Origin of the sequence: Flavobacterium sp. (assembly GCF_031423415.1) — a bacterium.
Lineage (GTDB): Bacteria > Bacteroidota > Bacteroidia > Flavobacteriales > Flavobacteriaceae > Flavobacterium.
The window spans coordinates 1-46,047 of sequence record NZ_JANPFL010000186.1 but is presented as its reverse complement, the minus strand read 5'-3'; the positions used below and the strand labels follow the sequence as shown (position 1 = coordinate 46,047).

Below are 46,047 nucleotides of genomic sequence, written 5' to 3'. Positions count from 1 at the left end.
GGAAATAAATGAATATATAAATTATTACAATAATGACAGAATCAAGTCAAATTTAAACAAAATGAGCCCGATACAATATCGAACTCATTATTATCAAAATTAATTATAAATTTGTCCAAACTTTTGGGTTCAGTCTAATTTTGCGGGTTATTAATATTATTTTGAAAAAAATATGCAATGTCAGGCCAATGAACCTTGACAGCTACCATTTCTTCTATAGGTAAATTCTTGTTACACAAATTTATAAACTCGTCATTTATAATAGAACTGATTAAATATCCATCAATACTTCCCTCTCTAGATAAAATTTCCAAACGAGACAATATTTCATTTCTAGGTGTAACCTTAATGAAATTTCTAATATTTTCTAATGCAATTTTCTTTAAATCTTCCATAATAAGCCAAATTAATATTCAACAATTAATTCAAACGTTTGCAAATGTATGTTTTCTTCTTTAAAGATACAAAAAAATGTAGTAGGATTTAATAAAAAATAACTTTTTGTTATTGGACTATAATTCATTCTTGACGAATAATCATTATTAAAATCTATACCTTTTGCATATAAATAAGGAAATAATTGATTTGTTGTTTTTACTTCTTCTTCAAATAATAGGGTTAAAATAGATCCTAAAAAATAATCTGGTAAATCTATATCACCTTCTAGAAATTCATCTACAACATCTTTTAAAAATGAAATACAACTACGATCAGTCACATCAAACATTCTATTTAAGTCAAAAACGATATCAGCTTCAAAAACGTAGTATTTGCTATTATATTGTTTTTTACCCCACCATTTAGCGTGTTTTAAATTATCATCCCAAAAATAATAACCTTCACCAAAATAATTATTTTTATTTGTACCTTTAATAGGACCAGAAGATAAAATATCTTTACTATTACCCTGATTTTCTAAAGTTTGATGACAAATATGCCCCATAATTATTTTCTTTCTAATTACCAGAAATTAAAAACCTCTTTTTATTACTATCAACAAAACTAATGAATTTATAAATATTTATTGAGAATTATTTAAAGTCTTAAATAACTATTGATACCGTTACTTAATAACTTGTTTTATTAAACTCATAATATACTCCAAGTCATTATCGTTTTCAATTTGAATTTGATAATCCCCATTGCCACGATGGCCTATATTAGATACGTCCTTTACTAAACCTTTAGGGTCGTCTAGTGTGCCTTTTTTAGCATTTATAAAAATCTTTAATCCTTTTTTCTGCATTTCTATATCCGAAATATTACTTCCTTTCTTGAAAGCTATGTAAAATTTTTGTGGAATGATTTCTATGTTATCTGCTAGATTTAATATAGAGGCTTTAAATTTTTCATATAATTCTACGGTAGTATCCGAGCCATTAGTAAGATGGTCTTCTTCTGTGTAAACTTTGATATTTTCTTTTACTTCTTTTAGTTTATCGCTATTTTCTAGTAGTGGTTTTATACTTTGCGCGCCACTGCTTTTCTTTATACTATTGATACTAATAATGTTGTTTTCAAATTGTTTAACTTCCCATAACTCTATACCAAAATCTTTAAAATCACTAGCTGATATTTGATTTTCTGTAAAACTTGGAGAAACAAATGCAACCCTAGATTGTGACCAGTCAACATCTTTACTATGTAATGTGTCTTTTAGTGTTTCATTGTAGGTTAATATAAATTCTGCTTTGTTTTGAAGCATTAAATTTAAATACGTTAATCCTTGATCAACAACACTATAATTTTTATCCCTTTTATATTCAATAATAATAAATGCATTCGTTTGCTTATCAAATGCTAAAGTATCGATACGTCTATTTTTAATTGAGAATTCCGACCGTACTAATTGTAACCCCATAACTTCTTGAAGATTATTTTCAAAAACATTTTGAATATCTCTTTCTAATTTAAAAGCTTCTCCTTTACTTGATTTAGTTTCGAATTACTGTTATTATATAAAATCATATAATTTATTTATTGTGTCATACAACTTGGGTGACATTAATTATTTTTTCCTTTGTTTAAATACTACAAATACAATAGAATATGTATTATTTCTATATCAAATGCCTTACCTTAATTTTCTTAAACTTCTTACCAAACCCCATTAAAACGGCATCATTATTTTTGATAATTAATTCTCCTTTTTGAAGTCCTGCAATGGCTTGTTTTATTTCTACTAAATCGTTTCCTGCTACACCATACATATCTTTTAAAACGCTATCGTTAATAGATTGCTGCTTCATTATTAATGGATATTGAGCATTGGCATAGAAATCAAAATGTTTGCTTTTGTAGGCATCCATATTTTGAGTTGCCAGAATGATACTCATTCCTTTGTTACGACCTACGGCAATCAAATCACGAAGTGGTTTGTTGTCAAATCCTAGCATATAATGGGCTTCATCGATAATTGTGAAGTGTCTTAATTCTACTTTTTCTTTATCATTGGCTTGTACTGGAAGATTTTCATAGATGGAATTTAGTTTTGATACTATGAAATATACTATCGCTTTTCCGATTGGACCATCATTTGGGAATTTGTCCATTTTTACTATGAAACTGTTTCCAATTAAGTCGATACGGTCTTCGTTAGTAAATAAATTAGAACGCTCCAATTGGTTAAGAACAGCTTTTACACTATCTGTTTTTTCTCTATCTTTTGGTGGCTGAAGTTCTGTATAACTTTCAATAATTTGAGTAAAATTAATTGGTTTGCCTTTTGTCTCTTTGTAAGTATTTATTATAGCAGAGGAAAGTCTTTCTCCCATATTAGCACTAATAGTTGCCTTATCGATAGACAACAAAGCATTAGCCAGTTCTGTTGAGTATAGATTGATTTCGTTTTGTGTTTTACCTACAAAATCTTTGAATGGTGTAAATGGCAAAGGTTCTACCATTGGATCTAAAATAGCCGAACGGTTTACTTCAAAATGTTGCAGCCAATTATTATTAGCTACATCAGAAAACTCTCCTTTGTAATCGAAGAAAAGGAAATTAACTGGATAATTACTTTCAACTGATAGAGAGCGCATTTCGTTCATTAAAACAGCTAAAAGGTTTGATTTTCCTGAACCCGTTGAACCTGCAATAAGAATTTGAGTGTTGGTTACATTTTTGCTATTCATATCTAAATAAGCACTAATATCCCCATCATAATTTCCAATGTTTAGGTTTAATAATGGTATTTGGCCTGCTTTTATTGAAGCTGTTGTACTGACTTTTAGCCATTCGTGTAATGTGTCGCCTTTCATCAGCATATCAAAGCCTCTGAAAATCTCCGCATTAACGACTTTACTTTTTGTAATGTTATCTTCCCAATTTATTTCTAAATCGTGGTATCGTAACTTTATCATTGAAGACAGCATTCCATTTAGATTGTGAACCGTAAATAGTGTTGGATGAATACTGTTGGACGACATTTGAATACTGAGTACTTCTTTGTTTCTTTTCTCATTATCGGATAAACCTGCAATCAAGCAAATACGCATCAGTTTTGCATTACCCTTTGGCGTAACATTTTTATGATTATCGGTATAGTTTTTTAAATTGATATGTTTTTCCAAGCGTTCTCGCAAATCATTCATTTTTGAATTTAATGCTTCCGCTTGTCTTAAACCAGTTTCTATTGCTGCCATAATTTCTTATTATTAATTTTCAAAATAACCTTCAACTACTTTTGTCAATTGGTTTTCCTTATCCCTAACGAGCGTGAACTTTTTTGAAATAAAGTTTTCAATTTTACTCAAATCAATATTTTTTCTAATTTCACTATCGGTGCTCAATAAAATAGTTTGATGTGATAATTTAGGGAAGTAGTTTTCGAGTAATGAGGCTCTACTTTTTTCATCTAAATAACCAAAAACTGTATCAATCATTACTGGTGGATTGTAATCTCCATAATAATGTAAAGATTTTAAAAGTACCTGGATTATTATTTGTTTTGAAGCTGCATTTAATTCATCAAGATATATTTCATTTCCAGCTTTGTGATAAATTTTGAATGAAAGATTACTTAAATCCTCTGACAATACCACACGATCAATCTGATTTTCATAAACTACTAAAGTTGTATTTAAATCGTTTTTCATTGCCTCTTCAATACGTGCTTTTTTGTTTTTTAACAACGCATTGGAAATATTTGAAAATAATGGACCTAATTTTTTCAGTACTTCTAATTTAGGATTTGGTACTTCATCATCAGACAAATCAAATCTTTTAATTTTTTTGTCTAGAAGCTCCATATCAGACTGATAATTTTTGATAGCTTCCTTGTACTCTTTTATTTTTAATTCGTTAGCTTCAAAGTTCTGTATCGTTTCTTCGCCACCGCCCATATCATTTTTCCTTAAATCCAATAACTGAATTTTCAAATTAGGTAACGTAGTCAATTCTTTTTCTAAACTACTCTTTTGCTGTTCGAGTGTGTTGTATTGATTGATGCTTGACCAACCTAACAATTGTTCAAAATGAGTTATATCGTTTTTGTCAATATAATCGTATTCCGTATCCTTGTTATTTTGTCTTGATTTTTTAATAATGTAATCCGCTAATTTATTTTTTTGTTCAGCAGTTAATTCGGCAATTATTAAATGATGTTCTTTTAAGAACTCTAATACTTTGTCTGAAACTTTGCTGATGTGTTCCGGCTCAATAAAGTCACTATTATTTTGTTGGCTTTTCTCGGAAAGTATTAATTCAATTTCGTTTTGAACAATGGTTATGAGTTTCGGAATGAAAACCTGAATTTCAATATCATTAAGGAATTTTTCAGATTGGTCAATAAAAAGGGTTTCCTTATTTAAAATATCCTCAATCTTTCTTTCTACAATTTGAATTTGCTCCTTGATATTTGCTTGAAAGTTTTTCCCTTCTTTAGCACTTTCATAGAATTCTTTTTGAGCCAATGAATAACTCAAACTTCTGTCATACTTTACTTTAGTTGCATCTATTAAATCCTGGTATTTTTTATGTTCTTCTAAAAGGTTTTTGTATTGAATTCTTTCTTCTTCCACTTCGATACTTTGCGCAATGTATTCCTGCGTTAGTGTATTGGTTGCATTGCCTAGTTGAATGTACTTATTGAAACCCATCACGTTTTCAATATTTTCTTTGATAACACGATTTAGGTATTCGTCTTTTAACAAATTACCTGCTTCCATTGCATCAAAAAGGAAATACTTACTTAATTCTTGTGGTAGATTGGCTTTGATGATTTTATTTACTTCGGCTTCTTTCTTTACTCTTTCAGCGTGTGGCGTAGCCGTTCCATAATTAAAAACATCACCGTTAAGATTAAGCATTACGGCTTCTACTGGATTATTTTGTGCATTGAGTGTATATAATCGCTTGATTATGTATTTGTAATCATTGTGCAATACTTTTCCCGTAAAGTGAATTTCTAACTCAATTTTGTTGCTACTATTACCAGAACTTTTAGCCCTTTCTCCGGCATTTTGCAGTTTGTTAAAGTGTTGTTCATCTTTTACTTTTAAACCATACAACGCACTATAAATGGCTTGAAATAAGGTGGTTTTACCACCACCATTTTCTCCACCAATTAGTATAATCGGTTGCTCTTCATTTACGGTTAAGTCCAAGTCGAGTTCTCGATAGGTTTTAAAGTTTTTGGCAATTATTTTGGTAATGAGCATAGTACTTATATTTTGTTTAAAGCTTTTTCGATAATTTTTTCAATCTTTTTGCTGTCAATATCTTCGTTATTGATTTTAAGATTGTGGAACTCTTTTAGTATGTTGTCTTCTAACCATTCAAAGCCTAATCCTTGTTCTTCACAGAGATTTTTGATGATTTCCATATCGTCTTTACGAATACCAAAATGTATGAATGTTGTGTCTAGCCCTTTGTTTATCATAACTTTATTTTTTTAATCGTTTGATATCTTCTTCAATTTCCTTTAGACTTTGCTCTTTTTCAATAGCAGCTTGTTTTAGTTTGTATTTTTCAAACTCGGTTGCTGATTTTTTTAAAGCTCTATCGTGACTTATTTTACCAGCGTGTGTAAGTAATTCTCTTCCATTGAGTTGCAAAATGCCGTCTAATCTTGCAATCCAATCTTTCATATACATAGGAGTTTGTTGTTGTGCCATAGTTTCGGCAAACGCCAAATATTGCTCTACCAATAGTCCAAGTAATTTCATTTCGTTTTCATCAAGGTAATTTTTTGCGATACTTACTTCTTGTTTTGTTACCGATTTTGCTTCTTTTTTATCATAAGAAAGCATCCCCATTAATGGCAAACTGGCATCTACTCTTCGATATACTAACTCAGCTGCCGTGTTTTGAGAGATTGCCCAAAGCAATTTATTTTGTACGACTTTAAAAAATGCTATTGTTTTTTCATCCTTTGGATCATAATCAATACTTGTCGTGTAAATGTCCTTTATTTTTTGATAAAAGAATTTTTCAGATAAGCGAATTTCACGAATACGGCTTTGTAATTCATTAAAATAATTCATTGAATTACCCGATTTGAAACGCTCATCATTCAATGCAAATCCTTTAACAATATACTCTTTTAGTCGTTGTGTAGCCCATATTCTAAACTGTGTTCCTTGTATTGACTTTACTCTATAGCCAACAGAAATGACAACATCAAGATTGTAATAATTAGGTGTTTTTTGCTGAAATTCGGAAATTCCGAATTTGTGTAAAGATGTTGCTTCGTTAAGCTCTCCTTCTTCAAAAATATTTTTGATATGCTCATTGATGGTTGACTTTGCTTTACCAAAAAGTACCGCCATTTGATCCTGGGTTAACCAAACTGTTTCTTCTTCTAAGCGAACATCAATTTTGATATTACCCTCTTGGTTTTGATAAATAAGTATTTCGCCAGTATTCATATTACTATATTCTTTTTTTTATTAATTGTTTATTTCAGCAGGATTAAAAAAACTCCAACCAGTTAAATCATTGGTGTCATTAATTCTAAATAATGGATATCTAAATCCTGGTATACCACCATTATCATCAGGAATTAATACCCCTCCAATAAGTTCTCTATTTGGATTTAAAATATTCTCTTTATCCATAAAATCCAAAAGAGCATTATGTTTTCGTGGAGCATCAATATCAGAGCGTTTTGTTTTTGTATCAAATAATCCAATTTTATTGGACTTAAATTTTATTACAAAATCAACATAAAATAATTTTAGCTCATTGTGAATGTTAATGTAGTCAACTGCAAAATGTTCGCGACCACTATCACCGTTTTTGTACCACCACTCAATATTATTTTCATTTCTAACTAGAAAATTTTTAAACTCTTCTTCGGGACTAGATGCTGTATTACCTTCAAAAAAAGGATCTAAAGCGTGACTATCAATATCCTGTCTGTTATAATTCTCATTGTAATATCTAATTTCAGGAACTTCCCAATTTGATGTTTCTACACGTCTATTGTCATTTCCTCTAGCTTTTTGCCACATATCAAAACTTTCTAAAGCAGCAACAATATGTTGTACTAATAATTCTCTATTTTGAGGAAATAAAAATATTTTACGAGCATCTACTTCAAATATTCCTAAATAATATTCAGCAAAATGTATTAAAGTTTCACGTAACTTTTTCCAACTTTTAGAGCGGTTTAATCTTGTAATATTATCATAACAAAACTTATCAAACATCTCCCCAAATTGAGCAGTAGTTATAGCAAAGTGTTGTATTTGATTACTGTTTAAAGCGATTGAGTTTACTTCATAAGGATCTACTTCAATATCAGTTGGAATATGAATTTGATGTTCATCAATTTCAAACTCCCAACCATTTTGAATTAATGCTTGTTTATTTTGTTCTATTTGAGTTTTTACTAATTCTTGATTTTGTGGAGTGAACAAGTCAACATCTGGCAATTGGGTGATGCTATATCTTTGTTCCATTACTGAGAAAAATTTTTGCTCAAAAATGGATGTTAAAACACCTGATGATGGTCTATCATTTACAATCGTAGCAGTCGGAATTATATCAAAAGTCCAATTATTTTGAGTTCTACGTTCAGCAACTTGTTTATCGAAAAAATCATTGTCTGATGGAACAAAATTTATTCTATTGGTTTCAATATTTGAATATACATAACCATAGTTTAATGCATCATTTTTATAATGTTTTTGATGTGGCATTCTTAATATTCTTCCCACTGTTTGAATACCAAAATTTGGGCTATTAATAGTTCTGTAACTTACCAAAATAGAAGCTCTAGGACAATCCCAACCTTGAGCAATGGCTTGTTTGAAAATTAAAACATCTTGAAGACCATTCATATCTTCTAAACCATCTTTATTTCTTTCTCCAGATAACCAAACAGCTAATTTTCCATTATTTGTAGAAACATTATATTCCACATTTAATAAACCTTCAAGTGCTTCTCTAATTGACTTATCTTCTTCTGACAAAGAAGAATTTTCAGAAGGTAATTGTATTAGAATTAAAGGATTAATTATATTTTCGCCTAATTCATCATTATACAATTGTTCCAATTCTCTTTTCTTAGCAAATGCAGTTCTCAATAAATGGATGTGTACATTATCGCCGTTTTGTTGTGCTGCATCCAATCCAATATTTATCCTAACTCCCTTTTTTATCATTTGCTCCTCAATCACTTTTTTACGAGATATGGAAACCGTTCTTTGAGGTCTTTGAAATGTTGGAGTTGCAGTTACAAGTACTTCTACATTAGCTTGTATCAAATTTCTAACTGCTATAGCCTGAGCTCCTGTAAACGCACTTAAATGTGCTTCGTCAATCACTAATATAATTTGAGTTCCTTCGGTTTTTGTGTTTTCAATTAATGTTTCTAAATTAGTATTTGTTTCGTTTTCTCTACGCCAAAGGTTTTTTACTTTATCGACAGCACTCCAATTTACAAAGAGTAAATCTTTATTATTCAGCACCGGATTACCTGACAAATTATTCAGATCAATACAGTTTAATTTATTAGCATCAGCATATAATTTTTGTAAAGATTGGAAACTTTGAATGTGTAAAGTGTTTGGTGCAAACCATATAAAAGCTACATTATCAGTTAAACCAGATTGCATCGGTAATTCTTCTACTATGCGTTCAATTAAAGAAGCCATCATAACTGTTTTACCAGAACCTGTTGGAGCTTCTAATAAAATCTTTGTTTGTGGTTGTACTTCGCTCAGTGCGTCAAATGTGTGTTCTAGTAAATTTTTAACCGCTTTTTCTTGAAATTCCTTTAATATAAACATAATTTATTCTTCATCTTGGTTATCAAATAAGGTGCTTTCTCCATCGACATCATCAGTAATAGTAATAACAACCATAGGTTTTTTATCTAATTTAAGTGTTCTAAAAGTTGCTCTGTAAGCGTTGTAAATTGCCTCTGGAAGTGGAACAGCATCGATTTTATCTTGAACATCGTAAAAATCTTCTAAAAGCGTTTCTTTCTCAGGGCTAAAAGCATATAGTTTAACTTTTTCGGTTATTTCTAACCCTTTGATATAATTAGTTAATTGTTCGCAAACTGCATTTATTTGACGAGTATGATATACTACAACTAAATATTTCCCTTTGCCATTTGTAAACATACCGCAATGTAACCTATTGAAACCATCCTTTTCGGTGACGTCTTGATAGCAATCTTCTTTTATACAAATTAATTCCGTACTTGCTTGAGTAAGTAATCTTTTATTTTGCTCAGTTTTTGAACTTGGAACGAATTCACTTTTAAAATACCTTAGATTATTATTTTTCAAACCTTCAATTACAATTCCTTTAGTATTGGTGTAACCCTCAATAACTCTCTTATTTCTTTCATAAGTTACTGCTTGACAAATACCTGAATTCTCAAATTCTTCAGTCCCTTTTTCTATACCTTTTTCTAAAAGATCCTTTTCTGTTTTTGCATCAATTTCATTATTTGTTATTATAATACTTTGACGATTACCTCCGTCTTCTGCATTAAGTTCCATAGTTGCGTGAAGTGTGGTTCCTGATCCTGCGAAAAAGTCAAGGATAATAGAATTTTCTTTAAATGAGAGTAAATATTTTATTAAACTTACTGGTTTCGGGTAGTCAAACATTTTTTCGCCAAAAATTTCATACAAACTTTTACCTGCTTCTTCAGTAGTATCAACACCTACACTTTCATCAATTAAATTGGGAGGTACCTCTTCTGAATAGTTTTGTTTTTTATAAGAAATAACAGTTGTTTTTGAGCAATTAATAATTGTTGAATTTGCTAATTCTTCATCTAATTTGGGTTGTGTCCAAACAAATCTATTTTCAAAAGAAACTTCATTTGTGTTTGTGTAATTTTCAACTATTAAATCATTTAATAGTTTATTTGGGTATTTTTCAGTACCATAAATACCTGCTTGGAGCTGAAAATTTTCATTCTTAAAATTTATTGTTTTTGGAGGAAATGTTAATACTTTTAATGTATTCTGAGGTTTTGTAATCGGATCATCGCTCTTGCTATCTTTTTGTATTCCTTTATATTTAGTATTGTTCTTATTTTTTTCATAACCCAATATAAACTCAACATTCTTTTTTATCTTGTGTGAAAGATTTGGAGGTGTTGCAGATTTGAACCAATTCCATTGACCAACAAAATTACTTTCACCAAATATTTCATTACAAATGAGTTTTAGCTGTCCAACTTCATAGTCATCAATTGATATAAATATAGCTCCATTATCACTCAATAATTGCTTTGCAATCCTTAATCGTTTGTCCATAAACGAAAGCCATTTGCTGTGGCGGTAACTATCTTCTTTATCTACAAAACTGTCATTGTATTTAAAATCTTTATTTCCTGTATTGTATGGTGGATCAATATAAATTACATCTATTTTACCTTCGTGAGTAAATGTTAATGCTGTGAGCGCGTGCAGATTGTCGCCTTCAATCAAAATATGGTTTGGGTTGTCCTCTCCATTTATAATTGCTTTCTCTTTTACTTCTTTTAAAACTGGTAAATTATCACGTAGTTGTTCTTCAACATCTTCGGGTTTGTCTTCCCAAACTAAACCGTATTTTTTCTTGGTATTCACCAAATTAATTAAATACGCACGTTCGTCTTGAGTTACGCCGTCTAGTTGTTTTATTTTTGAGATTAGATCTTGTTTGTTCATAAAAAGTATTGGCTTTATAACCTGCTAATATAGGAAAAAATGGTAACTGTTAAAAGTTATGACATTATAAGATAAACAACACAAAACAAACTATTTAGGTTTTTTCAAAATAGCCTGGTTTTGTAGAGTTCAGTAAATTGCCCTTGCATTTCTTTAAAATATCATCTACGGTTCGTACTGCAATATTGAATTTCTTACCTATTTCTATTGCCTCATCTCTTTTGAAACTAGTAGGAAGTGCTTCAAAAAATTGTTTTTTATACGTATTGGATTTAAAAACACCTTGTTCTTCTTGTTTGGGTAAATTATTGAACATTATAATGCTGTGTTGCAAATAGACTTCTATCAAGACAAGCGCACTATCGAAATCAACGTCTAGACATTGTACATCAGTTGCTTTGCCCTGTGTTTGGTATTTTCGAATGGTTGTGAAAATCATACAAAAACGATACAATATAATTCCTAAACGCTTGACCACACTTTGAGCATCCTCTGAGATAAAAGTACGTATTTGATGCAGGTATTTTTCAAAAGTAGGATTGAATTTGTTCCATTGTTCTTCAGTTAAATTGATTACTGTTTTTCCATTTTCGAGGAATAAAACCATTTCATAGACTGCGTTTGAAAGCTTAGCAAAATGTTCGGTTAGATTGATTTGGTTTCCAAAAGGAGAAGGATCAATCCATTTGCTTTCTGATTTAAAAATGTAGAATAAAAAGCGACTGAACAAGCCATCTTCAGCAGAAGTTATGATGTTGAATACTTGTTTTGGTGTTCCTGATAAGGCTACTGCCAATTGTGGATTGTCGATTTCGAAATACTCATTGTTTGTTTTTCGGGAAATGGATATTTTTTCGTGGTGGAACGCTTTGCGAAGCAAATCGGAATAAGAGCCCCAATCGTTTTTGAATGTTTGTCCTAGTGTATCAGCTTCGGTTTCGCAAATAATCCCTGTACCGTCGTTGCTTTGCAAATGTTGGATAATCTTTGCGTTACTTGTATTGGCAGGAATAAATACAACTTTGAAAGGTGGTTCTTCTGGAATTTCTTCTTGTGAAGTGTCGTCTTTCTTTTTGAACCTTTTGGCGTGCTTGATGGCTTCTAACTTTTTGTTGTATTCTTTTTTTTGTTCGCTAGAATTTTTAAGGATTTCGCTATGGTATTTATCTGCTAATTCTTTGGACGATTGTAATGCTCCTTTGCCTGATGCTGCTGGTGCCAAGATAAAACAAAATAAATGCGGATAAACAGTTCGTCTGCCGTAAACTCCTGATACATTTGGCATACAACCCGAAAGGATAGTTAATGCACCTGTTAAAAAAACATCTCTTTCTCTAGGTTCTGTGAATGCTTCTGCACCTTGTTTTAATATTGGTGGCAAGTTATCATATACCAATTGTGGAATGAGTGGCGAAGTGGTTAAATACATTTCCTCGTCTTCGTTTTCTTCTTTTTTGTTGGGATTACTTGAAGTTGAGGTAAAGTCTTGTTTCTTGTTTGCATAGTTTGCAAACTTTGCAAAGTCTGCAAGTTGATGTTTGTATGCGCTATTGACAGATGCTTTTATTCTTGCTACGTCAATATCAAAATTAGTAATGCAATAGTCTAAAGTATCGTGTTCATAAATGCCGTAACGATTGGCATTACAAGCAAATAAATAAACGAAATTGTTGCGATTTCCTTTTTGATATTGTTCTTTTTGCTCTGTAAATTTTAAGCATTTGTCTAATAAATCATCTGTTGATTGGCTGTTTATAATTGGTTTGTGAACTGGAATGTTAGTTGCTATTGTTTCTTCTTTTGTAACAAAAACAGTAGCATTTTCATTTAAAAATAATTCTTCATCACAAGAAACAAAACACAATCGGGTTATGTCTTTGCATTTAACATCAAATTTATACCCCGATAAATCCTGATAAAAATGTGCAATTTGATTGTAAGTAATTGTATGTTGTTCTGCATTAGAGCTTACTTGAATGAACACTTTTAAACCTTCTCCACTTGGACTGATAAACGATGCAAAAGTGTATTCGCATTGGTTTATTATTGGCACCAATTTTTCAATTTCTATTGATGGAATATTATCAAAATCTAAACATACTATTTGAGAATAGGTATTTATGTTTGCCTTTGTTCTGCTCGCTCCAAAAGTCCCAGAGGTTGTAAATGCGAGTAATGTGCTTTTGATTTCTTCGGCTTGTTTTTCATCTCCTTTATGCAAAGCATATCGGATTGAATTAATATTACTATGGTGTTTATCAGATTTTATTTCTTGTAGAATTTCTAAAAGATTTCTTTCTCCCAATTTTGTTTTGAATTCTTGATACACACTGACCATCAGTTTGTTGTTTGCTATCTCTTTCATTATTTCTTTGGGGTATAATTGTCGTTAATGAGTTTTTGAATGTCTGATAGTTTATAGTAAAACTTACCGTTTACTTTAGCAAAACCAATGGTGTTTTTATCTCTCCATTCTTGCAAGGTTCTTTTACTCACATCCATTACTTTCATAATTTCACGACTATTGAAGATGATGTTTTCTGGATCTAAAATCCCTCCCATTTTCATATTGGCTACAATCAAAGTAACTTGTTCGTCAATTCGGTTTAGCACTTTTTCGGCTTGGTCATAGAAGTTGTCCATTTCTTATTTTTTTAATAAGGTTAGACATTCCATCAACTCGCTTCTTTTGTAATAACGGCGCGCACCTATGCCGTAGGCTTTGACTTTGCCATTATTGGTCCACGCCCAAAGCGTGCTGCTGTCGATTTTGAGAAATTTACAGGTTTCATCCCTTGAGAGTAATTCTTCGGAATTGTCCTTTGTTTGAATTTCTTTTTGAAATTCTTGAATTCCGTTTCTAACGGATGTTCCTATCAGTTGTTGAAGTTGTTCAACTGTTAGGGTTTCGAGTAAGATTGCATTTGTTTGCATAAGTCCTGTATTTTTTAATGTTATACAGGACAAATTTTTCGGGATATATTTTGTAGGTAGGTTTGGATATTTTGAGATATACGTATCTCTTTGAATTACAGATTATTATCTTTAATATATAATTCTACTTCCTTTTTATTTATAGTAATTTCTAATACTATCTCTTTCCAATTATTTCTAAAAACTGAAATTTTAATTTTTTTAGATGAAATAAGTCCGAAATGGTCTTTTACAAAATTGTAAAAACTTTGCCCTGAATTATTGCATCTATCTTTTCCAATTTTAATTATTTCGTCTTTTTTAAAATTACCATCAAAATCTTGTGGAGGTTTTTTCCCTTCTGCTAATAATTCAAGAATATATGTAAGAGCTTGATATTTTGCTGGAAATTTTTTAGTGTTTTTATCCTCTAAAACCTTGGAAGCTATTATATTATTTGTTACTGTTGAACTGTAGTATTTTAGAAAAAATGGTTCGAACACAAGTGGATTGCTGAGTATTATTTCCCAAGCTTTATAATATTGTCCTCCTTGAAAACCCCATTCTATAAATTCATCATTGCTAATATACCTGCCTTTTCTATCTTTAATTGCTTCGTGATTTTCTGTTATATCTCCAAAATAACCGTTTTTGTATTTTGCATTTAGAACATAGGAAAAGATTTTTAATGCTTTTTGTTCTTGCGGCTCTTCGATTGTTGTTTGTTTTTGGTTTAGGTTTTTTTCAAAATCAATATATCCTTTTTGAAATGCTTTTGCATATTCATATAGATACAACTCAAGAGGACGATTGTCCAAAAAAATATATGTTTTATCTTCAATTTTAGAGAGTAAATTAAGATAATTTTCTTCAATACAATAATATTCAATTATAGTTTCACCTGGTAAACTATCAAACGGACCTAAATCATAGGAATTTAATATTTCATCATCCTTTTCGTTTAAGTACAAATGTTCGAAATTGCCAATATTGTTATAAGCATTTAAAATTGATATTGGTAAAATATTTTTATTATCTAAAAAAATGCCATCAATATAAGTGATGTCAACCTTTGGTTCTTTGCTCTTTTCTGAATTGGCATTGTTTGAAACTGATACATTATCCTCTTTACTTTTATTTAAATGTTCATATACTTTTTTCAAAGAAATTAAATATTCGAAGCCATCTATGGGAGCGTGAAAAAAATCATTACAATAATCAATCATTAAATTGTTTAAGTGAATAAATTTGGTGGAATTTTCCTTTTCAACTGGACTAAAACCAAAAGCATTATAAACAGTTTTGTATTTCCCGATATCTCGTATGAAAGTCTTTACTTTAGAAATTTCTCCTTCACTTAAATATACAAAAGATAAATTGTTCTCATATGTATCTATTGCATCCAGAATAACATCTTCTTTAAAAGAAAACATAAATTCGCAAATCAAGTGATTATAAACTGAATTAAATTCATTTAAAAACAAATCATAAGTATCTGAAGTCGTAATACTTTTAATCTGATTAATTGTACTAAAAAGAGACAAATTATTGTGCAGGATGTTAATAAACAAATCTTTTATTTCCGGTGAACCACAACTGTTTAGAATTGGATTATATATATTTTTTTCTGCGATGGATGTATTATTCTTTTTGTCTATCAAAAACTGAAGGATTTTAGAAAATGATGTATTGTATTTAGTGCTTAACTCGAAATTGTAACTATCACCCAATGATATTGCTTCGTTTATTTCTGGGATTAATAGTTCACAATAACCACCATTAATACAATATTGTGGACCATACCCATAATCACCAATCTCAAGGTTAGAATTATCATAACATAAAGAATAAAATTGCATTTCAATTTCAAGAAACATCAATTCATCGAAATCCTCGTGTTGATTAAGATACTCTTTAAGTAAAATATTGTAATTGTTTTGATACTCTTTGAGAGTATAAAATATTTTTTTGTTTTGAAAGTTTACCATCAGCTTATAAAAACATTAAATTCAAAAGTATTAAAAATAACTCGTTAACTCCATTGCAATATCTTTGTTGCTTTTTCCAATATAGGTTAAAAACATTGCTTCTGTAGTGTGTCCAGTGATATACATTAAAAACGAGGTTGGTATAATGCCGTAATTATTTGTTGCAAAGGATCTTCTTCCAATATGCGAAGATACTAATTCGCATTTTTCATAATCCTTTTCTACTTTCTTTTTTGTTTCGTGGTCAAATTTCACACCGTGTGTTGGTTCTTCAATTTTCGCTTCTTTGCATACTTTCTTGATATGCTCATTGTATTTTTGGTCTGAAATCTTTTTTGGAAAATTACCATTGTATTTTTTGAGTATTTCCATTATTTTTTTGTGTAATGGAATTGTCATAATCTTATCGGTTTTGACTTGTGTAAATTCAATTAAGGGCTTAAGAACTCCTTTTTTGTCTTTCTCATATCTAATCATAGATTTGTCAAAACGAAGGAAATCAGAAACCCTTTGGCCGCAATAACAGCTTATCAATAACCAATCACGAGCATTTTCTAACCCTTCCGTTAAATCTTTACTTTCTATCTTTTCAATGCTTTCAATTTCTTCTAGGGTCAAATAGATATTTTCAACTTTGTGGTATTTAGCTTTGATGCTATCGAGTTGATGATGCGTTTCTACTCCGTTTGCTTTTGCGTGTCTGCAAAATGTTTTAATAAAACGAATGTTTCTTGCTGTAGTGTTTGGAGCATAACCAACACTAATGCAATATTTCTCAAAATCCATTTTGAATTTTGCATCTATATCACGTATATATAAAATTGATTTGGTATGTTTTTGATAACGCTGCACCAGGTGTTTTATAACATTGCATTTTGTTATAGTGCTGCTTTTTACATCGCTTCTTTTGAATTCAATAAAGGTATCAATATAATCCACTAATTTATCTGGATGCTTATCTGCTACTTGTGGTGGATTTACAAAATCTTTTAGCCATTGAGTATTAATCTCTATATTGCTACTTTTTTTATTGTAGTATTTAAGTAATTCGCTTTTTAAGGTAGTTAAATCGGAATTAAGATTTGCATTATCTATATCTTTTAAATCTTTAGGTTCTTGCTTTATTGCACTCCAATCTGAGGGATTAATGCTATAATTAGTTTTAGCCATTACATCAATATTTCTCCCATCAGAAAGTCTTATGTAAATTGATGCAGGATTGTTTTTAGACTTTAATAATAGTTTAATTCGTGCCATAGTTTGAATATTTGATTGCTTTATCAAATATACAAAATCTAAAATACTTTCCCAACATCTTCCCAACAATTATCAAAATATATCCAAAAACATCCCATCTGTATAGATTTTTATAAAAATAAAAACTCTGTAAAGTATTGATTTTATTGACTTTTTGTATATAAATAGGATTTTTTGATTTTTGGGAGTTTGTCTAATTGCAGTCCCTCTTTCTCCGCAGAATTAAAGCCCTAACGATTGATTATCAATTAGTTAGGGTTTTTTATTTACTGAATATCTCCACATTATCCCCACAATCATTATATTTTGAGCATAAAAAAACCACCATTTTACAGGTGGTTCTTGAAATAAGTATCTAATAATTTTATGAAGCCGTACCAGAGCCGATATAGATACTATTTGATAATTGTGTTTCTTCTGCGTTCATAAACGAAATAAACAACTGTAAATCATCTCCAGCATAACTATTAGGTATAATCACCGTTTGAGATAAATCTGCCCTTGTAGCTCCTTCTGTTAAGTAAACGCTTTCTCCTTTTAAAGGATTGTAAGCAACTACCATAACTTTATCTGTTGCCAAAGCATTTCCATCTGTTGAATTATCATCCCAACTAAACTGAACTTGTCCAGGTGTTGTTAAATCAAATACTGGGTTTAATGCTCCTGCAAGATTTCCTCTTGACAATAACGCTAAAGAATAATCAATTTCAAAATCAGGAGAAACTCCGATAATTGCATTATTGAGAATGAACGACATCGCACTATTAAACTGCGACTTCTTTACAGCATAATTTTTATAACCAATCTTAATGAAATTTAAGTTAGGTTGTAAAAACCTCAACACTAAAGCAAATTTTGTTCTTTGATTTACTTGCAATAGCGTTCTCGGATTGGCTACACTTTGAGGTTTAGCTCTAATATAATCAATTCCTTTCCATCTTGCACCAACTACGTTGGCTACCTTACCCGATACTCCCCCAAGAATACCTCTACCAATTTTACCCATTTTTATATAATTTTAAGATTAAAAATTCAATTTTGTGGACTTGGTACGGCTTTGGTATTGATTTTAACTATAACAAATTTATTATTTAAGTATGATTTAGTTTTAAATTGAAACTATATTGTTAAATTTTGTTTCTATTTAGTACTTATTGTTTGTTATTGATTTTCATTTTTAAAATAATCGTTGGTTTATCAGAAAAAAAATCCAAGTATGCCTAAACTTACAATTCAGAAACCAACATTCGGATAAGACATCAATTTGAGCTGTTTTTTTTGAAAGAATGCTTATCGGAAATGTTCTTTTGAAAGCAGATGTTGTGGCATTCTTTCAAAAAAAATTGCATCCATAGGGGTTTGGGGAAATGGAAGATTTCCCCAACTGAACTTACCGAGTGCGTTGGCAGTAGCGAAACAAGGGTATAGTTTTTTATTTGCTTACCGTAATGTTTCTGATTGCTTTTATAGTTGGCTTGATGCTTCAAACATTCCTTTGAAAACGTATTTTCATTTTAAATGCAAATGTTGTTTAGTATCGAATAGCATCAAGACAGCTTAAAAGCAATTTACTACTATCGTTCTGGCAAATAAAAAACTATACTCTTGTGGGCAAATTTGATTTTTGAGGATGCCTGATTGTTCTTGTGAAATGGATTATTTCTATTTATCGGAAACGTTGTTCAGATATGATATGGCATCTTCAAAAAACAATGAAAATACTGTTCCTATTTCGGGTGGGTGCGTTGGCTGTGGCGGCTATTTTACATAATGAAATTATAGTTTCTGTGTGGCTGGGGTTCAGCCATACTGAACTATAATGTTGCCTTCATTATGTAACATAGCTTGGGAGTGGTTTTGGCTTTCGAGGGTTGGAAACAGCTCTTTACTTTTTTTATTAAACAAAAAAAACAATAATAAAATCTAATAAAAAAAGTAATGTGTTGTTAGAGCGTTGGGAAAAGCCAAAACCACAGGAGCGTTGGCAGAGCGTTGGCTTGGGTGGGTGCAAAAAGGTCAGCGATAGCGTTCCTATTTTTTTCTTATATTTTCATTAACGAAATGAAGCAAACAAAGATGTGAGTTTAGGAATACTTGGACTAAATGAGGATTTTGTGTAGATGAATGAGTTAATTAATTAAGAAATTGCCTCAAGATTATAATACATCAATCTCGTATCAGATTTTTTATCCCTACTTGATAGGTATTTAAATCCCATTTTTTCATAAAATGTTAGTGAATCTCTATAAGCATCAACAGTGATAAATTTACATCCTGTTTTATTTTTGTTTGTGAATAATCCTTTGGTAAAGTTTATTATTTTTCTACCATAACCTCCACCTTTCTGATAATCGATATGAACAGCTAAACGGCCTATTTTAACAGCTGGATAACTTTTATAATGACTCTTTTCTTTAGGAAGTAATATACCTACTCTTGCTGCAAATTTTTCTATACTACCATCAAGATCAGTATGTGATATTTTATCATTTAGATAATTAAAATATGCTATCGTCTTTTCGTTGTCTTGAATTAAGTAAGTAACAGCAATTAAGTCTTTAGAATAATTTTTAGCATCATCAAAAAGAAAGCCGTTCAAATCAGTGTCTCCACAATCGAACGGCAATATATTAGTTTCAGGCTCAAGCCTAATTAATTTAATATCTTTAGATTCCAAATTCAGCTAAACTCATTAGTAATTCGTAATCTTCTTTTATTTCTTCTTTCTCTTCGTTAGATACTTTCTTTACTTCTTTGTTTTCTTTTACAAATGTATCAGCATCTTTACCACAAAGAAAAGGTGTTTCTTTTATTGGTTTTGCCATAATTAATTGTTTTTTGTTAGTGTATGAAAGCTTTTGCAAATGTATAAAAAATATAATACATACAACATTATTTTTTTGTTCTACATCAGTAGCACATTTATCATATATTTATTTAACGTATTTATTTACTATAAGTTACAAATGAAACGTTAAAGTTTAGTTGTCTTTATCAAAATCATATTTTATGTCTTTAAAGACTTCTTTAAGATAGGCTACTTTATTTGCCGTCTCATTTAACGATGGCTTTGAGTATTCCTCTATTTGTTTACCGAATGCGAATTCAATTTTTGAACTAATCTTATTTATTTCTTTGGCAATTTTTTGCAGCTCATTTATTTGCTTATCTAACTCTTCTTTAGTTAAGCCTTTATATTGGTAATCTAATTCATAATTTCTACAATCTAATGCGTTGTAATCAAATACTAAATTTTCTTCATCCAATTGTTTAAAACCTACATTTAAAGCAACTTTTAATGAATTTTGATAATTAATTACTCCTATTTCATTTCGTTTTATTGAAATTTTTTGCACCACACGTGGCATTTCTTCAAGAATATGAGGTAATATAACCTGTTTTAATGCTGTTGATAAATGCCCTCTTTTGCGATATTTTGGCAGTATCACCCAATGTAAATCGTGTGTCATATCTAATACTGCACCAACATATTTATCATTTTCTTTAATTAAAAAATATGTATATGGAATATGACTATCTGAAAAACCATCTTTATACCAAATATGTGCTAATTCTACATTTTTACCAATGCCTACTTTTATGCAATCTTTAAAATCAGGATAGCGGTTTAGTTTGTCTATTAGTTGTATAATGGATTTGTCTGTCAATTGGTAGAATAATTAATTATTATCGTCATCATCATCTTCGTTTCTAATTAATTCATTTAACTTAAGATTTTCAATGTCAATTTCCTTTGTGTAAAGAATATTGATTCGTTTTAGAATTATAAATAAAATGAGAAATATATCAATTGTATATTTATACAAGAATAAACCTAAAATAAACTGAATGAAATAATTAAAATCGTTGTTAGTTAAAACACAAAAAAAGTCATTTAGAGTTTCGTTAGTTAGAACTAAAATAGTAGATAAAAACAACACAATTAAAGCCTTTACCGATATATATACTGAAAATGATACATTGTATAATGTTTCTTTAAGTAATTCTAATCTGATTTTCTTTTGTTTATGTGTTATTTTTAAATTCTCTGATGAAATACTGGAAATAAGTAGTACCAGAATATTTAAATAAAGTCCAATTAAAATAGAAAAACAAATTCCAAAAATATTTTTCACATCATTATCTGGAACTTTAATAAAAATCAAAGCAATTGCTGCAACTATTGGCAGGAAAATAAATTCTATTTTATAATTTGAATTTGTCTTTCCGTCTGCCAAAGAGGACTTATGACCAAGTATAACATTTTTTATATTTAGCTTTGAATACATTATAATATATTTAGTCCAAAACTTCTAATTAATTTCTTTGCTTCTTTATTTATATCTTTAAACTCTGAAAAACCTTTACTATTATCTGAAACTTCTATGTTGTAATAAGGTCTTATTTTAAAAGTATCATCTAAATCAATAGTTCTTGTATTTCCATCTTTAGTTGCGATTACCTTTACATTAGTATTGTCATCGAACCCTATATTTTTAAAATCAGTACCTTCAAAAAAACCTTCGTTATTTTCTAAATTTTTCAGAATTTTCTTTTTGGTACTAACTGGGATAATTGAATTTTCTAATGGTACAATTCGCATTTCTACTTTATATTTTGAGCCATCAATATAAGTTCCTAAATATTGTTCAGATTTATCTTTAGAAACAATTTTTTGACTTAAAATAATGCTATTATATTGACCATTTTCAAGATACTCTTTAATAATTTCCGATTCAACGAAGTTGGTTAATTTAGTGTTTAATTCTGACAAGTTCTTGTGTATAAATTGTTTAAAAAGTCTTTCAAAAACACTTTTGGCAGAATGCTTACCTTCTCTTTCTAAAACTATATAGCCATATTTTAAAGCCAAAGGAACGATAACCATAAAATAATAAGGACGTTCGACAGATTGACCTTTCTTTTTGGTATATAAAACAGTTTTGTCTTTGTTGTTTTGAACAACATCTTGTTCTTTACCATCATCATCACCAATCATAATTTTTCCAGCTATATAACGCATAGAATCATTAGACTTGAAAATACTTTCTATTTTCCCATCAATCTCTTTTTTTTCAATCTTTGAAGTTTTACCGTCTATTTCTTGAGGAGGAAAAGTGTCTACAAAATTGGCGAATTTATTTTTCAATTGAATATATAAATCGTTACCAAAAACATCTTCTAAAATTAAATTTTCTGTAGGCTTTCTGTTGGGATGAGCTATAAAAGTATAAACTTCTAATTTTCTGTTTTCCATATTTTATTTATCTAATTTAAAACTTTATAAAAAATTATATTAACTCTAATTCCGAAAAATCCACTCTTTCAAAATTCGGTGATGAAAAATAGGTTTCTCTCAAATGTTTTCCTTTATTATAACTATCCGTAAAATATTCTTTTAACTCAATATCAGAACCATTTACAGCAAGTATTAAACGACTGTCATTTGATTTTGAAATATAAACTCTACCTGTTAAATTTCTGAATTCTGTATCTATAAATTGCTTCAATAATTCTTTGCTTTCAAATTCTGTATGGTAAAATTTAAACAAGTTTTGCTTTTTTAAATAGGAAACAAAATTGGTTCTGAATTTCTTATGAATTTCAACTCTATATTTTTCTAATTCAAAAGAACTTTTATTGGTATAAGATTTTAAAACAAAAAGAAAATTTATCGAATAGTGATTGACAAACAAGGAATCTCTATCAAAAATCCTTTCTTTAAAATGATAAGAATGTTTAATTCCCTTATCAAAATCGATTGCAAGTTTATCATCATCAAAATTAAAAATATCGGTTACCACGCCTTGAATAAAAAAGTTTGGAGTAATGTTATATCCTTCAGTTACTTTATCCCTGTATCGAATGTTATTGTTGATTTTTTTGCCCTCATTCAATAAATCGATATTGAATTGAATTACATTCTTGGCATAAGTAAATTGCTTATAGATTGAATTCTCTTGAACTTCATTATTGGTTTTATAATACTTTGAATCTCCAATGTAAAAAATACTTTCGTCACGATCAATTAAAGAATCGTACTCGAATAAATGGTCAATAATTTTACCATCTTTATTTTCTTTCAGTTTTTTAAGCGAAACCCCTTTGCTTGTTTCTTTGGTATCGATTTTCGACGTTATCAGCTTATCAATCATATCCTCAAATATCAAATGATAATACTTGACCATAATAAAATCTTCATTCTTATTCTGAATTGAAACTTTATTCGATTTTGAAAAATACAATTCCAATAATTTATACATTTTTACTAATGTATCTGAAAAGTATTTGTAGCGTATCTTCTTTAATATTTTTGGAGCATTGGCAGCTAATTTTTTATAAGCACTTCCTTTGGCAATTGTATAAGATTCATCAATTTGTATGCTGAAATTATATTCTGTCTTTAAATGATATAAAACCGAATAAAACATACATAACAATTCTTCCTCTGTATCGATATATTTTTTCTTTACATTGAGTTCTGAATAAATTGGTATTCCCTCATTAGTAACAAAAGGATTTGATTTTCTTACCGTTTTACCCCAATTAACCTTTTTATGCTTTGCTGAAGTTTGTTTTTTATGAATGAATAGAATGGTGTTTTTATTCTTCTTATGAAAGTTTACAAAGCTTAAAACAATATCCAAAAATGAGTATTCATTTTCGCCTAAAGAAGAACTTAATTGCAATACATCGCCTTTTGATTGAATGGTGTTTTTATATCTTACCCTATATTCAATTAATCCTTTGTAGAAAATTATTAGAAACCGTTTTAACCAGTTTAATTCATCTTGAGATTCTATTACATCATCAATACTATTTTCAGCAAATAAATCTTTAGGGTATTTATTTAAAATTAAACCTTTTGTATCAATAAACACTTTTGGTAGTAAATAAATTACTTCATTATCGATACTATGGTAATATCCCACATTATCAATAATACCTTTAACACCATTAGGCATATAAAATTTATCGCCAAAAATGGGTTTTAGAATGTCTAAAGAATAAGATTCTCCTTCAATAAATATCCTCATTACTCTTCTTCTGTTGTAGTTGGTTCTGCTATATTTACATCTATTAATTTCAATCGTTCTTCAAGAATATAACTAACTAAATTATTTGAAGTACCATTCTCAAAAAAGCTTGTATAGGTTAGGTTCTTACCATCGGCTGACTTGAAAATAGTATTTTCTTCATCTTTAAAAACATCATTCCACAAGTAGAAAATAACTTTGTTTACAAATGTGCTTTCTGTAATTACTTTTCCAGAATTTTGAGCATCAATAAACCAATTTCCTATTTGCTTGTCTTGGCTTTTAGTAATTTCAAATATTTCTTCATTGATTACTTTTAAGAAACTTAACCATTCAAATGCTTTGCCATTATCTAATTGAATTGTAAAATCTGAAAATTTACAATCTGTATCAATTGGAACATAAATCCAATCCCATCTTCTTTTGAATGCACTATCCATAGGAAACAAAGATTGGTCAGAAGTATTCATTGTTGCAATTATCTTTAAATTGTTTGGGAAACGAAGTTTACCATTTTCAATACCTGGATGATTTGCTCCAAATCCTTTTTCACTTAATAAATACTTGCAAAGTTCTTCTTCAGCAGTAACTTCATACTTACTAAAACCATCTTTGTCTCTATCTAATAATTGAAATAAATCTCCAAATATTTCAGCACAATTTCCTCTGTTGATTTCTTCTATTTGCAAGTAGAAAGGTTTCGTTTCATCAGCAGAAACTAAATTTTTCCAAGCATCAACATAAATTTTAGTGAAAATTTGAGGTACAAATTTGTAAGCAATTTTATCTCCGTCCATTGTTGGTTTATAACCTCCTACAAATGAGTGGTAATCATAATCAGGATGAAAAGTTACTTTTTGTACTTCTTTACCATTAGTTTCAATGTCTGCTCTATGAGATTTTCCTGTTCCGGGTGAACCATAATATATTACGTTGTTTACATCTTGTGAGCTTGTTGATACTGTTGGAGTTATAACATCATCCGATGAATTATGTATTGATTGGATATTTTCTATGTAATAAAAAATGTATTCAGGTCTAAAAGTACACACATAATTATTTTTAAAATTATGTTTATACAAACCATTAAATCTTGCTTTCTGTAACGAATCTATATTTAATCCTCTTATACTTGGGTTTCCAGGATAATTTGTATCAGGATCAATATTCCAACCTGCAAAAACAAGATTCTCTAAAACATCATTTGCTTCATAGCAATACACTCCTAAAATAATACTTGGATTTGGATTTGCTCTTGGGTCTTTACCATTTAATTGGATTTTTTTCTCCCTATCGTTTCTCTCCTCATTTCTGATGTTACCATAATAAACAACAATGTTTTTTTGTGTATTATTAACGGTATTACGATATTCAATTGTCCATTCGCAACCATCATTACTTATGGATGTACATTCATATACACCTTGTGAAAAGAGTTGTGTTAAGATAGCTTTTTTGTCTGCAATTGACTGAACAGCAACATCATATTGAACAATTTGTGATTCTAAATTTAATTCATATCTCATAATCGGTCTTTATTTTATTTGCGAATATTTCGGCTAATTTTGAAGGAACAGCATTACCTACTTGTCTCCACTGCTCTTTAAAATTGCCTTCTAATTTATAATTATCATCTATTGTTTGAATTCTTTTTATCTCTTCAATTCTCAAAAATCTATTTTTCCAATGGAAAGGACCTTGATTATTTGAAAAACTCGCTTGTATAGTCCAAGAGGGTCTATCAGGTGTTAATTTCAATAAAAAAGTCCAATATCTCGACTTCCATTCAAACAATGGTTTTGGATGCCCTTTTTTTTCTGTATAAAAAAGATAGTTCTCGCCAGGAGGAATATCTTTCATTAAACTATGATGCTTTGAACCAGGTTTTTGTTCTAATTCTTCTTCATTAATATTGTCAAAATCACTAATAACATCACCACAAGTAACCCAATTACTTTTACCCTGCTGTTTCTTTTCTGGGTCACAATGAGTTTCAAGAGGAAATTCGAATTTTGGTAATTCTTTTTTTACTCCTACACAAATAAACCTTTTCCGAGTTTGCGGTACACCATAATTTGCTGAATTGACAACTTTATATGTAACATTATATCCAAGTTCGTCAGATTCACTTGCTAAATAATCTAAAGCATCTTGATGAGTTTTATACATAAATCCATCAACATTTTCAAATAAGAAAAATTTAGGATTCACTTCTCTTATTACCCTAAAATATTCTGGAACAGCAAATCCAGCTTTCTCATCTTCAAATCCTTTCTTTTTATCTTGAAGATAATGCCTTGCCTGACTAAATGGAGGACAAGGAGGACCACCAATAACACCTACAACCTTACCGTTGTATTCCTTAAAATCAATGTTTCTTATATCATCATTTATTACCAAATCCGATAAGTTATTTTTTTTTATGGTTTCACAAGCAACATCCCATACATCAGTAGCAAGAACCGTTTTAAAACCTACACTTTTAAATCCTAAATCCAAACCACCACACCCTGAATACAAACTAATTATCTGTGGCATATAATTATAAATTTTTCATTAAATGTTCCACCATCGCTTTACCCAATAATGTTGGAACAGCATTTCCTATTTGTTTGTGAATAGACCTTCTTGAACCAACAAAATTATAATCCTCTGGAAAAGTTTGTATTGCTGCAATTTCTTTTAAACGCAATCTTCTATTATTCCAATGAAAAGGACCTTCCCAATGTCCCGGTGATGCAATTATCGTCCAAGATGGTTGTGCTGGATGCAATTTTAATAAGAATGTCCAATATCTTTTACCTGCAATAAATTTTGGATTTGGATAACCTCTATTTTCAGTTAAAGCTATATAATTTTGCCCTGGAGGAACAGCTAATAAATCTTCAAAATATTTACCCTCTGTAGAATCGTAATCGTCACTATAAGCAAAATCATCATATTTACCAATCCAATCAATTACACGTTCATAAGGTTTAAGATTTGAATCTAATATAATTTCTTTACTTGAGCCATTTGTTTTAATTGGACTTGTTTTTATTTCCTTTTTTGAAGCTATAAAAAATACACGCTTTCTTTTCTGTGGTACTCCAAACTCAATACCGTTTGCTCTATAAACTATATATTTATAACCTAATTTATCGATAGTCTCTTCAAGTGCTGCTACTGCATCTACATTTTTAGGATGAAGTAAGCTTTCTACATTTTCCAAAATAAAACCATCAGGTTTTAACTCTTCAATCATTCTCAAATACTGACCAATCATATTTCGTGGATCATCACTGCCTAATCTATTTTCGTGAGTTTTCCAATATCCTGCTTTTGAAAATGGTTGACAAGGCGGACCACCTACTAATATCAATTTCTCTGGATTATTCTGCTTTATAATTGATGAATAATCCTTTGCATTCATCGCCTTTATATCTTTGTGAAAATGAGTTGTATGAGAAAAATAATTATTACTTTTCATTGTAGCAACACTATCTCTGTCAAAATCTAAACTTGAAATAACTTTAGAACCCGCCAATTGAGTTCCAATATCTAATCCTCCAGCTCCAGAGAAAAATCCAATTGTTTGTATTTTGCTATCAATAATTGCATCAATGTTATTATTTACAGTATATCCTCTATGGCTAAATTCAATATCAATAAAATCTTTTTTACCAAATTTTTTAAATTCATCTTCAAATAACATTAACTGTGGCTCTTGAACATATAGTAAAGATTCCTTCGGTAATTTGTATTTCTTAATTTTTGCAATTTCCATTTATTCTTTTTCTTTTTTTGAATGTTTAACGCTTTCTTCTGCCACCATCATTGCTTTTAATGCTGTGTTTTCGTCTTTTACCACATCATAAATTTGGTCAGCTAACCAAAGTGTTACTAATTCGTCAGGTACAACCTTTAGGATTTCAGCCAATTTTAATACTGTTTCTTTTTTTGCGTTTCTTTCTCCTCTTTCAATTTTACTTAATTGAGCTGTGTCCATATCAAGCAATGGTGCTAATTGCCGTAATAGCATTTTTTGCTCTTCTCTTAATATTCTAATTTTATTTCCGAATTGACTATTCATTGTTTATTTATTGACTTGTCACATATTGGCAAATATAAATAAAATCTTATAGTGGTTTTTTGAGATACTCTCTTTTTTTGAATTAGTTATTCACAGAATTTTTAAAGTGAAATTCTATACTGTGCAGTTTCCAAGTTTATAGTAGTTGGAATTTGCACACTTTTTAATAATTGTGCTTTTCGTTCTATTTGTCTTTTGATTTTGGTGTGCAAATTTTCAGCACCTAATTTATTGTAATATGTTTTCTTTTGATTGTTGAATTTGTTTCGATTTCCGTTTTTTAGAATATCTTCCCAGAAGTTAGTATTGAAAAATTTATCATCAATAGTTTTTGATTTATCAAATAATAAAATGTTTTCCCATTCGTTTAATAATGAATTTATTAGTGCGTTATAATAATTCATATCTGTTAGATTTTGAAGCGTAAACAATCCTAAACTATGAATAAATTTAGCTTGTTTTGTCTTTACTTCAAATCGAAATGTATTATTACAATGGTTTGGAAATTGCACACTTTTGTCGTAGGCTTTTATCTGTTTGTACGCTTCGTTACCTGCTATTTTATAGTCAAAGTTTTTAGGTCTATTAAATGGTCTTTTCTCGTGATAGATTATATTTAGAATTAAATCCGATACTAAAATGTTTGGATTGATATTTACTCCATATTCTAAATTAATTAGATAACATTTATTCAAATCAAGACTAAAAATAGTTTTGATTTCAATAATTGTATCAATGCAATCTGAAATATAAAAATCATTAGCATTATGAGGTTCATCATTGAAATAACAGTGAATGCTTCCTTTTATTTCCAGTCTGTTTTGATACTTTGTAAAATAAAGGTTCTTGTAACTCTTGGTTACTAATTCCTTAATTTCATCATCAAATCGCTTTTCAGATTTACCCTCATACACTAAAATATTGTTGTTCCAAACTTCGTTTATTAGTGTTTCGTCAGTGATTTTTATCTTGATAAAATCTATCATTCTCTAAAAAATAAATTTTGCAATTACTTTTTAAATGGTCGATAGTTATTGTCAAGCATTGTATTAATATCCTGAATTTTATAGACAATTTTATTGTTTATCTGACTGTATGCAATCAATCCTTTTTCTCTCCAATTGGCAGCAGTACCTGGACTAATTTTGAACAGCCTTTGAAACTCATCATTGTCAATAATTACTTTATCGAATACTTTTTCTTGCTTCTTGGTAACCAATTTTGTTAGTTCTTCCAAGCGTTTTTCGATGTTATTTAAGCTGTCTTGAAATGGGTGGCTCATCGTTATGCTTTTTTAGGATTGATACTAATTAAAGCTTGTTCTATTTCTGAACGCTTATACCTGATGAGGTTTCCAAGTCGGTACGGATTTAGGATTTTCTTTTTGTTCCAATCGGAAAGTGTAACCAAAGATACTTTTAGTATTTCGGCTGTTTCTTGTCGAGTAAGGTACTCTTGCGGAGTGATTGGTTGGAAATTTTGAGCTAAAGATTTAAGCTCTGTTCTAACATCTGATAAGATGCTTTCTTTGAATTCTTCTGGAGAAACTCCAAATACTTGTGTCATTTTACTTTGTTCCATCTTGATATATATTTTATCGTTATTGATGGTACAAAGCTATTGTGAGGTTTGCTGTTTCTTATTGTTGGAGTAACTCCAAAAGGTACTCCAGAGGTTACTCCAAGTTATTTAAAAGTTGCTGAACTTTATCTAAATCCCTTTGATAACCAGCACCTAATTCAGATTTCTTTAATTCGAGTTTTTCAATTGCTGTTTTTATATTCTTCTCGTTTTTACCTAACAATTGGCTTATTAGTTTTGCTTTTTTAGTGTTTGGTTTGTTTTCGAAAGTATCGGCACTAAATACTCCTAATTTATCTAAAAGTATGATTGCTTGATTAACCGATAATTGGTTTGCGTTTTCAGTTTCAATAATTATGTTTTCGTTAATTGTCATTTTGGATTCAAAATATTCAATCAATTTGTTAGCATAATATCTACAGAAGTATTGATAAAAGTCTAATTGTGCATTATAAGCTTTATCCTTTTCAGGAGAAAACTTTTCCATATCGTTATAGTGAGTATTTAATACCAGTTCAATTGGATTGCCTTGAAATGAATTGTTTAAAATTGGGTCCAATCCTATTTGGTATTCATTAAACCATTTTTTTACATAATGAATATCTGCATTTTTATTATAATTTCGTTTTTCAACTTCATTAATTTTAAACTCTAAATGATCGTTTCTATTAACTCCTTTCTCTTGAAGCTCTGTAAGTGTTTCGGATTTTATTTCCTTTAAACAAAGTTGCAAATCAATCATAACCCCAATTGCAGTACTCTTTTTTAGAATTGTATAATCATCAATCAATTCACAAAACTTATCAAAATAGGTGTCTTTCTTATTCATAGTGCTTACTGGTTGTGATTGTTCTACTTTTAATTTTGCTTTTTTTAGTTTACTAACAGGACTTAACTCTTTAATTTTTTCTAATTCAAATACAAATCGGTGACCAATGTGAAATAATTTGAAAGGCAAAAAACTTAAAAGTTTATATCGTTGAATATGAAATTCTAAAAAATAATCGCTCGTATTAAATGGTAATAAATTTTTAGGACTATCACCCGAATTTAACTTCTGAATTATGCTTTTTATTTCAATATTAGTAGTTGTGCTTGAATAATCTCTTTTTGAAAAAAAGGTTTCTAAAGTTTGCGTGTCGGCATCATCGTATAAAATTGCACAATATCTGGACTTCTCATTTTCAACATAAAAATCATTTTTAAGTACATTCAATTTCACTTTAGCAGCTTGAATATTAAAATTTAAAAACTTTTCAATTTCTTCATTTTTTCTTTTTGAAACCTCTAAATAAATATCGGAAATAGACTTTTGAAAAAGTAATTTGGCATCATTAATTATTTCATTTTGCCTTATTTGAATAAATTCGTGAGTTTGCTCGTAATACTTCTTATCCTGATAATGAACTAACACAAAATGTTTTTCATAATCTACTTCTTCGGCATAAGGTTGTATGATGAAATCTAAATAATAGTTTTCACCCAATAGGTTAATAAAGTTCGTTACATTCTGCATAAAGGATTTTGAAGGCTTAAATATATTAAACTTTATCTTACTTTACTATTTTCATCTTTTTCTCTTCAATATCCTGTTCTTCGTTTTGCTTATTCCAATAGTCTTTTAATTTTTCGGCTTTCTCGGTATTGGTAATTTTAACGTATTTCAAAAATTGAGTTTCTGTTTGATGTCCTGTAACTCCCATAATGGTCAAATTATCTAATTTGCCATATAGATTTGTGGCAAAGGAACGACGACAAATGTGTGATGATACTAATTCCCATTTTTCGAAAATTCCTTCTTCTTTTCGCTTTGTATCTTTGTTTATTTTAGAACCTTGAGTTAATTCTGTGAATTTTGCTACTCTGCATAATTCTTTAACGTGTTCATTGAATTTTTGGTCAGAAATAGCTCTTGGAAATCCGTTCCTTTTTTCTAAAATAGCTTTTACTTGTTTGTGTAGTGGAATAGTAACTGTCTGCCCTGTTTTTTGTGTTTCAATTTCAATATAGCCGTTTTTGATATTAGCATCTTTTAATCTTAAAAAGTCTGAAATTCTTAACCCTGTTCTCAATCCAATAATAAATAAATCTCTTGTGTTTTCTAATCGTTCCACTCCTTTAAAATCGTGATTAAAAATTGTATCAATTTCATCATTTCTTAAATAAATGCTATCAGCTGTAATTTTTGGAACAAAAAAGTTAGGATGTTCAATATGTGGATGCACCGGCAAACCTTTTAATTTTGCATCTCTGGCAATTGTTTTTACAGTTCCGATATAGTTTCCGATTGTCCCTAAATTTATCTTCTGTTCTTGGGATAAGAAATTTATAAATCTATCATAGAAAGTCAAATCTAAATCAGTAAATTTTAGCTTTGTTTTAAAGCGTTCTTCATACTCTTTTAGCTTGTTGAGTGTTGTATTATACTTTGTGATAGTTCCTTTAGCTATCGCCTTATTTTTACCTTTTATTATACGAGTAGGAGCATTTTTAATAAACGTATCAATGAAAGGAATAAAAAATATTTGGTCAACGGCTGTTTCGTCAATTGGTCGATTAAAGAAATTTGCAATCTTCTTTCTTAACCAGTGCTTGTCAATAAACTCACCTTTGCTATTATCGGAATTGAATTCATCAAATATGAATTTTTCAAGTTCTGAAAGTTTTTGATTAACTTCGTCTTTTGTAGTATCATCAGCAGTAAGTTTGACTTTTTGTTTAGCTGCACTCCATTTTTTAGGTTCTACCTTTAGATCTGTTGTAGCTGTTAAATCGCATTTTCTGCCATTTTTGAAACGCAAAAGTATATTTGTTGCGTTTTTTTCTCCTTTAATAAGGTAGTTAATAGTTGCCATTGGTACGGAATTATTAGGTTTTTCAACACTTTAAAGATACAAAATTATCCCCACATAATCCCCACATTGACTATATTTATATATAATTTACTTAATTTTACTTAACTATCATATATTAAAAAACCCTTATTTTACAAGGGTTAACGGTTGTTTTAGTAAGATTTGATATGTATAGAAAAAGTAGGTGCTTGTTCCTCTTTCTCCGCCAGTAGAAATACAAATTGAATTAAAACCCTTTGAATCGTATGATTTTAAGGGTTTTTTCTTTTTAACACATATCAAATTATTCATTCAATCTTAATTGGAAAGGGACAAAGCGACCTCTAAACTTTCCTCAACTCACTAATTTCCAAACGCAATTGTTGAAACATCTCTTTTACATTCATAACTCCTAAATCGTCTGGTTGAAATTCTTGAGTGCAGAAACTACAAACGTGTTCCCAAATCTCAAGTATTTCATTGGCTTTTACTTCATAGGGTTTATATCCAATATTGTCAGAATGAAATACAAAAATAGTCTCTCTTTTGGGTTTTCTATAAATTCTCTTATATACAATTCCGTCGTTTCTACTCAACACAACATAAGTTTTCCCATCTTTTATATCCGCCAACTTTTCAATGTACTTGCCAACAATGAATGATTTGTCATTGTGTGGTGGCATCGAATTTCCTTCAATAGGAAAGGCTCTGAATTTTCCTTTGGTTAAAAATGGCAAATGCATCTGTTGCAATTTTTCTATAAATTCAGGATCACTATAACCACTTAAATAACCAGCTTTGGCTTTGTAAGGCAAAATTTCAATATAATCTCTTCCAGATTTATCAATTATAATTGGTAGCAAAAGTCTATTATCTTCCATTTTCAATAAGCTATCCAATGGTATTTTTTGTAAATCTACATTTATCAAAATATCAATACTGACGTGAAAGTATTTTGAAATTCTTTTCAGAATTTCAAATGGAGGTTCGCTTTTGCCTTCTTCATATTTAGCAAATCGAACTCTAGTGATTATTAAATCATCGGAGAGTTTTTGTTGCGAAATTCCTATTTGATTTCGCAATAATCGGATGTTATCAGAGAATATAGACATTGATACAATTTATATCAACAAAGATAATACTATTTGATACAAAATGAAATAATTTTGTAAAAAAAAGCCCAAGCCCTAACCCCCAAAGGAGGAATTGAAACCTGGGAATTGAAACCTACAAACAAAAATATATGAAAACAACTTCAACAGCTTCTACTCCCTCTCCTTTGGGGAGGGCTGGGGTGGGGAGAGCAATAGTACATATGGATTTGGACACATTTTTTGTTTCCTGCGAACGATTAATCAACCCAAAACTGATTGGTTTGCCAATTATTGTTGGCGGCAGTTCTGATCGTGGCGTGGTAGCATCCTGTTCTTACGAAGCTCGAAAATTTGGAGTTCGTTCTGCAATGCCTATTAAATACGCTCTCAGACTTTGCCCGCAAGCATCTGTAGTTAGAGGCGATATGGAATTTTATTCTAACAAATCACACGAAGTGACTGCTATTTTAAAAGAAGTAGCACCAATAGTTGAGAAAGCCAGCATCGATGAATTTTATTTAGACCTAACCGGAATGGATAAGTTTTTTGGTTGCTACAAATGGACATCTGAATTATCCTCAAAAATCATAAAAGAAAGTGGTTTGCCCATAAGTTTTGCAGTTTCTGTAAATAAAACAGTTTCTAAAATTGGTACAGGAGAAGCCAAGCCTTTGGGGAAATTAGAAATAATCGAAACCAACGTAAGACCATTTTTAAACCCATTGCCAATCCAAAAAATACCAATGTTGGGCGATGTTACCTTTCAATTATTATCCAGAATTGGAATTAGAAATATCCAGACATTATCCCAAATGCCAGTCGAAGTTTTACAACAAATGATCGGTAAAAATGGTATTGAAATTTGGAAAAAAGCCAACGGAATAGACAACAATCCTGTAGAACCATATACCGAGAGAAAATCGATATCCACTGAACATACTTTTGAAACCGATACTATTGATATTTACAATATCAAATCTTTAATTACAGGTATGGTCGAAAAATTATCCTATCAATTGCGTTCAGAAGGCTTTTTAGCCTCGACCGTTGTGATTAAAATTCGGTATAATAATTTTGATACCGAAACCAAGCAAATCAAAATTCCTTACACTGCTTTCGACCATATTTTAACGAAAACAGCCATAGAACTTTTTGAGAAAGTATATACCCGAAGAATGCGTTTGCGTTTGGTCGGAATACGTTTTACTGGATTAGTTCGCGGTACGTATCAAATCAATATGTTCGAAGACACCACCGAAATGCTTTCACTATATCAAGCTATTGATAAAATTAAAAATAGGTTTGGTTCCGATGCTGTTTCCCGGTGTTCGGGTACGATTATGAAACAAAAAATAAAATAAAATTAATGAATTTGGGCGTTACCACAAGGGTCGGGCTATCATTCCAATCTTTTTGACAAACCTATAAGGTTTTGAAAACCTTATAGGTTTGTCAAAAAGGATTTTCCCTTCTATCCCTAACGCAAACCCCAAAACCAACCAACGAAACCAATTAATGACAGATCAAAACCCAACAGCAGTTTTGGCTCCCTCTCCTTCGGGGAGGGTCGGGGTGGGGCCTCTCAACTGCCATTCTTATCACAGCCTTCGTTATGGAACCATTCCGTTAGAGGATTTGGTGGCGCAAGCCAAAATTTGCGGTGCCACTGCATTGGCATTGACAGATATTAACACCGTTACTGGCATTTATGACTTCACCAAACAATGCAAAGAAGCCAATATCAAACCAATAGTAGGTGTTGAGTTCAGACAAGACAACCAGCTGCTTTTTATTGGCTTGGCCAAAAACCAAAAAGGGATTGGCGAAATGTGTCGTTTGCTGACCCATCACAATCTATCTAAAACCAATTTACCAATTGTTGCACCAGCATTCGAAAACGTATTTGTTATTTATCCAACCAGCAATATTCCTAGCGAGTCGCGGAATTTTGAATACATTGGCATTCGTCCAGAAGAAGTTATCAAATTATTCAAACCCGAATGGAAATCTATAATTCAGAAATCGGTTATCCTGCAACCAGTTACTTTCAGAACCAAAAAGGAATTCAATTTACATCGCATTCTTCGTGCCATTGACAACAATACTTTATTATCAAAATTGACCGAAGACGATATTTGCAAAACTTCTGAAAAAATGACAAGTACCGATGAATTACTTGAAAATTATATTGAATATCCTGAGATTATAAAAAACACCGAATATGTAATCGAAAATTGCAATTTCGAATTCGAGTTTAAGACTCCACGAAACAAAAAATTCTATACTAAAAGTAAGGAAGGCGACCGTTTATTATTGGAAAATTTAGCAAAAAGTGGATTAAAAAAACGTTACGGAAATGATAATAAAGAAGCCCAAGCGAGAGTTTTAAAAGAGTTAAAAGTAATCAATGATTTAAACTTTGGCGGCTATTTTCTAATCACTTGGGACATTATTCAATACAGCAAAAGTCAAGGTTTTATGCACGTTGGACGTGGCAGTGGAGCTAATAGTATTGTGAGTTATTGCCTCGGAATTACCAACATTTGTCCTATTGAATTGGATTTATATTTTGAACGATTTCTAAACGAAAACCGAAAATCTCCCCCCGATTTTGATATCGATTGGTCCTGGCGCGAACGCGATTTTATTTTAGAGTATATTTTTAAACGATTTGACCCCAATCACGTGGCGTTTTGTGGTACCAATGTCGAATTCAAATACCGATCTATTTTTAGAGAAGTGGGTAAAGTTTTTGGATTGTCTAAAGACGAACTCGATGGATTGGCTAAAGCCAAAGGGCGGCAAAGAGAAAGTAATTCGGTGGTGAAATATGTCGAAGAATATGGAATGATGCTAGAGAAATATCCAAACCAACGCAGTATGCACTCTTGCGGAATTATCATTTCTGAAGAACCAATTACCAATTTTACAGCGCTAGAAATGCCTCCAAAAGGTTTCCCAATTGTACAATTTGATATGCACGTTGCTGAAGATATTGGTTTTGAAAAATTCGATATCCTCAGTCAACGCGGTTTGGGCACCATTGATGAAGCTGTTAAGATTATTGAAAAAAACAGAGGAATTAAAATTGACATTAACGATATATCATTATCAAAAAATGAAATCAAATGCAATGAGTTTTTAAGTATTGGCAAAACAATAGGTTGCTTTTATATAGAAAGTCCAGCAATGCGTGGTTTGTTGCGACGATTAAAATGCGATAATTACAAAACGCTTGTTGCTGCTTCAAGTATCATTCGGCCAGGAGTTGCTCAAAGTGGAATGATGCGAGAATACATTTTTAGGCACAACAATCCTGATAAATTTGACTATTTTCACGATGTTTTCAAAGAACAGCTTGGCGAAACCTACGGCGTTATGGTTTATCAAGAAGATGTTATAAAAATTGCATTGCACTACGGCGGACTAACTGCGGCGTATGGCGATATTTTGCGACGAGCCATCAGCGGAAAAGGGCGTTCGTTGGCAGAACTTCAGAGTGTGAAAGACCAATTTTTTGTTTCTTGCAAAGCACAAGGACATTCAGAAAAACTCAGCGAAGAAGTGTACCGACAAATAGAAAGTTTTGCAGGATACTCCTTTTGTAAAGCGCATTCTGCTTCCTATGCTGTAGAAAGTTACCAAAGTTTATATTTAAAAACCTACTACGGCATTGAGTTTATGGTAGCCGCAATCAATAATGGTGGTGGTTTTTACAGACCTGAAATTTATATTCACGAAGCTAAAATGAGTGGTGCAACTATTCATAATCCGTGTATAAACAAAAGTGTTTACGACACGACCGTTTACGGAATTGATGTCTATTTGGGTTTTATGCTTTTAAAAAATTTGAACAGTGATTTTATTTTCAACATCGTTTCTGAAAGAGAGAAAAATGGCGAATTTAAATCTATTGAAAATTTTATAAACAGAGTTCCATCAGGTTTAGAAAGTATTCAAACACTGATATTTATTGGAGCATTTCGAAGTATTGGTAAAACAAAAAGTCAATTGATTATCGAAGCTCGAATGCTTTTAACCAATCATAAGTTTGAAACAAACGTTCCTTTGCTAATTTCAGCACCTACTAAAGAATTCAAATTTCCAATGATAGAACGTTCCTCACTAGAAGATGCATTTGACGAAATGGAACTAGTCGGTTTTCCGGTTTCGTGTTCGCCTTTCGATTTATTAGAAACAAACTATAAAAGTGTTGTCGTCGCTAAGAATCTTAATGACTATTTAAAAAAAGAAGTCAAATTACTTGCTTATTTGGTGTCGATTAAACAAGTACCAACCAAAATGGGAATGATGTTTTTTGGCACTTGGATAGATGCAAACGGAGATTATTTTGATACGGCTCACTTTCCTAAAAGTCTCATCAACTATTCCTTCAAAGGTGGCGGATGTTATTTGCTTTTGGGTACAGTCGAAGTGGATTATCACTTTCCAACCATTACTATTTCAAAAATGGCGAAAATGCCGTTCAAACCCGACCCAAGATATGCCAATTCAAATGCATTACAATTCAAGGCAACGGAACAACTTCGTGGAGATATCAGCACTACAGAAAGAGCTCCTTATCCACAAGAACACGAAATTAATTTGCCGAGGGTTAAGATGGTTTAGTGTGCATAAAAAATTAAATATAACGATACAAACAATATGTCACTTATACATTTGAAGAGACAAATGAGATTTAAAACGTATTGTGTATAGTTTTTATATCATTTTCAATCTGCGCACTTGGGAGTTATTTCAATATATTTGAAAAGAAATCAAATAGTTGTAGCATGAAAACCAGAATATCTAAATTTAGTAAAAAAAGCATCTTCATTTTTTTGACAACCATTTTATTCACAACCATCTCAACCGCTCAGTTCGTTACTGCTGGCAGTGGCAGTTACAGAACTACTTTTCCCGGAAAGGATGTGGCTGGCAGAAATAACTATCCTTCTGGCATACCCTATTTGAGCGGAAATGCAGTAGGAAAGCCAGTTCCAACCAGTGATTGGTGGTCAGCTTTGGTTAAAAACGGTACTGCATCGAATCTTTTTAATTATCCTTACACTATGAAAACCACTTCCAACGGATTGGTAGTGAGTTATATTCCAACGGGGGTGATTGATGATTTATTGCCAATGATTGTTGGCGTTTCAGGAATGGTAGCTACAAAGACAACCGTTTCTGATTATTCCGATTGGACCGTAACCATGGATTGGAACGATGGAACACATAATTTCCAAACTACTTCAGGCGTGGGAATGCCTTTCTTGTATTTTACCAAAAAATCCACCGATGTGGCACAAATTACGGTAAACTTTGGAACAGTTGTCATCTCTAACGAAATGTTGGTCGCCACTAATGTGAAAAATGGTGCTGATTTTGCAATTTATGCACCCAAAGGAAGTACTTGGACTAAAAATGGTAATGTTTATACCTCCACTTTAAATGGGCAAAATTATTGGTCAATGGCTTTTATTCCGCTGACTGCTTCAAATGTTACCACAGTGGCAAATGAATATAAAAAATACGCTTATGTTTTTCCTGTAAAAACAACAGCCACTTATTCGTATAATGAAGCAACCTCTGTAATGCACACTGATTTTAATGTCCAAACAGAAGTAAAAGAAGGAGTCGAAACCAATATGCTACTCGGTTTACTTCCGCATCAATGGGCACATTTGGCTCCAGGTTCTCCCATTCCAAACAAATACAGTTATGCCGTTATTAGAGGCGAAATGAAAACTATGGCAGGCAACAGTTTTAGTGTCGAAAATACTTTTCACGGAATACTTCCCACCTTGCCTTATGTTGATAATTACAGTACTGGTTTTGTACCCGCTGATCTTACCGAAAAGATCGCCTCATTAGAAAACAGCATAATGCCAACTTGGACCGATTCCTATAACGAAGGCCAATTTTTTAATCAATTGATGCAAACGGCACGTATTGCTAATGAAATGGGCAATATTGTGGCTCGAGATAAGATGCTAGCCACTATTAAAACCCGACTTGAAAACTGGTTTAAAGCCGAAAATGGAGAAGTGGCTTTCCTGTTTTATTATAATTCTACTTGGAATTCTGCCATTGGCTATCCTGCAGGATATGGCCAAGATTTGGGTTTAAATGACAAACAATTTCATTGGGGATATTTTATTCAAGCGGCCGCTTTTGTAGAACAATTCAGTCCGGGTTGGGCAGTCCAATGGGGCGAAATGGTAAATTTAATCGTTCGCGATGCAGCAGCTTATGATCGTAACGACACGATGTTTCCTTATTTGAGAAATTTTAATCCCTATGAAGGACACAGTTGGGTGGATGGTTTTGCTAACAATCCACAAGGAAATAATATGGAGTCCAGTTCAGAAAGTATGGTTTTTAATGCTTCGTTGATTCATTGGGGAGAAGCATCAGGAAATAAAACCATTCGGGACTTGGGAATTTATCTTTATACCACGGAGCAAACCGGCATCGAAGAATATTATATGGATACTAGTGACCGCAATTTTCCTCCTTCCCAAAAATACAGTTTAGTGTCTCGTGTGTGGTCAAATAGTATTGACAATGGCACTTTTTGGACTGGTGATATTGCCGCTTCTTACGGCATTGAATTGTACCCGATTCACGGAGGATCACTGTATTTAGGCCAAGATACGGCTTATGTCACCAAGCTTTGGAATGAAATTGAAGCCAATACTGGAATTTTGAGCAATCAGGTCAATCCCAATTTATGGCACGATATTATGTGGGAATACCTAGCCTTTATTGATCCTCCAAAAGCAATTGGATTGTACAATTCCTATCCCAATAGAGAAATAAAATTCGGCGTTTCGGACGCGCAAACCTACCATTGGTTGCACGCCATGAATGCATTGGGAAGAGTGAATGCTACAATTACAGCCGATTGCTCCACAGCAACTGCATTTACACAAAATGGCCAAACCAATTATGTAGCGCAAAATTACTCCAACGCGCCAATAACGGTAACTTTTTTAACAGGATATCAACTCCAAGTCCCAGCTCGAAAAATGGTAACCAGCCTGGATTCTCCTATCACAGGAGTGTTAACTTCCTCTTTTCAGCAAGCCTACGTCAATGGTAGTGTGAAATTAGAGGTGACAGTGTCGAATGGAACTCCAATAAAAATAGAATTTATGGACGGAACAACTTCGCTAGGAGTAGTTACTTCCCCACCTTATACTTGGAATGCTACTAATTTAACATTGGGAATGCACTCCTTTTATGCAAGAATTTACGAAGATCCAACTACATTCAATGTTACCAATAGAGTAAATGTACAAGTGGGAAATCAAATGCCATTTGGTGGGACAGCTTGGCCCATTCCAGGAACAATTGAAGCTGGAAAATTTGACATTCTTGAGAATGGAAAAGGGCAAAATGTGGCTTATTTTGATGCCACCACAGCAAACTCGGGTGATTATCGATTAGACGAATCTGTAGATGCAAAAACTAACGCAACAGAAGGTACTACTGTTGGTTTCATTGCACCAAATGAATGGTTAGAATACACCGTAAATGTTACACAATCCGGTTTATATTCTTTTGCCTTTCGATATGCTTCAGGAATTGCAGCAGGTGGCGGTCCATTTCATTTAGAATTAGATGGTACAACCATTTCTGGAAACATCACCGTTCCGTCTACATCCACTACGTCTTGGAATATTTGGGCAACGAAAACAGTTACTAATATTCCACTTACTCCAGGAGAACACATCCTGCGTGTTGCTTTTTCTTCTGGTGAATTCAATTTAGCACGAATGACTTTTACTAGAACGGGAGCATTGAATTTTAGTTATCCTAAAGCAATGGCAGGACCAGATATCAAAGTGATTTTACCTTTGACTGCTACAACTATTGATGGTTCGGCAAGCACCGAATCTGCTGGAAAAGCCTTAACCTATTCTTGGTCTCAAAATTATGGCCCATCGGTGGTGCAATTTTCGGATATAAATGCTGTTAATCCAACAATAAGCGGATTGGTTGAAGGGGTGTATAGTATAAAATTGACCGTAACCAATACTGATTTACGTTCTGACGATGACGAGTTATTGATTTTGGTAACCAATACAGCCAATGCTTTACCTTCAGTTTCATTGGTTACACCAGCCGATAATGCAACATATATCGAAGGAAAAACCATTAGCATTACTGCCAATGCCAGCGATTTTGATGGAACCATTCAACAAGTAGATTTCTATCAAAACAATACTTTGATCAGTACAGATGCTGCTGCGCCGTATAGTGCTACTTGGAATCCAACCGTTGGGAATTATCCGCTTACGGCCAAGGCTACTGATAACTTAGGAGCCGTAGGCACATCACAAACCGTTACTATAACTATTGCACCCGATTTAGTGTGTAAAGAAACTTGGAAAGTTGCCAGTCAAGGAACATTTACAATTGGTTATAAATCTTCTTTTGAAACAGTAGGCACCAATGTCAATGTGACTTTTGAATTATTAGATACGGACAAAACGGGAGTTATTGCTTATTTATGGAAACAAACCCCTTTTGGAGAAACGGCGATGAAAAATGTTTCAGGAACTATTTTTACAGCTACTATTGGCGGGCAAACCAATGGTGCAATTATTACTTACGCATGTAAATTTATTTATTCCGGTGGATTTTCTGTTACTAAATATATCAATTATGTGGTGGGCGGCAATTGCACCTACATCAATGACATCCTACCTCCTACCAATTTTACGGCAAGCATTGGCGCCGTTACAAGTAATGCTGTTGAAGTAGTGTTGAACGCGAACGATAACTCAGGAACAGTGGTGTATGATATTGCTTATGGTACCTATGCGAAATCAACATCAAGCGCTTCGGGCGTGCAAAAATCCTTTTTGATCACTGGATTATTTCCAAGTACCAATTATAGTTTCAGTATTTCGGCAAGCGATTTATCTGGCAATCTTTTCGTTACTAATCCAATTGTACTTAATGCCACCACTTCTGCCAGCACGAATACAGAATGTGCAGGAATTGCAAAAGAGGCGTCTCAAGGTACGTTTGCTATAGGCTATAACTATGCTTTTCAAACCATTGGAACAGAGGTTACAATCACCTTTGAATTGCTGGATGAAAAAACGGGAGTGGTGGCTTATTTGTGGAAAAAAACACCCTTTGGAGAAACGGCAATGACCAATGTTTCGGGTAAAATTTTTACGAAAACCATCACGGGACAAACTCCGGGTTCAACGATTACTTACGCTGTAAAATTTGCTTTTGCAGGTGGACTGGCCGTGACGAAATACTATTCGTATGTAGTGGGGAATAGCTGCTCATTGGGCGTAGAAACGGTTTCGAAATCGAAAAATATTTTCTATCCAAATCCAGTGGAAAAGACTTTATTGCTGAATTTGACGGATAACCAAAACCGAATTTTCCTCAGCGATGTATTGGGTCGTAAATTATTTGATTCTTATGTACCATCCCATTATAGTTTAGATATGAGTACTTTCAAAACTGGAATTTATTTTTTAAGAGTGGAAAATGGGTATGGAATTGAACACCAAAAAATCATTAAGAAATAAAAAAATGCTCATTATAAAATAATGGCTCTACTGGCTTTTGTGTGAAAACAAACTGGATATAAATTTAAACCACATAGAATCGCTGTTAAAATTATTAAAAAGAGTGTCATAGAAAATACATTTTGCACATAGTAGCTATGTAAACTATGCAAAAGTGAAGCTTTCTAAAATTAAATCTATGTTGCCACACTAAAAACTATGTGGTTAAAAACTACATAACATTTCCAGTAGAAGCAAAATAATAATGCATCACTTTCGAGTGGTGCATTTTTTTTATTCCGAAAATATTTGGTAAAAAATAACTTTCAAAACAAAAATTTGTATCTTCGTAATGCTGATTTCAAAATCATAACCACTATGAAGTCCAACAGTTTAAGAAAAAAGTGCATTAAAATGAACCTATCGGGTGTTATTGTTTCCGAAAAATTGTTGCACCCTAGTAATGACTTTTCAGGAGCGTCCGAAAGCTTGTTGCACCCTAGCAATGACTTTTCGGGAGCGTCCGAAAGCTTGTTTCTACCTAGAAATGCCCTTTCGGGAATGTCCGAAAACTTGTTTCTACCTAGAAATGCTTTTTCGGACAAAAAATACAATTCAAACACAAGTATAACCTTTAAATTTTAAATTTATGAATGGAATTGATTTACCTAAGCTTCGTAATGCAGAATACCTGCAATTCATCAAGAACTATCTCGCCATTGTGCTGCGAAACGACCCAACAGTACTAAAAATCCTTGCCAAGTATGATGCACTCGTAGGCAAAGGCAACGAGCTGGACGCGCTCTTCAAAAAGATTTTGGCCAATGAAAAGACAGCCGAGATTCTAGCATTAGACGAGCGACGTGACGATGCCGTCAACGGCATTTACTATGTAGCACAGGGGTATGATTATCATTTTGACCCCACATTGAAATCCGCTGGTACCCTCATAAAAGAAAGCTTTAGCGTGTATGGTGGTGGCATATCAAGGCTGAACTATCAGGCAGAAACCGCCACAATTACGAGCCTTATTATGGATTGGGAAAACAAAGCTCCACTTGTAGGGGCGTTCACCACCCTCAACCTGACCGCCTGGAAAAACGAGCTGAAAGCTGCCAACATCGCCTTTGACGAAAAATTCCTAGACCGTACCCAAGAATATGGCGATGCCACACCTGAGAATTTAAAATCGAAACGTGAAGAAACCAACGTGGTGTACTATGCTCTAAGAGACCGAATAGACGCCTACCATTTGCTAGCAGAGACAACGCCATCGCCCTACACCACGGTGATCAACCAGCTTAATGCGCTGATAGATCAGTACAACAGCTTGCTGAACAACAGAGCGCCCGAAGTACCCCCAACCGCTTAAGAATTTGGCAATAGACCATACGACAAAGGCAGTAGTTTTTACTGCCTTTGTTTGCTTTGAAAGGGGTATAATAATTACTGAAAGTTGAATGCGATTAGAAAGATTTATTGATGATTTGTAAGAAAAAATTAATATATTTGAATATTAATAAATTCTGATTGCCGTCAGACCTATCCACCCAAAAGTGGAGTGATAGGTCTGATTTTGTCAGACCTATAAACGAGTTAGCCGTTATATTACCAAAAAACTGCAAAAAATGAAATTTCTGAAAATATTCATATTAGTAACTTCTATTTTTTCTTGTGAAATCTATTCACAAGAAAAAATAATTGTAAAATATGAAAACGGAAATTTAAAGTTTGAAGGATATTCAAAAAACAAAATTCTTGATAGCGTTTATAAAGAGTATTATGAAAACGGAAACTTAAAAGCCGAAGGGTTTTATAAAAATTGTAAATACGAAACTAACAAAAGAAAAATTTTTGTTCTTGGTTGTGGAGTTGGAAAAAAAATAGACAGTTTAATTTCTGGAACAAATCACGGAAATTATAAAACTTATTATCAAAATGGTAAACTTCAAAGCATATCAAATTTTCACTGTGGCTTAATGCAAGGAAATTTTTATTATTACTACGAAAATGGGAATTTAGAAATGCAAGAATTTTATTTTGAAGGTAAACTTAAAATGTCACAAAGTTTTAATGAAAAAGGATTTGTCGAAGAAATTAATAATATCGATTATCGAATTGAAAAAAATCTAGAATTAGAAACTAAAAACCATAAAGAATTTTATGAAAACGGTGATTTAAAAATTGAAAATAAAATTGTTGAGGAAGAAAATGATATTGAAACTGAATATTATAAAGAATATTACGAAAATGGATTTTTGAAAATTGAAAATACTCTAAAAAATAATTCAAAAAATGGAATTTACCGAGAATATTTTGAAAACGGAAATGCAAAATACGAAGGGAAATTTAAAGATGATAAACCAATAGAAAAACAATATTTTTATAACGAAAATGGAACTATATTGAAAATAGAAACTTGGAAAAAGAACAAATTGATTAATTCAACTAATCAATAAATACAACGGCTAACAGCTAGAGTTTCGTTGCGTGCGCAGCACGAACAATGAAACTCCTGTTGAACGGAACCGGAGTACCTGCCGTTAACACTATGGAGTTATCGTAAAGTTTTGAAAGAGAATTACAAGAGGCAAGTGAGCCTCTTTTTT

At 31.6% G+C, this 46,047-nt stretch carries 38 protein-coding genes; 7 read left to right on the top strand and 31 right to left on the bottom strand.

What is annotated here, in order from left to right; translation table 11 throughout:
* Positions 1–103 (top strand): IS3 family transposase (locus RMO83_RS15895; protein WP_310558274.1); only part of this gene is annotated, 103 nt, incomplete at its 5' end.
* A 31-nt stretch (positions 104–134) separates the two neighbouring features.
* Here the strand turns inward: RMO83_RS15895 and RMO83_RS15890 are convergent.
* The 31 genes from RMO83_RS15890 to RMO83_RS15740 all read right to left on the bottom strand — a co-directional run bounded on the left by RMO83_RS15890 (position 135) and on the right by RMO83_RS15740 (position 33,914).
* Positions 135–395 (bottom strand): hypothetical protein, encoded by a 261-nt coding sequence (locus RMO83_RS15890; RefSeq protein ID WP_310560683.1) that lies wholly within the window; start codon positions 393–395, stop codon positions 135–137.
* An 11-nt stretch (positions 396–406) separates the two neighbouring features.
* A complete protein-coding gene (locus tag RMO83_RS15885; RefSeq protein ID WP_310560682.1) occupies positions 407–943 on the bottom strand; it encodes a hypothetical protein in 537 nt (178 codons plus the stop codon).
* Positions 944–1,063: 120 nt separating this feature from the next.
* Positions 1,064–1,861, bottom strand: coding sequence for a DUF5655 domain-containing protein (locus tag RMO83_RS15880; protein ID WP_310560681.1), 798 nt, complete (start codon positions 1,859–1,861; stop codon positions 1,064–1,066).
* Positions 1,862–2,060: 199 nt separating this feature from the next.
* On the bottom strand, positions 2,061–3,641 hold the full coding sequence (locus RMO83_RS15875; RefSeq protein ID WP_310560680.1) for a helicase HerA domain-containing protein: 1,581 nt from the start codon (positions 3,639–3,641) through the stop codon (positions 2,061–2,063).
* Positions 3,642–3,653: 12 nt separating this feature from the next.
* Entirely contained in the window at positions 3,654–5,657 is a 2,004-nt protein-coding gene (locus RMO83_RS15870) for an AAA family ATPase (protein WP_310560679.1), read from the bottom strand.
* Positions 5,658–5,662: 5 nt separating this feature from the next.
* Positions 5,663–5,878 carry a DNA modification system-associated small protein gene (locus RMO83_RS15865; protein ID WP_310560678.1) on the bottom strand — a complete coding sequence of 72 codons (216 nt, stop codon included), beginning with the start codon at positions 5,876–5,878 and terminating at the stop codon, positions 5,663–5,665.
* 4 nt (positions 5,879–5,882) lie between these two features.
* Positions 5,883–6,866: a RhuM family protein gene (rhuM, locus tag RMO83_RS15860; protein ID WP_310560677.1), complete on the bottom strand. Its 984-nt coding sequence runs from the start codon at positions 6,864–6,866 to the stop codon at positions 5,883–5,885.
* 21 nt (positions 6,867–6,887) lie between these two features.
* Entirely contained in the window at positions 6,888–9,233 is a 2,346-nt protein-coding gene (locus tag RMO83_RS15855) for a DEAD/DEAH box helicase family protein (protein ID WP_310560676.1), read from the bottom strand.
* Between the two features lie 3 nt (positions 9,234–9,236).
* Positions 9,237–11,120, bottom strand: a complete 1,884-nt coding sequence (locus RMO83_RS15850; RefSeq protein ID WP_310560675.1) for a site-specific DNA-methyltransferase — start codon at positions 11,118–11,120, stop codon at positions 9,237–9,239.
* Positions 11,121–11,214: 94 nt separating this feature from the next.
* The gene (locus RMO83_RS15845) at positions 11,215–13,485 is read right to left on the bottom strand and encodes a DUF3987 domain-containing protein (RefSeq protein ID WP_310560674.1); all 2,271 of its coding nucleotides are present in this window, start codon (positions 13,483–13,485) and stop codon (positions 11,215–11,217) included.
* Positions 13,485–13,763 (bottom strand): helix-turn-helix domain-containing protein, encoded by a 279-nt coding sequence (locus tag RMO83_RS15840; protein WP_310560673.1) that lies wholly within the window; start codon positions 13,761–13,763, stop codon positions 13,485–13,487. The genes RMO83_RS15845 and RMO83_RS15840 overlap by 1 nt, the downstream gene beginning before the upstream one ends.
* A 3-nt stretch (positions 13,764–13,766) precedes the next feature.
* Positions 13,767–14,054, bottom strand: coding sequence for a helix-turn-helix domain-containing protein (locus tag RMO83_RS15835; protein WP_310560672.1), 288 nt, complete (start codon positions 14,052–14,054; stop codon positions 13,767–13,769).
* Between the two features lie 95 nt (positions 14,055–14,149).
* Entirely contained in the window at positions 14,150–16,021 is a 1,872-nt protein-coding gene (locus tag RMO83_RS15830) for a hypothetical protein (RefSeq protein WP_310560671.1), read from the bottom strand.
* Positions 16,022–16,051: 30 nt separating this feature from the next.
* A complete protein-coding gene (locus tag RMO83_RS15825; protein WP_310560670.1) occupies positions 16,052–17,278 on the bottom strand; it encodes a phage integrase SAM-like domain-containing protein in 1,227 nt (408 codons plus the stop codon).
* A gap of 364 nt (positions 17,279–17,642) precedes the next feature.
* The gene (locus RMO83_RS15820; protein WP_159777610.1) at positions 17,643–18,284 is read right to left on the bottom strand and encodes a DUF6266 family protein; all 642 of its coding nucleotides are present in this window, start codon (positions 18,282–18,284) and stop codon (positions 17,643–17,645) included.
* Between the two features lie 1,131 nt (positions 18,285–19,415).
* Complete coding sequence (locus RMO83_RS15815) at positions 19,416–19,955, bottom strand: GNAT family N-acetyltransferase (protein ID WP_310560669.1); 540 nt, start codon at positions 19,953–19,955, stop codon at positions 19,416–19,418.
* The gene (locus RMO83_RS15810; protein ID WP_310560668.1) at positions 19,945–20,103 is read right to left on the bottom strand and encodes a hypothetical protein; all 159 of its coding nucleotides are present in this window, start codon (positions 20,101–20,103) and stop codon (positions 19,945–19,947) included. The genes RMO83_RS15815 and RMO83_RS15810 overlap by 11 nt, the downstream gene beginning before the upstream one ends.
* A gap of 156 nt (positions 20,104–20,259) precedes the next feature.
* Positions 20,260–20,946 carry a hypothetical protein gene (locus tag RMO83_RS15805; RefSeq protein ID WP_310560667.1) on the bottom strand — a complete coding sequence of 229 codons (687 nt, stop codon included), beginning with the start codon at positions 20,944–20,946 and terminating at the stop codon, positions 20,260–20,262.
* A gap of 12 nt (positions 20,947–20,958) precedes the next feature.
* Positions 20,959–21,567 carry a hypothetical protein gene (locus RMO83_RS15800; protein ID WP_310560666.1) on the bottom strand — a complete coding sequence of 203 codons (609 nt, stop codon included), beginning with the start codon at positions 21,565–21,567 and terminating at the stop codon, positions 20,959–20,961.
* Positions 21,567–22,535: a hypothetical protein gene (locus tag RMO83_RS15795; protein WP_310560665.1), complete on the bottom strand. Its 969-nt coding sequence runs from the start codon at positions 22,533–22,535 to the stop codon at positions 21,567–21,569. The genes RMO83_RS15800 and RMO83_RS15795 overlap by 1 nt, the downstream gene beginning before the upstream one ends.
* Positions 22,536–22,569: 34 nt before the next feature.
* Positions 22,570–24,315 (bottom strand): hypothetical protein, encoded by a 1,746-nt coding sequence (locus RMO83_RS15790; protein WP_310560664.1) that lies wholly within the window; start codon positions 24,313–24,315, stop codon positions 22,570–22,572.
* Positions 24,315–25,841 (bottom strand): AAA family ATPase, encoded by a 1,527-nt coding sequence (locus RMO83_RS15785; protein WP_310560663.1) that lies wholly within the window; start codon positions 25,839–25,841, stop codon positions 24,315–24,317. The genes RMO83_RS15790 and RMO83_RS15785 overlap by 1 nt, the downstream gene beginning before the upstream one ends.
* A complete protein-coding gene (locus RMO83_RS15780; RefSeq protein WP_310560662.1) occupies positions 25,831–26,853 on the bottom strand; it encodes a DNA cytosine methyltransferase in 1,023 nt (340 codons plus the stop codon). Before RMO83_RS15780 ends, RMO83_RS15785 begins: the two co-directional genes overlap by 11 nt.
* Before the next feature lie 4 nt (positions 26,854–26,857).
* Positions 26,858–28,081, bottom strand: a complete 1,224-nt coding sequence (locus RMO83_RS15775) for a DNA cytosine methyltransferase (protein WP_310560661.1) — start codon at positions 28,079–28,081, stop codon at positions 26,858–26,860.
* Positions 28,082–28,387, bottom strand: a complete 306-nt coding sequence (locus tag RMO83_RS15770) for a helix-turn-helix domain-containing protein (RefSeq protein WP_300058794.1) — start codon at positions 28,385–28,387, stop codon at positions 28,082–28,084.
* A 101-nt stretch (positions 28,388–28,488) separates the two neighbouring features.
* Positions 28,489–29,373: a hypothetical protein gene (locus RMO83_RS15765; protein ID WP_310560660.1), complete on the bottom strand. Its 885-nt coding sequence runs from the start codon at positions 29,371–29,373 to the stop codon at positions 28,489–28,491.
* Positions 29,374–29,396: 23 nt separating this feature from the next.
* Positions 29,397–29,669, bottom strand: a complete 273-nt coding sequence (locus tag RMO83_RS15760) for a helix-turn-helix domain-containing protein (RefSeq protein ID WP_310560659.1) — start codon at positions 29,667–29,669, stop codon at positions 29,397–29,399.
* A gap of 2 nt (positions 29,670–29,671) precedes the next feature.
* Complete coding sequence (locus tag RMO83_RS15755) at positions 29,672–29,968, bottom strand: helix-turn-helix domain-containing protein (RefSeq protein WP_310560658.1); 297 nt, start codon at positions 29,966–29,968, stop codon at positions 29,672–29,674.
* A 94-nt stretch (positions 29,969–30,062) separates the two neighbouring features.
* Positions 30,063–31,484 carry a hypothetical protein gene (locus RMO83_RS15750; RefSeq protein WP_310560657.1) on the bottom strand — a complete coding sequence of 474 codons (1,422 nt, stop codon included), beginning with the start codon at positions 31,482–31,484 and terminating at the stop codon, positions 30,063–30,065.
* A 37-nt stretch (positions 31,485–31,521) separates the two neighbouring features.
* Positions 31,522–32,823: a site-specific integrase gene (locus RMO83_RS15745; RefSeq protein ID WP_310560656.1), complete on the bottom strand. Its 1,302-nt coding sequence runs from the start codon at positions 32,821–32,823 to the stop codon at positions 31,522–31,524.
* 323 nt (positions 32,824–33,146) lie between these two features.
* Positions 33,147–33,914: a helix-turn-helix domain-containing protein gene (locus tag RMO83_RS15740; RefSeq protein WP_310560655.1), complete on the bottom strand. Its 768-nt coding sequence runs from the start codon at positions 33,912–33,914 to the stop codon at positions 33,147–33,149.
* Positions 33,915–34,096: 182 nt separating this feature from the next.
* Here RMO83_RS15740 and dinB point away from each other — a divergent pair, with 182 nt between their 5' ends.
* The 6 genes from dinB to RMO83_RS15710 all read left to right on the top strand — a co-directional run bounded on the left by dinB (position 34,097) and on the right by RMO83_RS15710 (position 45,897).
* Positions 34,097–35,257, top strand: a complete 1,161-nt coding sequence (dinB, locus tag RMO83_RS15735; protein ID WP_310560684.1) for a DNA polymerase IV — start codon at positions 34,097–34,099, stop codon at positions 35,255–35,257.
* Between the two features lie 154 nt (positions 35,258–35,411).
* A complete protein-coding gene (locus RMO83_RS15730) occupies positions 35,412–38,525 on the top strand; it encodes a DNA polymerase III subunit alpha (protein ID WP_310560654.1) in 3,114 nt (1,037 codons plus the stop codon).
* 164 nt (positions 38,526–38,689) lie between these two features.
* Positions 38,690–43,459: a glycosyl hydrolase gene (locus RMO83_RS15725; RefSeq protein WP_310560653.1), complete on the top strand. Its 4,770-nt coding sequence runs from the start codon at positions 38,690–38,692 to the stop codon at positions 43,457–43,459.
* A 393-nt stretch (positions 43,460–43,852) separates the two neighbouring features.
* Positions 43,853–44,083 (top strand): hypothetical protein, encoded by a 231-nt coding sequence (locus tag RMO83_RS15720; RefSeq protein ID WP_310560652.1) that lies wholly within the window; start codon positions 43,853–43,855, stop codon positions 44,081–44,083.
* A gap of 4 nt (positions 44,084–44,087) precedes the next feature.
* A complete protein-coding gene (locus RMO83_RS15715) occupies positions 44,088–44,810 on the top strand; it encodes a DUF6261 family protein (protein WP_310560651.1) in 723 nt (240 codons plus the stop codon).
* Between the two features lie 256 nt (positions 44,811–45,066).
* A complete protein-coding gene (locus RMO83_RS15710; RefSeq protein WP_310560650.1) occupies positions 45,067–45,897 on the top strand; it encodes a hypothetical protein in 831 nt (276 codons plus the stop codon).
* Positions 45,898–46,047 lie beyond the last annotated feature (150 nt).

Excerpts from the sequence above, each read along its gene's own strand:
- RMO83_RS15760 (WP_310560659.1), bottom strand. The coding sequence starts at position 29,669 with ATGAGCCACCCATTTCAAGACAGCTTAAATAACATCGAAAAACGCTTG.
- rhuM (WP_310560677.1), bottom strand. The coding sequence starts at position 6,866 with ATGAATACTGGCGAAATACTTATTTATCAAAACCAAGAGGGTAATATC.
- RMO83_RS15725 (WP_310560653.1), top strand. The coding sequence starts at position 38,690 with ATGAAAACCAGAATATCTAAATTTAGTAAAAAAAGCATCTTCATTTTT.
- RMO83_RS15800 (WP_310560666.1), bottom strand. The coding sequence starts at position 21,567 with ATGTATTCAAAGCTAAATATAAAAAATGTTATACTTGGTCATAAGTCC.
- RMO83_RS15830 (WP_310560671.1), bottom strand. The coding sequence starts at position 16,021 with ATGGTAAACTTTCAAAACAAAAAAATATTTTATACTCTCAAAGAGTAT.
- RMO83_RS15790 (WP_310560664.1), bottom strand. The coding sequence starts at position 24,315 with ATGAGGATATTTATTGAAGGAGAATCTTATTCTTTAGACATTCTAAAA.
- RMO83_RS15730 (WP_310560654.1), top strand. The coding sequence starts at position 35,412 with ATGACAGATCAAAACCCAACAGCAGTTTTGGCTCCCTCTCCTTCGGGG.
- RMO83_RS15835 (WP_310560672.1), bottom strand. The coding sequence starts at position 14,054 with ATGCAAACAAATGCAATCTTACTCGAAACCCTAACAGTTGAACAACTT.
- RMO83_RS15870 (WP_310560679.1), bottom strand. The coding sequence starts at position 5,657 with ATGCTCATTACCAAAATAATTGCCAAAAACTTTAAAACCTATCGAGAA.
- RMO83_RS15850 (WP_310560675.1), bottom strand. The coding sequence starts at position 11,120 with ATGAACAAACAAGATCTAATCTCAAAAATAAAACAACTAGACGGCGTA.
- RMO83_RS15775 (WP_310560661.1), bottom strand. The coding sequence starts at position 28,081 with ATGGAAATTGCAAAAATTAAGAAATACAAATTACCGAAGGAATCTTTA.
- RMO83_RS15780 (WP_310560662.1), bottom strand. The coding sequence starts at position 26,853 with ATGCCACAGATAATTAGTTTGTATTCAGGGTGTGGTGGTTTGGATTTA.
- RMO83_RS15855 (WP_310560676.1), bottom strand. The coding sequence starts at position 9,233 with ATGTTTATATTAAAGGAATTTCAAGAAAAAGCGGTTAAAAATTTACTA.
- RMO83_RS15745 (WP_310560656.1), bottom strand. The coding sequence starts at position 32,823 with ATGGCAACTATTAACTACCTTATTAAAGGAGAAAAAAACGCAACAAAT.
- RMO83_RS15840 (WP_310560673.1), bottom strand. The coding sequence starts at position 13,763 with ATGGACAACTTCTATGACCAAGCCGAAAAAGTGCTAAACCGAATTGAC.
- RMO83_RS15810 (WP_310560668.1), bottom strand. The coding sequence starts at position 20,103 with ATGGCAAAACCAATAAAAGAAACACCTTTTCTTTGTGGTAAAGATGCT.
- RMO83_RS15825 (WP_310560670.1), bottom strand. The coding sequence starts at position 17,278 with ATGGCACGAATTAAACTATTATTAAAGTCTAAAAACAATCCTGCATCA.
- RMO83_RS15865 (WP_310560678.1), bottom strand. The coding sequence starts at position 5,878 with ATGATAAACAAAGGGCTAGACACAACATTCATACATTTTGGTATTCGT.
- RMO83_RS15890 (WP_310560683.1), bottom strand. The coding sequence starts at position 395 with ATGGAAGATTTAAAGAAAATTGCATTAGAAAATATTAGAAATTTCATT.
- RMO83_RS15885 (WP_310560682.1), bottom strand. The coding sequence starts at position 943 with ATGGGGCATATTTGTCATCAAACTTTAGAAAATCAGGGTAATAGTAAA.
- RMO83_RS15770 (WP_300058794.1), bottom strand. The coding sequence starts at position 28,387 with ATGAATAGTCAATTCGGAAATAAAATTAGAATATTAAGAGAAGAGCAA.
- RMO83_RS15750 (WP_310560657.1), bottom strand. The coding sequence starts at position 31,484 with ATGCAGAATGTAACGAACTTTATTAACCTATTGGGTGAAAACTATTAT.
- RMO83_RS15845 (WP_310560674.1), bottom strand. The coding sequence starts at position 13,485 with ATGAAAGAGATAGCAAACAACAAACTGATGGTCAGTGTGTATCAAGAA.
- RMO83_RS15755 (WP_310560658.1), bottom strand. The coding sequence starts at position 29,968 with ATGGAACAAAGTAAAATGACACAAGTATTTGGAGTTTCTCCAGAAGAA.
- RMO83_RS15880 (WP_310560681.1), bottom strand. The coding sequence starts at position 1,861 with ATGGGGTTACAATTAGTACGGTCGGAATTCTCAATTAAAAATAGACGT.
- RMO83_RS15795 (WP_310560665.1), bottom strand. The coding sequence starts at position 22,535 with ATGGAAAACAGAAAATTAGAAGTTTATACTTTTATAGCTCATCCCAAC.
- RMO83_RS15765 (WP_310560660.1), bottom strand. The coding sequence starts at position 29,373 with ATGATAGATTTTATCAAGATAAAAATCACTGACGAAACACTAATAAAC.
- RMO83_RS15710 (WP_310560650.1), top strand. The coding sequence starts at position 45,067 with ATGAAATTTCTGAAAATATTCATATTAGTAACTTCTATTTTTTCTTGT.
- RMO83_RS15715 (WP_310560651.1), top strand. The coding sequence starts at position 44,088 with ATGAATGGAATTGATTTACCTAAGCTTCGTAATGCAGAATACCTGCAA.
- RMO83_RS15785 (WP_310560663.1), bottom strand. The coding sequence starts at position 25,841 with ATGAGATATGAATTAAATTTAGAATCACAAATTGTTCAATATGATGTT.
- RMO83_RS15820 (WP_159777610.1), bottom strand. The coding sequence starts at position 18,284 with ATGGGTAAAATTGGTAGAGGTATTCTTGGGGGAGTATCGGGTAAGGTA.
- RMO83_RS15875 (WP_310560680.1), bottom strand. The coding sequence starts at position 3,641 with ATGGCAGCAATAGAAACTGGTTTAAGACAAGCGGAAGCATTAAATTCA.
- RMO83_RS15720 (WP_310560652.1), top strand. The coding sequence starts at position 43,853 with ATGAACCTATCGGGTGTTATTGTTTCCGAAAAATTGTTGCACCCTAGT.
- RMO83_RS15740 (WP_310560655.1), bottom strand. The coding sequence starts at position 33,914 with ATGTCTATATTCTCTGATAACATCCGATTATTGCGAAATCAAATAGGA.